This is a genomic window from Nitrospirota bacterium (genome assembly GCA_013388455.1).
In the GTDB taxonomy this organism is placed as follows: Bacteria; Nitrospirota; Thermodesulfovibrionia; order Thermodesulfovibrionales; family SM23-35; genus JACAFF01.
In genome coordinates this window covers 1-57,311 of the sequence record JACAFF010000004.1, presented here as the reverse complement: position 1 = coordinate 57,311, position 57,311 = coordinate 1, and the positions used below count along the sequence as shown (strand labels likewise).

Sequence of the window (57,311 nt, the reverse complement as noted above, 5' to 3'; positions counted from 1 at the left end):
CTGATGAAAAAGGGATTGCGACAACCCGCCTGAGGCGGAGATGAAAGTGAAAGATGAAAGTGAAAGGGGAAGAAACATTTGCAGAGAAAGTAGTGTCACTTTTAACTTTCGACGTTCACTCCGGCGGAGCCGGGCTGACCTGATGAAAAAGGGATTGCGACAACCCGCCTGAGGCGGAGATGAAAGTGAAAGATGAAAGTGAAATGGGAAACGAGTGAAGGATTTTCGGGTGTTACAGGTATGGCAAAAGGGTATGGATTTATTTAAAGACGTGGTACGAGATGTTGAAGGTTTTCCCAAGACAGAGGTGGGGCGGATCATTGCTAATCAGATAATTCGAAGCGTTTCATCGATCACGGCGAATATAGCGGAAGGATACGGTAGGAGGCGTGGTAAGGAATATGAGCACTATCTCTATATAGCTCGTGGTTCGGCAAATGAGACTATTGACTGGTATGAAAAGCTCAAGAGTTTGAATTACATAAATGAAGGGATTTTTCGAGAGAGGGAGCAGATGTGTCAGGAGCTTCGGGCGATGCTGAGCAAGATGATCAACTCGGTTGAGGGAAAGTAGAATCACTTTTAACTTTCGACGTTCACTCTGGCGGAGCCGGGCTGACCTGATGAAAAAGGGATTGCGACCTTGACTGGCAAGGTTTATTGCACGTATATTTAATTCAATAATCTCGGAGGTCAATTATATGTTCATCGATGTTCTGATGTTTTTTGTGATGCTGGCTGTAACACAGCTCTTTGCAAGGCTTTTCGCTATGCCATTAACTATTTTTTGCAAGCCATTAGGCCACTCTGTCGCACTAATCATCTGGCCTGTAATCATTATCCTTTATTACCTTATATAATACAAAAGATTTAACCCGAATAATGCAGACATTGCTCAAAAATTTATTTAACTCGATGAATTATCGGATTTGTCTTATTTGTTTTATGGATAAAAATATTCGTAAAACCATTAGTTAAAGGTGCACTAAAGTATCGAAAAATAAATTTTCTCGCAACATCTGCATTATTCAATTGCATTTTTTGGGTTAAGGCAGAATAAGATTACTCATTATCTATTAGAAAATGGTTCAGGCGGTTGATGAAAAATTAAAAGACTTAGACGAAGTAAGAAGAAGATAGTATGCTAAGACTATGGAAACGTTTACTAAAAAAAGATTATGAAGAATACAATAATATATAATTTCATATCAAATTACGATTTAATCTGCTATTAGAAGGCTATAATGCAATTTAAGGTTATAAGAACTGATGGAAATGCACGTGTCTGTATTCTTGAAACAGAAAGAGGTTCAATACATACCCCTGTATTTATGCCTGTCGGAACAATAGGGACTGTGAAGGCTATGTCACCGGATGAATTGAAAGAGATAGGCACTGAAATAATACTATGCAACACTTATCATCTTTACCTCAGACCTGGTCATGATATTGTTTCATCTCTTGGTGGTATTCACACTTTTATGAATTGGGATAGACCTGTTCTAACAGACAGCGGTGGCTTTCAGATTTTTAGTCTGTCAGCATTAAGAAAGATAGAAGATGTTGGAGTGCATTTCAAGTCACATCTTGATGGTTCAATGCATTTTATAGGCCCTCGAGAAGCTATGGATATTCAATCTTCACTTGGCTCAGATGTAGCGATGGTCCTCGATGACTGTACCCCTTATCCCACAACTTATGAATATGCACTTCTTTCTCTTGAACGTTCTATTCAATGGGCAAAAGAGTGTAAAAAGTTACAAGATAAAAAACAAGCATTATTTGGAATTATTCAGGGAAGCATGTTCGAGGGTCTCAGAAAAAGATGCATTGATGAACTTGTATCAATAGGATTTGATGGATATGCTGTTGGAGGTTTGAGTGTGGGAGAACCAAAGGAAGAGATGTATAAAATGATATCATTCACTGCTCCCTTTCTTCCGATTGATAAACCACGATACCTTATGGGAATCGGTGATTTAAGAGATATATTGTTTAGTGTTGAGGCAGGTTTTGATATGTTCGACTGTGTGATGCCAACGAGAAATGCAAGAAATGGAACACTTTTTACAAGTAGTGGGAAAATCAGCATTAAACGAGAAGAATTCAAGTCTGATAAAAGACCTCTCGACTTAGAGTGTGACTGTTATACGTGCAGGAATTATTCCCGTGGCTATCTAAGACATTTATTCTTATCCAAAGAGATACTATCTATGAGACTGAACACAATTCACAATCTTTATTTCTATATGAATTTTTTCAGAAATATGAGAAAATCTATTATGGAAGGAAGGTTCAGGGAGTTCAGTTTAAGATGGGAAGGAATATTTTAGAAGTAAAGGATTACAGCCTTCAGGTAAGAAAAGTCCTCTTATTAACCTTGGTATTGAATTCACTTGTTGCTATTATGAAAATTATATATGGGTATGCAACAAACTCAATTGCTATGACATCCGATGGATTTCATTCATTTTTTGACGGTATTTCAAATATTGTTGGGTTTATCGGTATCTGGATTGCGTCGCACCCTCCTGATGAAAGGCATCCATACGGACATAAGAAATATGAGACATTATTTACAATTATCATTGCCATCATGATTTTTTTGACTTGTTTTCAAATATTAAAGAAAGTATATTTCTCTTTTCAGGATATGCATAAAACAAGTGTAACATTCATGAGTTTTACTGTGATGTTTATAACAATGATGATAAATATAATAGTTATGCTTTATGAATCTAAGAAAGGCAAGCAACTATGCAGTGAAATTTTAATAGCGGATGCAATGCATACAAAAAGTGATATATTTGCATCCATTGCTGTTATAGCAAGCCTCATTTTTTCAAGAATGGGATATTATTATGCAGATATTATTGTTGGTGTTATTATTACATTTCTTATAGCAAGAATTGGTTTTAAAATTATAAAAGGAGCTTCAGATATACTTGTTGATACTGTCTGTATTAATACTGCAATAATAGAGGGTGTTGTTAATTCAATTGATGGTGTAAGAGGCTGTCGTAATATAAGAACGAGAGGTCAAGAGAATGCTGTATATCTTGATATGGCGGTTGTTGTTGACAAAAATCTACCAATCGAAAAAGCCCATCGTATAGCTGATAATATCGAAGAGAAAATAAAAAAGGAATTCCCTTCGATTATTGATATCGTAGTTCACATAGAACCTGAGAAACAGTAAAGTTAAAGTATTGGCAGATATTTCTCAATTTCATATGGATGAATTTTTATTCGATAGTCATCCCATTCTACTTTTTTACTAATTATAAATTGTTCAAATATGTGATCACCGAGAGTTTCTCTCAGTAAATCGCTTTCTTCAGCATATTCTATGGCTCTATTTAGACTACCCGGTAATGTATCTATGTTAAGCTTTTTCCGTTCTTCTTCAGATAGGTGATAAACATCTGTCTCAATAGGTTCAGGCAGAATATAACCCTTTTCGACACCTTTTAGTCCGGCATTTAGCATACAAGCGAATGCAAGATAAGGATTACAGGCAGGGTCAGGTGAACGAAGTTCAAGACGAGTTGCCTTTTCTTTTCCTGGTTTGTAAAGAGGAACGCGAACAAGGGTGGATCTGTTTCTACGTGCCCAGCATATATAAACAGGAGCCTCAAAACCCGGCACAAGCCTTTTGTACGAATTTACCCATTGGTTCAGGACTAAAGTTATCTCTTTAATATGAGTCAGTAGCCCGGCTATGTATTTTTTTGCTATATCAGACAAAAAGTATTGATCTTTGGGATCAAAAAAGGCATTCTGATTATCTTTGAAAAGGGATTGATGGGTATGCATACCGCTTCCATTTTGACCAAATATAGGTTTTGGCATAAATGTAGCATAAACATTATACTGCTTGGCAATCTCTTTAACGATTATCCTATGTGTTATTACAATATCAGCCATTGTCAGCGCATCTTCATAACGTAAATCTATTTCGTGCTGTGAATGGGCAACTTCATGATGTGAATATTCTACTTTGATTCCCATTGATTCAAGTGCGAGTATTGTATCTCTACGTAAATCTTCTGCTGCATCAAGAGGATAATCAAAATAACCTCCCTCATCAAGTGTTTCCGTTGCTTTATCGGACTTAAAATAAAAATATTCGAGTTCAGGACCTATATAAAATGTAAAACCTTTTTGTAGAGCTTTTTCAAGATTTGTTTTGAGGACATATCTAGGGTCACCTTTATAAGGAGAACCATCAGGTTCAAATATATCGCAGAACATTCTTGCAACTGCTCTTTCTTTAGGCCTCCATGGAAGAATTACGAAAGTTTTTGGGTCAGGTCTGGCAATCATATCACTCTCGTCAATTCTTGCAAAACCCTTTATAGAAGATCCGTCAAAACCCATCCCTTCATTAAAGGCAAATTCGAGTTCCTCTACCGGAACAGCAAAACTCTTAAGTTGGCCATGGATATCTGTAAACCATAGTCTAATAAATTTTACGTTATGTTTTTTTACAAGCTCCATAACATCTTTTTTATCTCGCGGTTTTTTGACAACTCCTTTAACTTTTACTTTTTCCATTTTTCCCTCCTCATTCTTTTTATGTTTATCATTTTTTAAAGAATTTTTTATAGAAATTCATTGCTCTACCGTAATATTCATAATAAACATTTTCAGTTTCTTCAAGTATTAGTTTACAGTCTGGAGTATCTTTAAACCATTCGTAAATCATGTTGTTCTTAACTTCTATGTGAAACTGGAATGCATAGATATTTTCCCCGAATCTGAAGGCTTGATTTTTGTATAATTTTGTGCTTGCAAGAAGAACTGAACCATGAGGTAAATCAAAAGTATCAGCATGCCAGTGAAAAACTTTAAAGCGTCTCCAGAAATCTCCAACACGAGGATGAATAGCAAATTTTCTCATCAGAGGATCTTTTAACCCTTCACCTGTCAGCTCTATATGATACCAGCCAATCTCTTTTTTATGTCCGGGGTAAACATCTGCACCAAGACAGTGTGCAATCATCTGTGATCCAAGACATATACCCATTATCTTCATATCTCTGTTTATTGCTTCTCTGATAATACGGGAGCCTATTTTAAGATGAGGGTATTTGTCCATTTCATATACCCCCATTGGACCACCAAGAATGATGAGGGTTGTAAAATTCTCTAACGTTGGAGGAATTTCTCCAGATTCTAATTCCAAAATAGTATAAGAAAATTTCTCTTGTTTGAGAAAATCTTCTATGGTTCCAGGCCCTTCTTTTATAGTATTTTTTGGTATTAAAACTGACATGGTAAAATCAGAATCTCAATCTTGGTTAGCTATAATACATATCAGTAATTCTATTTATTTTTAACCTGATATCCTCAATCTTAATTTTGAGTTCTTCACTGTTTTTTAAATTCATAAATCTTGCTATTATATCAGTTATATCAGAATTTATCTTTAGAACATCCAGTTCATTTAATCTGAGAAGAGTTTCGATAGTTTTTAAAAATGTATATGATTGTGAAAGTATGGATTCTGTATTTATGTCGACTATGCCTATTTTGAAAAGATTCTTGAGCGACTTAAGGGTATTGGACGAAATAAGATCAGGATAATGTGATGCATTTTTCATCTGAAGATACTGCACTAAAAATTCTATTTCTTTAATTCCACCCATGCCTCTTTTGATATCATATGATGATGTTTTTTCTGAAAATTTTTTAATGATCCTTTTCCGGATATCTTTCATATAAGAACCCGTAATCTGTCCTCCACGAGTTATAATTATCTTTTTCCTCATATCCTCAAAATCTCTCATAAGAAACCTGTCACCTGCAACAGGTCTTGCTCTAAGAAGAGATTGTATTTCCCAGAGATGTGCAGATTTAAAATAATAATTTTCATATGCTTTTATATTATTTAGCAATATACCTTTTGAACCATCAGGTCTTAAACGCATATCAACTTTATATGCTATTCCTTTTGAAGTATACTCTGATAAAAATCTGATTATATCTTCTGCCTTCGAATAAAGACTGTCATTTGTGCTGATAAAAAGAAGGTCAAGATCAGAACCTATATTCATTTCCATAGCTCCAAAGGCACCAGCCCCTACAACTGCAAAATCAGAATCAGATTTAAAATATTTTGTCAGAGCTCTCACTACAGTATCGGCAAGATTGCTTAATATGTTTGTAAATGAATGAACGTCATGTAACCCTTTCAGAAAAAGCACTCCTGATTTCAATTCTTCAATTAATTTGAAATCTCTTAGTGATATCAAAGGTTCTTTGCTATTTTTTAGTATATTGTAGAGGCGATCTTCTAATGTTTTGAAATCTATCATTGTATCATGGTATTCAAAAATACCCTCGACGTTGTCAAGACTTAGTAACGTTCTTGTAAGATAAGTGCTCGAAGATAATATATTTACAATAATTTCTCTAAGATCATTTCGTTGCAAAAGTATGTCAATATAGGCTTTGTGTTTGTTTATCTTTTGCATAAATGTAACAAACATCCTTAATAATGTATCTTTATTTTCATATTGAATTATATATTCCATGAAGAGAGACATTAATTTTCTAAGAAGATTACGTTCTGTTATGGTTTTAAAGGTGTTTATATTTTCATTGAAAGTGTTTATATGCTTTAATGCTGAATCTGGATATTTAAAACCCTTAAATGAAAGGTAATCAAAAACTCCTTGTTCAGGTAGGTATTGATTAATTAGTAACATAAAATCCTGTTTTACATCTGGAAGCCCAAACAATGAATTATACATATCCCTGATCATGAGTCTTTTTAATCTAAGTTCTGATGAGAATTTCTTTTCGCTCCTAAAGTTTAGCTTTCTTGCAAGTATTTTAAGTTCATTTTTTTCTGTTGGTAATTTATGTGTTTGAAGATCATCTTTCATCTGAAGAATATGTTCAATCTTTCTCATGAGAGAATAACTTTCTGAAAGTCTCAAGACATCTTCTGAATTCAAAATTTCTTCTTTCAACAATGCATTAAGCGCATCTTTCATCTTCCCACACCTGAGACTGATTTTATTGCCACCATATAAAAGCTGAAAAGTCTGGACAAAAAACTCAATTTCTCTAATACCGCCGTAGCTACGTTTAATATCATTTGTATCATGAATATTATCTATTTTAATTTTCATATCAATAATCTCTTCAATATCGTTATAGTCAATTGATCTTTTCCAGACAAATGGTTCAATCTCTACAATAAATAGATTGCCGAGGAGAATATCACCGGTAACAGGACGGGCCCGTATTAATACCATCCTTTCCCATGTCTTACCCCATGCTTCATAATATGAGCTGTATGCCTTGAGCGAGTGAGAGATATCGCCTTTCTGCCCGTTGGGACGTAACCGCATATCTACTCTGTATGCTATACCATCCTCTGTCGGTGATTGAAGTAAGCTGGAAAATAGTCCTGTAAGTCTGCAAAAATATTCATGGGATTCGATTTTGTTTGTTCTAACACCTGTTTGTGAAATAATGCCTGAAGACATATAATCTGAAGAGCGATAGACAGAAATAATATCAATATCTGAACTATAGTTGAGTTCCTGTGCACCAAGTTTTCCAAGAGATATTATGCAAAAAGAACGATCTTTGATGTCACCAAACTTTTCTTTCATTATCATAAATGCAGCATCAAGTGTTAACTCAAAAATTGCTTCAGCAAGTGAAGTCAACTCTGACATGCTTCTGTAAAGGTCGGTTATTCCACATACATATCTAAGAGTAATTATCAGAAGGTATCTTTTTTTTAAATCTCGAATGAATTTCATAAAATCTTTTTTAAATGTAAAAGGAGCATGTTTGTAAATCTCTCTGTATTCTGTATGTGAATCATACAGTATCTTCTGTTTTGTGATTGGCTGTTTAATATTATTCAATGCGAATGAAAGCTTGTCAGGATTATTTATTGTATAGTCTGAAAGAAACTGGCTGTAGGAAAATAATCTGGCAATATAGTGGATTTGATTTTTATATTTTTCAATAAATTCTGGAGATTTTTTTAAAAGTTTCTGGAGATTTTTTGTAGAGCTTTCTGGGTCAGGTGTTTCGGCCGAAACATTTTTAATAAGATTAAATATATCCATAAGAATGTTTTATATTATATTTAAGGCAGGTATTTAATTATTATTTTGTTATTCCCATATCAAGGATTCTCTTTTTAAGAATCAGAATCTCAAAAGCGATAGCAGCCATAGATGTTAGCATTGAGATATATCCAACATTTGCATTTAAAACAGCGTTGTTACCATTATCTATATAGACTATAGCTATTACTTTTTCTCTTATCGCAATCGGTAGTATAAGGACATCTTGTGGAGTACCTGATAAAATTTTTATTAGACTTTCATTTTGTTTTATATTGATAATAGGTCCTCTGTAATTTGTTTTTGTTCGAATAACCTCTGAAAAAATAGGAGATTCATTTTCTGAAATAACAAAATTATTAATATCCAACCCTCTTGCTTTCCATCCAATCAGTTTTTCTCCTTTAACTGTAAAGATAGCAATACGTGGAGCTATTTTGAAAATCTCATTTAATAGAATGCCTGCAACATCCTCTGTATCTTTAACATCTGTAAATGCTTTTTTAATATTATCTATGGAAATTTCTTCTTTTACATTTTCAGTGGTAAATCTATCTGTTAGACTTATAAAACGGATATCTCTTTTGATTCCATAATATTTTTCAAGAGTATGAATTAGCCTTAGTTCAGTTATGGCATATGGAATGATGTCATAGCCTGTTATAAAACGTAGTTCATCAATTTCTTTAATGTCTTTTGGATTTAGCATAGCAATATGCAGTCTATTTCGTTCTTTTCTAAATGGAAGAATTCTATATTTTTCTATAATTTCTTTGCTTACAGTATTAATAACTTCTTCTGGAATTGCATTAACTTGATCAGCCTTAACAGATGGAACTTTGAAATAAGTACTCAGAAATTTAGACAAGTCTTCCTCTTCGATGAAACCTGATTCAATAAGATTGGTTCCAATTCTACCACCGAATTGTGTCTGTCTTTTAAGAGCAAGTTCAAGCTGCTGTCTGGTAATCAGAGCTTCTTTAACTAAGGCTTCACCGAGCTTCATATTACATATTAGTAAAAAAATTATTTTATTGCAATTAATTCTATAAAATATTCTCGGAGCTATGTTTTTTTATAATTAGCCATGTTATATACGAGTTCAGCACCGATTAAAAATATGCACGAGGAATAAAAAACCCAGAGAAGAAAAACGACAAATGCTGTCATGGGACCATATATTGTTCCGAACTTTGCTATCGTCCCAATATACCACGTGAATATGTGTTTGGCAATTTCAAGAAGAGTTGTTGTGAATAGAGCACCAATAAAAGCGTTTGATATCTTTACTTTTGTTTTTGGAAAGAAGATATAAATAATGCATACATTGAAAAAAATCATTAAAAAGGGGATAAAATACTGTATTAAAAAAGCTGTTATCAATCCTACTTTTAATTCAGGGAATAATTGTTTTAATGCCCTGAGTAGGGGGATGAGAGATGTAGCCATAAAAGATACTATGAGAATCAGAATCATAAGGGTTACGATAGTTAATGAAACAATAATTGACCAGATGAATTTTCTCTTTTTTTTAACTTTGAAAATAGTGTTTAGAGCATTCTGTAATGAGGCAAAGACCTGATATGAAAGGATACCATACAAAATCAAACTTATGGTACCAATCCCTTTAAATTTTATAAGATTCCCGAGTTCTTTTGTAATGTTAGATGTGATCTCTGGAAAGAAGCTGATCAACCTGTTTGAAAAAAACTCATAGAATCCGTGATAGTGCCCTAAAATATAACCGAATATTGTGATTAAAAAAATACATAAAGGAACTAATGCCATCATAGAAAAATAAGCGAGTGATCCTGCAAGCATGAAACCGTTATCTCTGATAAAATCAATAAAACTTTTAAAGATAATTCTGAAATACTTCATTTAATTAACCTCTTTTTTCTTTTTCCCTTCCTTTTATGTAGATCCTTACAGGTGTTCCACTGAATAAAAAATTATTACGGAGAACTTTTTCCATAAAACGAATATGAGATTCGCTTATTGCAGCAGGATAATTTGTAAAAACAGTAAAAGAAGGTGGTTCGGTCTTAATCTGAGTAATATAATAAAGTTTTACGGGCCTGCCTTTAAAATGTGGTAGTGATAGAGAAGCATTGATCTCCCGAAAATATCTGTTTAATTCTGCTGTAGGTATTCTCTTTCTCCTTTCTCCCATTATTTCATCAATGATGTGAAAAATTTTTGTTACCCTTGTCTTTTCAGTTGCTGAAATAGTAAGAACAGGTGCATATTGCATAAACCACATCTTTCTCTTTAATTCAAGGGTTAATGTTTTATACATATCTTCAGGAGATTTAATAATGTCCCATTTATTTAAGAGGAACAATGCACTTTTTCCATATCGTTCTACGATGCCTGCTATCTTCTGATCCTGTTCAACAATTCCATCACCAGCATCAAGGACAATCAGCGCTATATCACATCTCTCAATACTTCTCAGTGCCCTTATCATAGAAAATCGTTCAAGTGAATATCCAAATTTATCTTTCCTTTTAATGCCTGCAGTATCTATTAATAGGTATTTCCTTTTGTAATAAGTACATATACTGTCAACCGCATCTCTTGTTGTTCCAGGGACTGGAGTTACTATCATTCTTTTCTTCCCAAGTAAAGTATTCACCAGTGTTGACTTTCCAACGTTTGGTCTTCCAACTACTGCAATCTTCGGATAATCAAGCTTTTGTTCTATAGTATGAGGCAGAAATGAAACAAGATTATCCATAAAATCGCTATAGCCATAACCGGTAATTGCTGACAAAGGAAACAGTGTATCAGTGCCTAACTCATAAAAATCCAGCAGCTTATCTTCATGTTTTGGACTGTCAATTTTATTTACAACCCAGAGGATATTCTTCCCTGATGCCCTGAGCATTTTTGCAAGTTCCTTATCAGATGGAGTAAGGCCATCTTTTCCATCAAGAAGATGGATTACAATATCACCTTCCTCAATAGCAAACATAGCATGTTCTTTTACCTGCATGAAAATATTTTCTGGGGGTGCTACATAAAAGCCACCTGTATCAACGACAATGAATTTTTTGCCTTCCCATTCAGTATCGAGGTAGTTTGTATCACGAGTGACACCGGGTATTGATTCAACGATAGCAGCATTTGTTCGTGTCATCCTGTTGAATAGCGTGGATTTACCTACATTAGGTCTTCCGACTATGACAACAATTGGTTTTGCCATACAATATATTTATAAATTAGAAAATTCTTCTATCATCATTATCCAGATTTCTGCTAAATATTTTATTTTATCATCAAACTTATTATATTCAGGCAAATTTTCAATATATTCGAGTAAAGGATCGCAAAAATACCAGTTGCATCCCGAAGGTCGAAGAGATCGCTTTAAGGAACATCCTTCAGGGGTTAGAAACTGACATGGTTCTGAATCGTTACCAACTGATTTATAAACAGGAGGTTTTAATTCTATAGCATGGAAATATATTAGATCTTCAAAATTATAATATCCATGTTTATTGATACAGCATACTTCTTGACACGATGGGCAGACTATTTGTGTTGCATTTTCAATGAATGGGCTTATTTCTTCAATATTTGATTGATAAATTTTTGCGAGTTCTTTAACTTTTTGTAATCCATTTGTTTGAAAGATTTCTTCGAGATAGTTAAACGCTTCATAATATAACTCTTCATCTCGTTGTTTGAGATTATTTCTAAAGTATTCAAATTTTGCTCTAAAAAATTGCGTCATAATAATTTAAAGACCTAAACTATCAAATACTTCCAGCACGATTTTATTAGAAATGTTAATGCCTTTTCTTGTCAATCTCAGGTGACCTTTTTCAATAACCATATACCCTAATTTGAAAAGCTCCTCACATTCTTGAAGAAGGATTGGTTTAAAAACTTTTAATTTCGAAATATTAACTCCTTTTCTTTTTCTAAGCCCGAGGAATATGAGTTCCTTTAGTGATTCATCTGGAGTTAATTGTATGGAGTATGTTTCAGGAATTTTACTTTTTCTAAGGTCTTCTATATAACGATAAATATTACCTGTATTTTCAGAACGTAAATTACCGATAAAAGAATGTGCTCCTACTCCAGTGCCGATATATTGTCCTCTGTCCCAGTAATTAATATTGTGGAGACAATTGTAGCCTGGAACTGCAAAATTTGATATTTCATAATGTTCAAATCCAGAATTTGCTAAATAATCTATGGTATAGTTATACATTTGAAGGATTATGTCTTCATCTAACATTTTTAATTTTCTTGAAGTTCCTTTATTCTTCCATTTTTTTATTATCTCAAATAGTGGTGTATTTTCTTCGAGAGTAAGTTCATAAGCAGAGATATGGCTTGGTGAAAATGCAATCGCTTTTGATAAAGATTTCTTCCACGAATCTATTGTCTGTCCTGGTATCCCATACATTAAATCGATCGAATAGTTTTTAAGCCCAGATTTTTTTATCAGTGTAATTGCTTTTATTGCATCTGCTGAGTTATGAATCCTTCCGAGTATTTGCAATTCTCTGTTATCAAATGACTGAATACCAATGCTTATCCTATTAACACCCAAAGAAAGCAGATTGGTAAGTTTTGATTCATTAAACATTCCTGGATTTACTTCTACGGTTATTTCAATATATGATGAGAGATTATAATTGTCTTTTAAACATAAGAATATTTGCTGAAAGCATTTTTCAGATAAAATGGAAGGTGTGCCGCCACCGATGTAAATAGATTTTAGAGTTTTAGCCAGATGTTTTTTAAGGGTTAATTCCTTGCATAAGGCATTAATATAATCTTCTACTAACGATATATTATAGGGAATTGATATAAAATCACAATAAAGACATTTCTTTATACAGAACGGTATATGAATGTATAAGAATTCAACCATTGAGATTTGCCTGTCATCTAACTTTTAAGACAGCTAAAAAGGCCTCCTGAGGAAGTTCGACCTTCCCGAATTGTTTCATTTTTTTCTTGCCTTCTCTCTGTTTTTCAAGCAGCTTTCTTTTTCGTGTAATGTCACCACCATAGCATTTGGAAGTAACGTCTTTCCTGAGTGGTCTTATACTTTCTCTTGCTATAATTTTATTTCCAATAGACGCCTGTATGATAACTTCAAACAATTGTCGTGGAATGACATCTTTCAGCCTTTCACATAAATCACGTCCTTTATAATAAGCATTTTCCCTGTGAACTATCAAAGAGAGAGCATCTACTAATTCCCCATTAAGTAGAATATTAAGTTTTACAAGATCGGATTCCCTGTATCCTAAAAAGTCATAGTCTAAAGATGCGTATCCCTTTGAAATAGATTTTAAACGGTTATAGAAATCCCATAATATCTCATTGAGAGGTAGTTCATACTCCACTCTAATCCTGTCTTTGCCGATAAATGTAAAATTTTTCTGAATACCTCTTTTTTCCTGACATAAATCAAGAATTGGTCCAATAAAATCCTTAGGAGAAAAGACTGTTGCAATTACAACAGGTTCTTCTATTTTTTCATAATGATCTGGCAATAAAGCAGGATTTTCTATAAAAAAGATATCGTCCTTTGATTTTGTAACTCTATAAATAACAGTTGGTGCAGTGCTTAAAAGTGAGAGATTAAATTCCCTTTCAAGTCTTTCACGTATAATCTCCATATGAAGCAATCCAAGGAAACCGCATCTGAAACCAAAACCTAGTGCTAAAGATGTTTCGGGTTCATAACTGAATGATGCATCATTCAGTCTTAATTTGTTCATAGCATCTCTAAGATTTTCATATTGATGAGGACTGGTCGGATAGATACCACAGAAAACCATTGGTTTGATGTCCTTATATCCAGGACACGGTTCTTTAGCAGGGTCATCTGCATCGGTTATAGTATCTCCTATCTTGGTTTCTGTTACATTTTTAATGCCTGCTATGATATACCCTACCTCACCAGAACAAAGAATATTGACAGACTCCATCTTTGGCGAAAAGATTCCTACACTGGATACTTCGAATACGTTATCTGTTGCCATTAGTTTGATTCTTTTACCAGCTTTGATATAGCCATCAAATATTCTCACAAGAACTATTACTCCCTGATAATTATCAAACCAGGAGTCAAAAATAAGGGCTTTTAGAGGTTTTTGATCATCGCCTTCTGGTGGAGGGATATTCTTAATAATTGATTCAAGAATTTTTTTAGTTCCTATTCCCTCTTTTGCGCTTGTTAGAATTGCATCGGAACAGTCAATGCCAATTGCATCTTCAATCTGTTCTTTTGTCTTTTCAGGTTCAGCACTTGGAAGGTCTATCTTGTTTATAATTGGAATCATCTCAAGATTATGTTCCAGAGCAAGATAAGCATTAGCAACTGTCTGTGCTTCGACACCTTGTGATGCATCAACAACAAGCAAAGCACCTTCGCATGAAGCAAGACTCCTTGAAACCTCGTAGGAAAAATCCACATGCCCTGGAGTATCAATAAGATTTAAAATATATTCCTGACCGTCTTCTGCTCGATATTTTAATCTTACTGTGTGAGCCTTAATTGTAATCCCTCTTTCTCTTTCAAGATCCATGGAGTCAAGAACCTGGTCGGTCATTTCCTTTGCGCCAAGAGCTCCTGTATATTCGAGTATCCTGTCAGCGAGTGTGGATTTGCCATGATCAATATGAGCTATTATTGAAAAATTACGTATATTTTTGGACATAATTTTCTTTCGAATTTTGTATATAAATTAATTTTGACAAATTGCTTTAAAGGATGTCAAAATGTTAAACTTTAAATTCAGAAACACAAAATGATTAATGAAGAAATGATAACAGGCTTAACGTTTGATGATGTATTATTGATACCTGCAAAATCAGAGGTGCTTCCCAAAGAGGTAGATACGACTACACTCCTAACACGTAATATTAAAATCAATATCCCCATAATAAGTGCTGCGATGGATACTGTTACTGAAGCGAACCTTGCTATAGCTATAGCACGAGAAGGTGGCATGGGAATTATACATAGAGCGATGAGTCCTGAGAAGCAGAAATCAGAAGTAGACAAAGTAAAAAAATCTGAAAGCGGGATGATTGTTGATCCCATTACAATACCACCTGATGCTCCAATTTCACAGGCAATGTCTCTGATGGAAAGATACAGGATATCTGGTGTGCCAGTAACAGATAGAAAAAAGTTGATAGGTATAATAACTAACAGGGATTTACGTTTTGAGACTAAATTTAACAAGACAGTTTCTAAGGTAATGACACGCAAGAATCTTATTACAGCACCAGTTGGAACAACACTTGACAAAGCGATGGAGATATTACACAAATACAAGATTGAAAAGTTGCCTATTGTTGATGAAGATAATAATCTTAAAGGGTTGATAACAATAAAGGATATAGAAAAAAGAAAAAAATATCCTAATGCTTGTAAGGATAAACTTGGTAGGCTTAGAGTAGGAGCTGCTATTGGGACAGGAATAAAACATCTGGAAAGAGCAGAAATGTTAATTAGTGCAGGGGTTGATGTTATTGTGATAGATACGGCACATGGACATTCACAACCTGTTATTACTATGTTAAAGGAATTGAAAAAGAGATTTGACATAGATGTAATAGCGGGTAATATTGCTACTGCTGAAGCAGCAAGGGATCTTATAAGAGGAGGTGCTGATGGTATAAAGATAGGAATAGGCCCCGGGTCAATCTGTACTACGAGAATAGTCGCTGGAACCGGTGTTCCTCAGATAACAGCTATAAGAGAATGTTTTAGTGTTGCAAAGAAATTCAGGATACCAATTATTGCTGATGGAGGTATCAAATATTCTGGTGATATTACAAAGGCTATAGCAGCAGGTGCTAATTCTGTGATGATAGGAAGTTTATTTGCAGGAACAGATGAATCTCCAGGTGAATTAGTACTTTTCCAGGGACGTAGTTATAAAGTATACAGAGGTATGGGTTCTATTGGTGCCATGGAGCAAGGAGCTAAAGACAGATATATGCAGGCTGGGGTAGAGTCTGCCAAGCTTGTTCCCGAGGGGGTAGAGGGAAGGGTGCCATATAAAGGTCCTCTCTCACAGAGTGTTCATCAATTAATCGGCGGACTTCGTTCTGGTATGGGTTACTGTGGTTGCAGAACCCTTGATGAGCTCAGGAAGAAGGCACGATTTATAAAAATAACCCATGCTGGTCTAAGAGAAAGTCATGTGCATGATGTCATAGTCACAAAAGAGGCCCCGAATTACAGGCCTGAATGGTAGCAGTAAAATCATGAGTTATAAGTCAATAGTTATTAAATGTGCTAATTCATTTTATATGAAAATTTTTAAGATATAGACAGGACATAGTATTTTAGCGGATTTATTTCACCGGTATTCAAATATACCCCCTTAGCAAGGGGGAATTAAAGGGGGGATTGAGGCGAGATACCTAGGAGGTCGAAGACTGAGAATGAGCATAAATACTATGTCCTGTCTGATTAACCATAGTTTATGAATAATCAGGGCTAATAAAAGTAATTAATGACAAATGACTTATAGTGAAAAAATATTAGTCCTCGATTTTGGCTCTCAATATTCACAATTAATTGCAAGACGTATTAGAGAGTTCAAAGTATATTCTGAAATTTATCCATATAACTTTCCTTTTGAAAAAATAGAACAATTTAAACCAAAAGGAATAGTTCTTTCAGGTGGACCATCGAGCGTATATGATTTAAAAGCACCGATTCCTGACCTAACAATATTTGAACTTAATATCCCGGTTCTTGGCATTTGTTATGGTATGCAGATTATGGCGCACTGTCTTGGCGGAAAAGTTGCAAAGGCACAACAAAGAGAATATGGCAAGGCAGAACTAATAATTAATAGAAACGGCAAAATCTTTGATGATATACCAAAAAGAAGTATAGTCTGGATGAGTCATGGTGATCGTATTGAGCGTTGCCCTCCAGATTTCCAGATTTTAGCACATACTGATAATTCTCCGATAGCAGCAATGGCTCATACAAAAAAGAAATTTTTTGCATTACAATTTCATCCTGAGGTTGTTCATACTCAGATGGGCAATAAAATTCTTAAAAACTTTATATTCAAGATATGCGGTTGCAAACCATTATGGACAATGAAGTCTTTTATTGAGACGGCCACTAAAGAAATAAAAGAGATGGTTGGAAAAAAAAAGGTTGTATGTGGTATCAGTGGAGGGGTTGATTCTACTGTTACAGCAGTTCTCGTGCATGAAGCTATCGGTGATCAATTAACGTGTATCTTTGTCGATAATGGAGTATTGAGGACGGGTGAGGCAAAAAAGGTTGAAGAAACATTGAGAAGATATTTTCATATGAATATAGACTGTGTTGATGCATCTGAAAGATTTCTGAAAAAGTTAGAAGGGGTGAAAGATCCAGAAAAAAAGAGGAAGATTATAGGTAATCAGTTCATAAAAGTATTTGAAGAAGAGGCTGTTAAGATTAAAGGGGTTGAATTTCTTGCACAGGGAACTTTATACCCTGATGTTATTGAAAGCTTACCTTTTAAAGGACCATCGGCTACAATTAAGAGCCACCACAATGTTGGAGGATTGCTGAAAAGGATGAAGTTAAAACTAATAGAACCTCTGAGAGAATTGTTCAAAGATGAGGTGCGTGTTTTAGGAAAGGAACTTAAAATTCCTGAGGAGATTATAAACCGTCATCCATTCCCAGGTCCTGGGCTTGCAATACGTGTAATTGGAGAAGTAACAAAGGAAAGATGTGATATATTAAGAAAAGCTGATACAATTGTTCTTGAAGAAATAAAAAAAGCAGGGTTGTATAAAAAGATGTGGCAGGCATTTGCGGTACTTTTACCTGTTAAGAGTGTTGGTGTTATGGGAGATGAAAGAACATATGAAAACGTAATAGCTGTTAGAGCTGTCCACAGTCTTGATGGTATGACTGCAGACTGGGTCAGAATTCCATATGATATTCTGGAAAGGATTTCAAACAGAATCATTAATGAAGTAAGAGGTGTAAACAGGGTAGTTTATGATATCAGTTCAAAACCTCCAAGTACAATCGAATGGGAGTGATTTTTAGATAAAATGGACATAAAAGCTTATTTACGAGAAAAGCGTGAATTAATTGACTCATATTTAAAATCTTATTTTGATACTATATTTGAACCTTCTATACTCCATCGTTCAATAACATATTCATTATTTGCTGGTGGGAAGAGAGTAAGACCTATACTTGCATTTGCTTCTCATGAGGCATGTGGAGGAAAATCTAAAAATATAATTCCTCAAGCAGCAGCACTTGAGCTTATACATACATATTCCCTTATACATGATGATTTGCCCGCAATGGATAATGATGACCTGAGACGTGGAAAAAGAACAAATCATAAGGTTTTTGGAGAAGCAATGGCAATCCTTGCAGGAGACGCACTCCTTACGGAGGCTTTTTATATGATGGTAAAAAAAAATACTGACTTTACTATAATAAAACCCACAACGCTAATAAAAGTAATTCGTGAAGTTGCAATAGCTGCAGGTATTCATGGAATGGTTGGAGGTCAGGCTCAGGATATAATCTCTGAAAATGATAAACCTGATGAAGACAAGGTCCAATTTATTCATAAGCATAAAACAGCAGCTCTAATTACAGCTTCAGTAAAGATTGGAGCTTTACTTGCAAATGCAGATAAGATGCAGATAAAGGCAATTACAGACTATGGCACCAATTTAGGACTTGCTTTTCAGATTATTGATGATATACTGGATATTGAAGGGACTACAGACACTTTAGGTAAAACAGCAGGTTCTGACATAAAGAAAAAGAAGATGACATATCCGGCAGTCCTTGGCATAACAGGATCTCGTAACAGGGCTAAGGATTTAATAACAACTGCTATAGACTCCCTCAGTATATTTTCACATAAAGCAGATATTTTGAGGAAGTTAGCAATTTATCTATATGAAAGGAAAGCATGATGTATCTTGAAAATATAGAATCACCTTTAGATTTAAAGAAACTTTCAATATCAGAACTCAAAATACTTGCTAAAGAGATAAGGGATACCCTGATATATCGAATCTCAAGAAATGGTGGACATCTGTCATCAAATCTCGGGGTGGTGGAATTAACAATATCTCTGCATTATGTTTTTGATTCTCCAAGAGATAAGATAATATGGGATGTTGGTCATCAATCATATACACATAAGCTTCTGACAGGAAGATACAAGAGACTTGCAGATTTGAGAAAGTTAAAAGGTATCTCAGGATTTCCCAGAAGAGATGAAAGCGAGCACGATGCTTTCGGTACAGGACACAGTTCTACATCAATTTCTGCAGCACTTGGAATTATAGAAGGTCGAGATAAAAACAGAGAGGATTTTAAGATTGTAGCAGTAATAGGTGATGGCGCAATGACCGGGGGACTTGCTCTTGAAGGATTGAATAATGCTGGAAGTCTCAAAAAAGACCTGATAGTCATTTTAAATGACAATGAAATGTCCATTTCTCCAAATGTTGGAGCACTCTCAGCTTATCTAAACAGAATACTTACTGCTGAAAGATATCAGAAGTTCAAAAGAGATACAAAGTCATTTCTTGAGGGAATCCCAAAATTAGGTGGGAAGGCAGCAAAGATTGCTCAGAAAACAGAAGAAGTTTTAAAGGGACTTATTTTACCAGGATTACTGTTTGAAGAACTCGGGTTCACATATGTTGGTCCAATAGATGGTCACAATATTGAACTTTTAATAGATACATTAAGGCGTATAAAAAATATTCAAAGTCCTATCCTAATTCATGTAATAACAAAAAAAGGCAAGGGTTATGAATTTTCAGAGAAAAACCCCTCAATATATCATGGGATAGGACCTTTTAAAATCGAAACGGGTGAGCCTATTGAAACTCAAGGTCAAAATTATAGTGATGTGTTTGGAGATGCACTGATAGACCTTGCTGAAAAAGATGAAAAGATTATTGCGATTACAGCAGCTATGAAAGAGGGGACGGGTCTCGATTACTTTGCCAGAAGATTTCCCAATAGATTTTATGATGTCGGAATAGCAGAACAGCATGCTTTAACATTTGCTGCTGGACTTGCAACACAGGGTTTAAAGCCAGTTGTTGCTATTTATTCAACATTCCTTCAAAGGGCATATGATCAGATTGTCCACGATATTTGTCTTCAGAAACTTCATGTTGTCTTTGCTATAGATAGAGCAGGCATTGTTGGTGAAGATGGGCCTACACATAACGGTATTTTTGACCTGTCCTATTTAAGGCATATACCAAACTTAGTTGTAATGGCGCCAAAGGATGCCCTTGAATTAAAAATGATGTTAAAAATAGCATTAGAGTATAATGGTCCTGTAGCTATAAGATATCCAAAAGGAAGAATACCAATTTTCAATGAAAGTCAAAAATTTCAGTCATTATTCAAGATTGGAGAGTCTGAAATTCTTAAAGATGGAACAGATATAGCCCTGATTGGTATAGGAAATACAGTCTTTACAGTTTTAAAAGCTGCTGAAAAGCTTGAGAAAGAAGGAATAAATCCAATGGTAATAAATGCAAGATTTATAAAACCTTTAGACAGAAAGCTTTTATCAAAAGTTGCGTCTCTAATTCAGAGAATTATTACTGTTGAAGACAATGTTATTATGGGAGGTTTTGGAAGTGCCGTTCTTGAACTCTTCAATGAAATGGGTCTATTTAATGTAAGGTTAAAGAGATTGGGCATCCCGGATATCTTTGTAGAACATGGTGATACAAATGAATTGAGAAGAATTTATGGGCTCGATGAAGACAGTATATCATCTATTGTTAGTTCCTTTCTAAAAGAACCAGTATACAGATTTTGAAAGAACGACTGGATAAACTTATAGTTTCAAGGGGACTTGTCGAAAGCAGAGAAATGGCTAAAGCCCTTATTCTGGAGGGAAAGGTATTTGTCAATGGTGAAAAGATAACAAAGGCTGGAACTGCTGTAAGTGAAGATGCAAAAATATTTCTCAATGAAGTAGATTTTCCTTATGTAAGTAGAGGGGGACTTAAGCTCGAATCTGCAATAAACTTTTTTAATATAAATGTAAGCAATAGAATCATAATGGATGTTGGTGCATCAACAGGGGGTTTCACTGATTGTTTATTGAAGATGGGTGCGAAAAAGGTATTTTGTATAGATGTTGGTTATGGACAGCTTGCATGGTTACTCAGAAAAGACCCAAGGGTAATCATTATGGAAAGAACAAATGTAAGATATCTTGACAGGATTGATTGGCATAAAGACTCAAGATATAGAGGTCAAGATTTTGAAGAACTAAAAAATAGAAATATTGATATGGCTGTAATAGACATATCATTTATATCTCTCAAAAAAGTTATTAATGCAGTATTACATTTTCTTAATAGGAATGGTGAAGTTCTTTCATTGGTAAAACCCCAGTTTGAAGTTGGCAAAGGAGAAGTTGGCAGAGGTGGAATTGTAAAGGACGAGGATAAGAGACTGAAAGCTGTAAATGATATACAGAAACATTTCGAAAGTCTTGGTCTAAAAACTATTGGAGTATTTAAATGTCCTATTAGCGGACAAAAAGGAAATGTTGAATATTTTCTTTATATGGTGAGGTTATAGTATGGAAGGAGAAAAATTATTAATTGGAGTAGATTTAGCTACAGCATCGCCAGTTTTAATAGAAATATTACTCGATGAAACTAATGATCCGTCAGTATTTGCTGAGATTGCAAAATTAAATATGAATAGGCCGGAGATACTTAAATTACTGAATGAGCATCCTGATACACCTGACGAAGTTAGGCAAATAGTAGCTCAAACTCTTCAAGTGCCTGTTATGAAAAAATATGAAATAGTAAAGGAACAGAAGACAGCCGAAGATCGTTCACAGACTATTCTACAGAGAATTCAAAAACTGAGTGTCTCTGAAAGGATACTTCTTGCATTACGTGGAGGTAAAGAGGTTAGATCTATTTTATTAAGAGATCCAAACAAAGAAGTATTACTCACTGTTCTGGAAAATCCAAAGATAACCGAAACTGAGATAGAGAATATCGCAAAGTCCAGATCTATATCTGATGAAGCCTTGAGAAAGATAACTAAAAAGAGAGAGTGGATGAAGAATTATAATATTATTTTATCTCTTGTGACCAATCCAAAAACACCGGCAAGTATAGCAGTTAATCTTGTATCTGAATTACGAACAAGAGACCTTGCTCTGGTGGAAAAGAATAAAAATGTATCAGAGGGAGTGCGTATTACAGCAAAAAAACTTCTGAAAGCCAGGAAAGCTCATTAGATGGAGTTAATATGCTTAGAACTTTTAAGGTAGATAAGTTCCACGCAAAAATAGTATCTGAATCAACATTATTCAAGACTCTCAAATATCTTGACCATACAACACAAGAAACACCTTATTTAATTATAGACTCAGAAAAGTTAAAAGAAAAAGTATTTATGATCGGAAGCAGCATATTAAATTCAAAAGTATTTTATGCTGTTAAGGCAAACCCGGATATTGAGGTTCTTAGATTTTTAAACAAGCTAAAAATGGGCTTTGAGATATCGTCTGAGGGTGAACTCGAGGTACTTGCAGCATTGAAAGTAAAACCAGATAAAATTATTTCGAGCAATCCTGTAAAATCTTTAAAGTTTCTGAAAAAGGCTTCAATGTATGGCATTAAGTATTTTGCTTTCGATTCTCCAGAGGAGGTAGATAAGCTTGTAAAATATATTCCAGGATGTAATGTGTATGTGAGATTATCTGTTCCCAATGAAGGAAGTGAATGGCCTTTGAGTAAGAAGTTTGGTGTAGAACTTGATGATGCTCTTGAACTTTTAAAGTATGCAAAAGAAAAAAAGCTCAAGCCAACAGGGATCACTTTCCATGTTGGTTCCCAATGTACAAATATGTATAACTGGAATATAGCACTTGATAAAGCAGAGACTTTATGGAACATGGCAGCAAAAAAGAATATTGTTTTAAGACTTTTAAATATTGGTGGAGGCTATCCAATACGTTATACAAGAGATGTTTTGAGTATTGAAGCTATAGAAAGGAATATAAATGAACTTATATATGATAGATTTCCACAAGACATTGATATTCATATTGAACCAGGCAGGGCCGTTATTGGAGATGCTGGAATAATGGTCACTTCGGTAATTGGTAAAGCGAGAAGAGGTGACGGAGAGTGGTTATATATTGATGTTGGTGTTTTCAATGGGCTAATGGAAAGTATAGGTGGTATAAAATATACCTATATTGTGGAAACTGATAAAAATGTAAGAGGAAAAAAATCATGGACCATAGCAGGCCCGAGTTGTGATAGCTTTGATGTGATTGATAAAAATGTTATTCTGCCAGAACCCAATATTGGCAATTTAATGCTTATATTGTCAGGTGGAGCATACACTGTATCATATGCTTCTGAATTTAATGGATTTTGTATACCAAAAACAATTCTTATATAGAAGAGAGGATAAATATGATTAAGTTTACAGAAAAAGCTCCTTATGCACCGGTTGAATATTTATATGATGTTGAAGAGATATTATACACAGGGAAAAGTAAATTTCAAGAAATTATGGTTATAAGAAACCCCTATTTTGGGAGAATGCTGATTCTTGACGACGTTGTGCAACTAACAGAAAGGGATGAGTTCTTTTATCATGAGATGCTGACTCATATTGTAATGCATGCACATCCTAATCCAAGAAAGGTTATTGTAATCGGTGGTGGAGATGGAGGAGTAGTAAGAGAGGTTCTAAAACATAAAACAGTTGAAAAAGTCTATTTTGTTGAAATTGATGAAGAAGTAATTAATGTTTCAAAGAGATTTTTTCCAACTATATCCTCAGGTGTTGACGACCCCAGAGTGGAATTAAATATCATGGATGGGGCAGAATTTTTGAAGAAAAAGAAAAATACTGATATTGATGCAATTATTATTGATTCGACCGATATTATTGGATTTGCAAGGAGTCTGTTCACTGATGATTTTTTTTATTCTGTGAAAGATAGTCTTTCATCTGAAGGATTATTTGTTAGTCATACAGAGTCATTACATTTTCATAAAGATATGGTTATCGAAATGCAGGAAACATTGAAACATATTTTCCCTATAGTAGATTTATATACTGCTCCGATTGCAACGTATCCTGGTAATTGGTGGGCTTTTGCAGTTGCATCAAAAAAAATTAATCCAAGAGAAGTTAGAAATAGCTTCTCAATTAACACAAAGTATTATGATCCAGAAATACATAAGCAGGCATTTATGACAAAAGATTTGTATCAGAAGTTGATGCAAAAGAAGTTGATGTGGTGAAAAGATAAATAAATTCGATTCAGTGGTATTTTAAAAATGGAAAGGAATATATGGTTTATCGATAAGGACAGCAAAAATAGATGGATATACCATCGTGTAAAAGATTATATATTATCAAAGAAGACGAAGTATCAGCACGTGAAAATATTAAAAACTTACGAATTTGGAACTGTTGTAGTTCTTGACAAAAAGATTCAGTCATCTGAAAGAGATGAGTTTATATATCATGAAACACTTGTGCACCCGGCTATGATATTGCATCCAAAACCTGAAAATATATTGATACTCGGAGGCGGAGAGGGTGCGACATTGAGAGAGGTGTTAAAACATATAACAGTCAGTAAAGTTGATATGATAGATATAGATAAAGAATTTGTTGATTTGTGTAAAAAACATCTTAAAAAATGGCACAATAATTCATTTAATGATAAAAAGGTAAACTTAATTTTTGACGATGCGATGGAGTATGTTAAAAGAGTCAGAGATACATATGATGTAATCATTGCAGATATCAGTGACCCTGTCGAAGGAGGTCCTGCTAAAATGATATATACGAAGAAATTTTATACTTACATTAAAAAGGCTCTTAAAGCAGATGGTCTTTTTGTTACACATGCTACAAATGTCTCTGAGACAGGAACAACAATCTCGTTTAAATTGTTTAATATTTTAAGTGAAATATTTGCAAAGGCAGTTTTTTATTATGAATATATTCCAAGCTTTGCTACGCAATGGGCGTTTATCATCGGATCTGCAAAATATAATCCCCAAACAGTATCTTTTAGGGTTATTAATAAAAGAATAATAGAGAGGGAATTATCAAATCTTTTGTATTATGATACAGATGCGCATAAAAGAATTTTCTGTATTCCCAAACATATCAAAAAATTTCTTTAGCAAAATGCAATTATTTTTCCAACAGCTATAACTAAGAACGCCCTGTATTTACGCTCATTGTCGATCTTTGACCTCCGAGATATTTCGCCTCACCTCCCTTTAATTCCCCACTTGCTAAGGGGGGACTAAGTGGGATGTATTTGAATATCGGCAAAATAAATCCGCTTAAATACTATGTCCTGTCTATATTCAAAAATTTATGAATGATATGGGTTAGCAGAATTACCGCTGGATATAGAAATTAATATGTTATAATAAAATTGTTTTTTATTATGGAGGTTGATAGGAATGCCAATATACGAATATGAATGTAGTAACTGCGGAAAACATTGTGAAGTTTTTCAGAAATTCAATGAAGAACCCATAAAAACATGTCCCGACTGTGGGGGGCATATGCACAAACTCATATCGCAGACTTCATTTGTTCTTAAAGGCACTGGTTGGTATGTAACTGATTATGCACGTGCTGAAAAGAAAAAGCCTGAGGAGAAACACACAGAGGATAAACGTAAACCTGATACAGATAAAAAGCAGAAAGCAGAGACATCTGCCAAAAATTAATGGTCAGTCCTCATGTTCATGTCCCCTATATTAAAATAGGAGAATATTTCTCATTTATCAAAGAAAATCGAATAAATCTTGAAATCTATCTCTCATCCAATTCACTTGATTCTTTAAGAGATAATGATATTAAAGAATTAAAGAAGAGACTTGATTATAAACCCTCTCTCAGTTTGCACGCTCCTTTTATGGATCTTTCGCCTGGAGCAGTAGATAATAAAATTAGAAATGTAACTATGGAAAGGTTTTCACAGGTTTTTGAGATAGCCGAAATATTGAATCCTAAAGTTATAGTCTTTCACTCTGGATATGAAAAATGGAAATATGCTAAAAGAGTCGATATTTGGCTCGAGGAAAGCTTAGAATTTAAGGTTGATGATGGAAAAACTTGGTTCTGAACATTTCGGTTTATGCTTTGATACTGGGCATTTTAATCTTTTTTCTCAAGTGTCTCTTAATGAATGGATGAAACAATTGCAATATTATATTATAGAAATTCACCTTCATGACAATTACAAGACAGCAGATGACCATAATGCAATAGGTGACGGAACATTTGATTTTGAGACATTGTTTGATATGTTAAAGGACAAGAAGGGGTTAATTTATACAGTAGAAGCACATACCCCACAGGATGCGATTAAAAGCATAAGTAAATTAGAAAATTATATTTAACTCTATGATTTTATTAAATTATTTTATGTTATTATATGGATAAAATATTAATTAAACCATCAGTTATAGGTGCATTAAAATATCGAAAAATAAGTGATTATTTTGTTTAATATCAATATGTTAATCTATAAAGATAAAGCAAATTATTATATTTTATAGTATATCTTTCTGATTTCTAAGCATAAATCCACGTAAAGATGGATCTTTATTACCTTTATATTGTATCATGACCTTATGTGTTTCGCCAATAGTTCCTGGCAATATAAGCCTTTTTATTTTTGCAATCTCAAATAGATAATCATGCGATTGTTGAAAAAGTTCTCGAATCATTTCATCAATTCCGAGGCTCACGAGATACGTCCCCTGTTGACAGAATCCTAAAGTCTTGAAACCGAGTTCCTCTCCCCATTTTTTGACTGAAGAGAAATTGACATGAGCTGTTATGTCCTGTTCGCCTATATTTTCATAAGGGTTCTCGCTTAACTGATGCTTGTGATAGCATAGCAATGTTCCCCTGTTTCTTTCTTCGCTGTAATAGTCTCGTGCAGAATAGCCGTAATCTATTGTTATAATAAAACCTTCAGAAATAGCTTTATTAAGAGCCAAAAGCCATTCTTTTATTTTAAGATTTATTTCTGTTCTGTAACCTTTTTGAATGTCAATTGAGAATTCATTTATGTAATTAATTAAAGATTCATCTACCGGAGCTGTGGGAATTTCTTTGAATACGTTGTCTTGGAAACCGACATAGATCTCTTTTAATTCATCTTCCATAACTATAATATGAACAGGGAATGAGTCAAGTAGTTCGTTTGAAACTACACAGCCCTTTAATCCATTAATTTCAATAATAGATCGTAACCATTTAACTTTATCGAAGAAACAAGCGAGAAGCTTCTTTTGCTTTTCATATAATGAAGGATTTATTTCAATGATTAAATAGGTAAATGCTTCAATTATGTTCCTTTTATTGAGGTAATCCATAATATCCTTGCACAGATAACCCATGCCTGCCCCAGGTTCGATAATAAAAAACTCAGAAGGTTTTTCCATAATTCTCCACATCTCTTCAATTTGCCTTCCAATCATGGTGCCGAATATCTGATGGACATGCTGGCTTGTGTAAAAGTCACCTGCTTTACCAATATAGGTCTTCTCTGAGGTGTAATAGCCAAGACTTGGTTCATAGAGAGACATCTCCATAAACTTCGCAAATTTTATAGGACCTTCTTTATTGATTTTCTCTTTAATTTTTTGTTCAAGTATATTCATAAACAAAGAATTATATCTTTTGTAATTATAATTCACAAGATATAAAGCCTTTTTTTTAAAGTTTATGAATATGATATAATTTGCCATGCGCGTGATTATTGTAGGAGCAGGAGAAGTCGGCTATCAGATTGCAAAATTTCTCTCTCGAGAGGTAATTGACGTTATAGTAATAGATAAAGATAAGGAAAAACTAAGAAGAATTGTTGAAGATATAGATGTTGCAGTAGTTGAAGGCGAAGGTGGCAGCCCTTCAACTCTAAGAGAAGCAGAGGCAGATAAAGCAGACATAATACTGGCAGTTACAGATAAAGATGAAACAAATATGATTGCATGTTTGCTTGCAAAAGCAATGTTTGGTATACCGAGGAAAATTGCTCGTATCAGGAATCCAGAGTATTTTTACAATGAAAAGCTACTGAGTAGAGAAAATCTTGATATAGACCCTGCTATTAATCCTGAGCTTGAGCTTGCAAAGGCAGTAATGAGAATTCTTGAAGTTCCTCAGGCAACAGATATCGAAGAGTTTGAAGGTGGTCTTGTAAAAGTTATAGGATTTAAGATACCCGAAGGCTCTTCATTGATAGACAAATCACTTAGAAAGCTTGGGATGACACTAAATAAAAAGATTCTCATAGGCATTATTCTTAGAGAAGACAAAACTATAATACCTAAAGGGAGTGATGTAATTAGAGCTTCTGATATCATATATATTCCTATTAAAAAAGAAGAAATAGAAGATACACTGACCCTTTTGGGAATGTCAAGAAAACCCATTAAAAGAGTTATGTTATTAGGTGGAGGCCGTACAGGATATTATATTTCTTCAGCAATAGAACAAAAGGCAGATGTTAAGATAATCGAAAAAGACTTAGATAGGTGTAAGTTTCTTACAAGAAACCTCAGAAAAACTTTGGTACTTCATGGAGACGGAACAGAGCAAAAAATACTAATCGAAGAGAATGTTGGTGATATGGATGCTTTCATAGCAGCCTCAAATAATGATGAATTAAATATAATGGTTTCATTATTTGCAAAAAAATTGGGTGCAAAAAAGACTATAGCGGTTGTAAACAAAACAGATTATATGCTTTTAGCACATAGCCTTGGACTTCAATCTGTCCTTAGTCCAAGACTTATTACAGCAAGTACGATTCTCCGTTATGTGAGAAAAGGAGATATTTTGTCATTAACAGCCATAGCAGAAGCAAAAGCAGAAATTATCGAAGGAAGAATCGGCAAGACTTCACCTCTTCTGGGAAAAACACTCGATCAAACGCAGCCAGATAAATCAATTATTGGAGCGATTATTAGAGGGGAAGAAGTTATAATACCTTCAGGTTCTGATAAAATCATCGAAGGTGATAAGTTAATAATATTCACTCTCCGGGAATCAATAAAGGATGTAGAAAAAATCCTTATATGATCGTATCCTTTTATGCTATTAATTCTCAAAGATCTTAAAAAATATTTAAAATATTTTATTCTGTCATTGCCAGATCCGTGGTTACTATTTTCGGTGATAAGATTGATCAGAAAATCCATCCCGAAAGCTTTCTGGACATACAAGCCAAATAATGACAACCATAGGAGCAGAGTTCTCTATGAATATTAAGGTAATACTTTACTTTATTGGTTTTGTCCTTATTTTTCTCTCATTTTTTATGATATTGCCTTTACTTGTATCATTTATTCAGCATCAACAGGATACAATCATACTTTTAGTATCATTTGCTATAACGTTTTTTTCTGGTATTATTCTTTATCTTCCTACAAGACAACATAGAAGAGATGATGTAAGACACCGTGAGGCATTTATTATTGTGGCTCTTACTTGGACAGCCATTTCCCTTTTTGGATGTCTTCCATTTATTTTATCTGGAACCTTAAGTTCATTTACTGATGCTTATTTTGAATCAATGGCTGGATTTACTACAACGGGTGCATCTGTAATTACAGATATTGAGGCTGTTCCCAGAGGTATTCTTTTCTGGAGGTGTATGACACAGTGGATAGGAGGTATGGGTATAATCGTATTTGCACTTGCTGTATTGCCTTTACTTGGAACAGGAGGAATGCAACTTTTTAAGGCAGAAGTGCCTGAGATAAATGTTGATAAGCTAAGACCAAGAATAATTGATACAGCTAAAGCATTGTGGATAATCTATATAGTCCTTACTGTTACAGATGCGTCACTACTTTTTACAGCAGGAATGGATTTATATGACTCCATATGTCATGCATTTACTACAATGGCAACAGGAGGATTTTCAACAAAGAACGCCAGCATTGCTTATTTTAGAAACCCTTCTATAGAATATATAACGAGTATATTTATGCTTTTTGCAGGAGTTAATTATTCGCTTTATTTTTATGTATTCAAAGGTGATTTTTTAAGATTATGGAGAAGTAATGAATTCAGATTTTACATTTCTGTCACAATAATCAGCGTTTTGCTTATAGCCGCTTTTTTATGGAAAAATTCTTACAACTCAATTACTGATTCATTAAGATATTCCCTTTTTCAGGTTGCATCTATTATGACTACTACAGGATATGCTACAGCAGATTATGAGCAGTGGGCTCCATTTGCACAGGTGTTGCTTATATTGTTGATGTTTTTCGGGGGCATGATAGGGTCAACAGGAGGTGGAATCAAACAGATAAGAATTTTACTTATGATTAAACAGGGTTTCAGAGAAATGTATCAATTAATACATCCTCGAGCTATTACTGCTGTAAAGATTGATGAAAAGTTTCTTGATAAGGAAATCCTTGGAAGCATATGGGGATTTGTTTTTTTATTTTTAGGAATATGCACAATAGCTACAATTGCGATGGCCGCAACAGGACTCGATATCATTACATCATCAACCACTGTCATCTCAGCAATGAGTAACGTTGGACCAGCCTTTGGTATTGCCGGTCCTTCTGAAAACTTTGCATCTATTCCTATTATTGGAAAATGGATACTTATTTTCTGTATGTTTACAGGTAGACTCGAAATCTATACTGTATTAATATTATTTATTCCTCAGTTCTGGAAAAAATAGGCAATTATACGTGTACTTTTTTTATTTAATTTTCCCGAGATATTTTAAAATTGCCCTTAATAAAGAAACGCTATGCCCAAGCTGTATATAAGCTTCTTCTTCTGTCATATCCCTATTTTCTGCTTTTAATTTTTGCCCCAATTTTCTCGAAAGGTTAGCTATGCGTGCAATCTCTTTTGATAAGTCTTCCTCAAAGAAGTACGACCTCAAATTAATTTGATATACATATTTTTCTATGCTTGCTATTTTTTTTAAAACTTCAGCCTCAACAATGCCATCGTTTATATCATGATGGTTTCTATTAAAATCATCATATGGTATGTTATGCATGGGTTGTGATAAATCACCTACATAATGAGCGCATAAAGCAATGTGATATTCAGCATATTTACCGGCTTTTTTGGTTTCATTATATCCACGTAGAGAAGCAATAATAGCTCCATAAAGATGACCTTCTTTATCTGAAGGATTGTTATATTTAGCTATTTGTGACATAACCATTTCCGGGGTAACTTCAAGCTCGTTATTGTTATTAAAATAATGGTTATAAGACTCTATACTTCCTGCCTTTAATTTTGCAATATCAGCCCCGACAGCGTTATACCATTTAGAATATCCAGCAGCCTTTGCAATTGCAAGATGGGTCTCATCATACCATCCAGATGCTGTATTTAGATTAAAAAAGAATAGAATAAAAAATATGGCGATGATTTTTAAATTTTTGATCTCTGAAAGCATTCGAAATCGGAATAACACCTCTTTATCACTATAAGGGATTGCTGGGGAAACTTATTTCAAGTTTTGCAGCCGGCATTTATGGCCTCCTTGTAATACTATTTTGCATAAATAAGAATACTATATTGCAACTCTCTATCCGCATTTTGTAAACCCGCAATTGTGGCAGACGAGGCAGCCGCTTTCGCGTTCGATGGCCCCGCCACATTCAGGGCAGGCACCCATGAGCATAGTAACTTTATAGCCATCACCATTGCCCTTTTTACCAACAGTGCGATATTTTTCGAGTGCTTTTGCAATAGCATCCGAACAGGATAAAATCTTGCCTCCTTCAAGCCATACAGGCAAGTGACAGGATATACCTTTCAGTTGTTTGATTACTTCATCAGGCTCTATATTGGAACGGAATGCGAGCGAGACAAGCCTGCCTATAGCCTCGGACTGACTTGCTGCGCATCCACCCGCTTTTCCCATGGAAGTGAACAATTCAAACAGATGTCCTTCTTCATCTTCATTGATAGTTACATAAAGATTCCCACAACCTGTCTTCATTAAACGAGTTGTTCCTTTTATAACTTCTGGCCTTTTTTTAGGAATTATTTTGGCTGTCTGACTGCTAACTGCTGACTGCTGACTGCTTAATGTTGTTTTACCTTTTGTTAGAACCTGCTGTTCACGAGAGCCATCACGATAAACAGTGACGCCTTTACAGCCGAGTTTATAAGAAAGGAGATAAACATCCTCAACATCTTTTGCAGTTGCATGATGAGGGAAATTCACTGTTTTTGATACAGCATTATCAACATATTTTTGAAATGATGCCTGCATTTTTATATGTTCAAGAGGAGTAATATCATGGGCTGTAACAAAGACTTCTCTGATGTCTTCAGGTATCTCGTCAAAATCTTTAATTGAACCTTTATCTGCGATCCTCTCCATAAGAGTTCGTGACCAGAAACCTCGCTCCTTTGCAACTTTTTCAAAATATGGATTGATCTCGATCAGTTTTGTGCCTTCCATAACTGTTCTGATAAAAGATACTGCAAATAGAGGCTCGATGCCAGATGAACAGCCTGCAATAATTGAAAGTGTTCCAGTCGGTGCAATAGTAGTCACTGTAGCATTCCTCAGTCTAAGCTTTCCGTCATAAATGCTTCCTTTGTAATTTGGAAAGACACCACGTTCTTCTGCGAGCGATGCTGATGCATTCTTGCCCTCTTTTTGAATGAATTCCATTACCTCTTCAGCAAGACTAACTGCTCTATCTGAATTATATGGAATACCAAGTTGTATTAACATATCTGCCCAACCCATCAGTCCAAGCCCTATCTTTCTATTTGCCTTTGTCATTTCTTCGATTTTCTTTAATGGATATTTATTTACATCAATTACATTATCAAGAAACCTTACGGCTTTCCACGTTATGTCTTTGAGTTTATCCCAGTCAATTTCAGCTTTTTCCTTGTTATCCTCCGCCTTTTTAACCATCTTGGCGAGATTGATTGAGCCTAAATTACAGGATTCATATGGTAGCAAAGGTTGTTCTCCGCATGGATTTGTTGACTCTATATGACCTATATGAGGAGTCGGATTAGATGCATCCACTCTATCAATAAATACAATTCCAGGTTCTCCGTTTTTCCATGCATGTTCAATAATAAGATTGAATACATCCCTTGCCCTGAGGGTATTTGTTACTTTCTGGGTCCTTGGATTGATAAGGTCATATGACCTGTCTTCTTCAACAGCTTTCATAAAATCGTCTGTAATTGCAACAGAAATATTGAAATTATTAAATTTTGTATTGTCATCTTTACATGTTATAAAACTTATAATATCGGGATGATCAACTCTGAGGATGCCCATGTTGGCACCTCTTCTTGTTCCACCTTGCTTGACCGCCTCTGTTGCAGTATCGAATACAGTCATAAAGGAAACAGGTCCTGAAGAGATGCCTTTTGTAGACCCAACAATATCTCCATTTGGTCTTAATCTCGAAAAACTGAATCCGGTTCCACCACCTGATTTATGTATAATTGCGGTATTTTTTACAGCATCAAAAATAGACTCCATGGAATCATCCACAGGTATTACAAAACAAGCACTTAATTGGCCAAGCCTCCTGCCTGCGTTCATAAGGGTAGGGCTGTTCGGAAGAAATTCAAGAGCAGTAAGCATCTGGTAAAAGACTTCTTCAAGCTTTGATACTTCTGAGTCTGTTTTTTTATATTGTCTTTCTGCTTGTGCTACTGCTTTTGCAACCCTTCTGAATAGGCCTTCAGGGGTTTCAACAATCTTTCCATCTTCATCTTTTTTTAAATATCTTTTTTCAAGAACCTTTATTGCATTTGGTGAAAGGTTTAATCCATTGACAACTTTCATATAATCCCCCTTTTTAATATTATATTATCAATACATTGTATAATTGATTATAATTTTAGACATTAAACCACAAGATATTGTATATGTCAAGAAAAAAGTGATAAATTTCTAATATATTGATTTTAAATAATTATTTTTGTGAAAAGGATGTTTATAAATTGTGAAAAGTATTTTCGTTATTTTATGATTTCAGCAGTGAAATAATATAAATCAGCATTTTCCCATGCATTTTCTGGGAGCCCGGCCTTGTTACATAATTTATTAAGAAATGTTTCCCTGTCCCATCCGTTTTCTTCTGCAACCTGAGGAAGGAGGAGCCCCTGATGCATGCCTTTTCTGATCACGAGCCCGTGTTTTCCAACCTGAATTTCTTTAATATCCTTCACATAGTTAAGCGGTGAAAGTATGGATATTTCAACATCTATATCCTTTAACTCCTCTTTCGTCAAAGAAGGGAATCTCGGGTCAGCCGAGCATGCTGCTACTGCATTCTTTACTACTGATTGATGTAAAGGCATAATAGCCTGAACATGTCCGATACAACCTCTCAAAGCGCCATTCTTTTTTATAGTTACAAAGACAGCTCCGTCTGTTTTGAACTTCTGGTTTTTTATTTGTGCCTCAGGTGTTTTCCCGTTGGTAACATAATCGGTAATAGCTTTTTTCGCTAATTCAAGAAGTTCCTTTTTTTCTTCTTCTGTAAAGGGATTTTTATAAAGTCCGATTGAAGCATAACCGACAACCATATCTTTTTCTTCCGTTACATCACCTGAATTTGCATACTTAAAGAGAACGCCGATGTTCGCACCATATCTTCGTGCAACTTCCAGGGTGATGATGACCGGATAAGCACCACACATTTCAGATTTTCCATCCTGCAAAAGCTGACTTACATCCATGACAGATAGCCGTTCAACAGCTGATATGATCTTGCTGTCCATCTCTATTGCCTTATGATAATCATGATAATGCGAAAGGTCTGTGCTTGCTATGATTAAAGTCTTTTCATCGAGGATATCTATTAATTTTGCTATAAGATGATCGAAAGACTGTCTTGTAATAGACCCGATAAGAACAGGAACTATTGTAAAGTCTTTCAGGACAGTCTGGAGAAATGGCAGCTGCACCTCAAGTGAATGTTCCTTTGCATATGCCTCAGGATAGAATCGAACATCTGCATTTTCATTTATCAGACTTTCTGCAAGATTTGTGTTTATATCAACATTACCAAGAGGAGTTTTAAAACTTCCTTTTGTATAAACAGAAACTCCCTTAAATCCCGTATGATGGCTTGGTCCTATCAGTATAACTTTTTTTATATCGTTGCCTTTAATTGTTTTGTATCCGAAAGCTGCTACCTGACCTGAATAAGTATATCCAGCATGTGGAGAGATTAGTGCTATGAGTTTTCCGTTATTTTTCGTTCTTTCTGCATTTGTGAGAAAATTCTCAATAGTTTTCACGAGTTCTTTTGAATCAGCAGGATAGAACATCCCCGCAACTGATGGTTCTTTAACATTTTCAGCACAGCCAGCGGAATAAGGGACAAGCAATAAGCAAAAGGCTATCAGAATGAGTTTTCTTTTTAACTTCAATCTATTTTCCTCCAGAACATGGCTTCTTTCAGATTTTTTTCAGCTTTTCGCCCGGCATTAACTTTTTTCGAAAAAAGGCTTAATATACCTATTAAAAATATTTTTAGAAAATCTCTTCTGTTCATTTTGTTAACTCCAGATTCCAGGAATGGAAGTTTTACAAAACCTGCACATGCCATTCGAGATATTATTCTGTTTTACAAAATAACCTATTCTCTCTATAAGTATTTTCTTACACTTCGGGCAGAAGGTGCTTTCACCTTCATGCCTGATATTTCCAATATACGAAAAATGCAATCCTGTATCAATAGCTGTTTTTCTTGCTTCAATAAGTGTTTCAAGAGGGGTAGGTGGAAGATTAGTTAATTTGTAATTCGGAAAAAATCTTGAAAAATGCACAGGCACATTAGGCCCAAGATTTTTAAGAATCCATTTGCACATGTCTCTAATAGTTTTCATATTATCATTAAGTGTTGGGATGACAAGGTTAGTTATCTCAAGCCATACATTTTCATCCTTCAATATAACAAGTGAATTGAGAACAGGCTTGAGACTGCCATTGCATATGCGTGAATAAAAATCTTCACTGAATCCCTTCAGGTCAATATTTGCAGCATTTAGATATTTCGATAATGTCCTGAGAGGTTTTTCATTGATATAGCCGCATGAGTGCATTGTATTCTTGATATCATTTTTTTTTGCGATAATCGACGTATCGTACATGTATTCATAAAAGACTGTGGGTTCTGTATACGTATATGCGATAGATCTGCACTGATAAGATTTCGCAAGACTAACAACTTTTTCAGGAGGTAAATTGTATGTATCTGTATCCTCTGGTTTTGCCTGTGATATCTGCCAGTTCTGACAAAATTTGCAGTCGAGTACACACCCTGCTGTAGCAATTGAAAAAGCGGTTGTTCCAGGAAGAAAATGAGAAAATGGTTTCTTTTCGATGGGGTCAACATGAACAGCGCAGGGTTTACCGTATACCAGACTATAAAGTTTTCCGTCTTTATTCATCCTTGCCCGACATTTACTGTGTTGCCCGTTTACCAATACGCAACTGTTTGGACAAAGTTCACATTGGACTGTTTTAGACATATTAATATTATAAAACTATTTCAATTAAAAGATTCAGTATATATACTCCTTATCAAGAATGCAGAGAATGCCTTTATGAATGCAATGAGCATAAGTGCGCTTGAAATTCCAAAGAGGGGGATGATCAATAAGGTTGATAACAATGATCCTGTGAATGAACCTATTAAATCCATTGCATAAAGTTTTCCACCTGCTTTAGAACTACCCATTGATAGATTTGCTGTACTGAACTGGCCTCCGGTAATTGCACCTATCAGAAAAACTAATATATAAAATAAGAATTCTGACTTAAAAAATAATAAGGGGGAAGAGACAGATAGAAGAATAGTTGTCAGTTCCATATAAAACAGTATTCTTAACGGCTCTCTGAGATTTCTTGTTATTAATGTTCCTATCCATAGTCCGATCATGAATGTTGCTGATAGTATCCCTATCATCTCATATATATAGCCGTATATTGCCTGATATGTAAGAATTATAGTAAGGACAAAAGACATTCCGGAGAATCCTGTAGTAAAAATAGAGAAAAAGATTACACGTTTCTTTTTTCTGTATGATATGAGGGCAATACATGTTAGATAAACTGCAAATATGATAAGAATATTCCAGAACCTGATTGAAAGCAGATTATATAATATTCCCCCACCATGTATCTCTGCCCAAAGCATTAGATTATATACATATGCTGAAGGACGGAAGTCAGTATTGATCAATTTTATCTCTCCGAGTCTCTTTTTAACATACTCTAAATTAAAAGGAGAAAAGACATCACTGAAGATATACTGATTAAAGTGTTTTGTATGGATTGCTCTCTGGATAAACCTTTTTTCAAGTATCTCTGGTTCTGTGGATATTACAGAATCAGATGCGAAAAGCCCTCCGTATTCCTGTGTGGTTACCTCAACATATCTGAAGACAGATTTAAGTGAATTATAAATAGAGCCGTTTGCTATCTTCATCCTTTTACCGATATATCCTGTTGATTGCGGAATTGATAAATAGATCATGCCGTATCTTTTCAGAACATCCTTTGTTTCCATGAAAAAATCAGTGGTATAAAAGCGGTTAATACTTGCTGTAGACGGCTGTGGAAGGTTTAAAATTATCAGATCGTATGCGTGTCTATTTAATTTTTTTATGAATCTTCTTCCATCTTCAATAATTATTCTAACTCTCTGATCTTTTATAGCATTTGCATCTTCTCTGCTACTATTGAGAAGTTGCATAGATATTTCGACAATTTTTGAATCAAGCTCTATGAAATCTAAACTATCAACAGGATATTTCAAAAACTCTTTGAGTATTCCTAAAGATCCGCCGATAACAAGGATATTCGATGGTGAGGGGTGTAAGGTCATAGGTAAGTGTGCGTTCATCTCATCCCTTTGTGGATTCGGATACGTGAACATGAGATGTCCGTTTGTATAAATACTCGATTGTTCTCTGATCTTAATAACTTCGATTTCTCCATATCTGGATTCGGCTGATTGAGAAATCTCCATACCATTCCAAGAAAGGCTGGAAAAAGTCTTATGAAATCCAATATAGAAAATGAGAGGAAGGATCATTGTAATAGAAATAAGTTTCTTTTTTGAGAGATAAACTGCAACTACTATATTTATCAATGATAGAACAAGACATAATTCAAAAGCATTCATTCGCGAAGAAATAAAAAAGGTGAATAAAATGCCACCTGTAAAAGCTCCAAATGCTTCAAGTCCATAGACCCTTCCTGCTGCATTGTTTCCTCCTGAAAATGAAACAGATAAAGGAAATTGCAATCCGATCATAAAACAAAGAGGTAAAAGAGTAATTGCTGTTGAAAGGACAGTGAAATGAAAAGATACTGATTCACCAGGTTCTAAATACAGGATAGTTCTTATCGATTTTATTGCAAAAGCAGTAGGCAACGATAGGATTGCAATAACAATAAAAGAATATATGAATGCATATTTAAATCTTATTCTCTGTCCTATATAACTTCCCAGGCTAACATAGATAAGCCAGAATGAAAAAGTTATTCCGATATCGAGTTCATTCCCTGAAAATGTTGAAAGTAGAAGGCGTAGAGCGGTTATCTGAAGAAGCAAAGATGTGAGACCCATGCATATGAATGGTATTAAGCTATTCATAAAAGGTATGTTTTTAAAATAAAAAAAGAGCTGATATTGTGTATAAAGTTTAACACATATCAGCTCCTTTGAGTCTCTTATTCAGCCTTGACAGGAATCTTCTTTGTTTCTTTAATCGCTTTAGCAGTTTTTGGAAGGGTTACAGTAAGAACTCCTTTCTTGAATTGTGCTTTTGCCTTATCTGTGTCGATTTCTACAGGAATAGGAATCATGCGAGTGAATGAACCATATGAACGTTCCATACGATAATAATTTTTACCTTTATCCTCTTTTTCTTCCTTCTTTTCACCTTTAATTGTTAAAGAATCTTTTGCTAAAGAGACATCTATGTCTTTTTCATCCATACCGGGAAGTTCTGCTGTAACTTTAATCTCTTTTTCATCCTCAACTACATTAACATTTGGTGTGAAACCCCCAAATCTTTTCTCAAAAGGCTCGATATCGAAACCGTGAAAGAAGCTGTCAAAAAGTCTGTTCATCTCGTGACGAAAAAGGGCGAATGGATCATACTCTTCACGCCTTACAGGGACATCTTTTTTAGCTGATGTTATAAGGTTCTTAATTGCCATTTTTAAATCCTCCTTTCTAATAAGAATTTATTTTTTATCCCTCAGCTTTCACTGTAATCTTTTTAGTTTTCACAGCGTCAGCCTTGGGTAGAATCAATTTTAAAACACCATTTTTCATGGTTGCCTGAATTTTATCTCTATCAATCTCATCTGTAAGAGTAAAAGATCTTTGATAATCTCCTACACCATATTCAGATAAGGTGAGCCTATGTCTTTCAGGTATTTCGGTGTCGACCTTTCCGTAGATAGTAATAATGTTTTTTTCGAGTGTTATATCAACATTTTTTTCATCAACACCTGGCATATCGGCAAATAGGACAATTTCATCTTTTCTTTCTATTATATCCACAGAAGGATTATATATTTTTGAAGTCTTTGTTCGTTCAGCTTTTTCAGGAGTTTCAGACACTTTTTTCTGAATATCTTTTGTTACAGTATCTGCCATATAAAATCACCTCCTTATGTATTTATATTGATTTTACTGCAATTTTTCTTGGTTTTTCTGCCTCTGCACGTGGAAGTTTAATATAAAGTACTCCATTAATAACTCTTGCATCAATTTTATCTCCTTCTACAGTAAAAGGTAGCTCAATAACTTTACTAAACTGTCCCTGCCACCTTTCTTTACGATGATATGTTTCCCCTTCCTTTAGCTCTTCAGGTTTCCGAGAACCTCGTAAAGTAAGAGAATTTCCAGCAAGTGAGATGTCGATTGTCTCAGCAGAAATACCAGGGATTTCTGTGGTAACAACTGCTTCGTCTTCTGAAACCCACATATTGACTGGCGGGAATTCTACTTCTGTAAGAGGTCTCCAATTCCAAAGTGAACGATTTAGGCGTTCAAATTCACTCCACGGGTCAAATAATCTACCAAGTCTTTCTAAATCTGACCATAGCATAGAAAAAACACCTCCTTTTGAGTGTCTATAATATATCTTCATTAGGATTAGCACTCTATAACAGAGAGTGCTAATTTATTTTTATATAACAAAAAATTTAAATTGTCAAGTATTTAAATCATTAATATTTCTTATGAAATAATTAAAATTACTTTTAAATTTAATATAAATTTGTGTCTAAAAGCCCGAAAAATGCATTTTTATGGATAAGGATTTTATAAATGAAATAATGATTAATTTTGTTTTAATCTTTGATGAGGCCGGTAAAGATTAATAGATTTTTATGGCGGGGTGGACGGGACTTGAACCCGCGACCTCTGGCTTGACAGGCCAGCGTTCTAACCGGGCTGAACTACCACCCCAGTAGGCGGAACAGGGATTGAACCTGTGACCTCAGCCTTGTAAGGGCTGCGCTCTCCCAACTGAGCTATCCGCCCAAAAGAACTATTATATACTATATAAAATAAAATTTTGTCAATTAGATATGAGCCCTAAAATTTGAATTAAAAAAATTTGAGAAACATATCTAATATATTATATAATTTTAACGTTTCTTAAGTCTTTGTGAACATACCAGAGGTTATCTGAGCGATATTATGAGAAGATTAAAATTATTAATTATTATATTAGTAATTACTGTTATTACTAAAAATGCATACAATGCTATTCTTCTTGACCGTGTTATTGCAGTTGTAAACAAAGAGGTTATTACATGGAGCGAACTTTTTAAGATGATGGAATACGAATCAACAGATCAAATAAAAGCGCTGACAGAAGAAGAGCGCAATAAAGTATTTAAAGAAAATGAAGCTATTTTTCTTGATAAACTGATAGATTTTAAATTACAGCTACAAGAGGCAAAGCGCCTTGGCTTCGAAGTTAAACAGGATGAAATACAGGAAGCTATTGAAAATATAAAGAAGAAATACTCTATGAATGACACTGATTTTGAAGAATCATTGAAAAAAGAAGGTTTTACCCTCGAAGATTATAAAAAAAGACTGTCAGAACAGATGCTCATCAGTAAATTTTTAAATTATCAGATAAGAAATAAGGTTGTTGTATCTGAAGAAGAAATAAAAAGGTTTCTCGAAAAGGATAAAAGGGAATTGCTTGACAGTGAATCATATAGAATAAGACAGATCTTTTTCAAGCGACCAAAAGATGATGATATAAAATCTATAGAAGAAAAGGCGGCTATTGTTATTCAGAAATTAAATGAAGGAGAAGATTTCTCAAATTTGTGCCATGAGTATTCAGATGACCCATCTGCAAAAACAGGAGGGGACCTTGGTGTAGTTAAAAAGGGTGATTTATCAAAGGAATTTGTTCATGTAATCTCCAATATGAAGACAGGTGATATCAGCAAACCATTCTGGACTGAAAAAGGGCTTCATATTATTAAGCTGGATGAAATAATTCCTGCTCCTGATATAGAAAAAATAAAGGAGAATGTTAGAAAACAATTGGCAGAAGATATCTTTTCGAAGAGATATAAAAGCCTTATCAAGGAGTTAAGAGAAAAATCTCATATAGAAATAAGATTATAAATAAGGAGGATAGTATTTTAAGACTTGGCATACTTGCTTCTGGTAGAGGTTCAAATTTCCAGTCAATTATTAATGCAATAGATAATAAGTTTATAAATGCTGAAATAGAAATACTAATAACCGATAATCCATCTGCATATGCTATCGAAAGAGCAAAGAAACATAAAATTGAGTATTTAATAATCAAACCAGGGGAATACAATTCAAAAGATAATTTTTATAGAAAAATTGCTTACGAATTAAAAAAAAGAAATGTTGAACTTGTTATTTTAGCAGGTTTTATGAGAATTATCGGAAAGCCTCTTATAGATGAATACAGGAACAAAATTATGAATATTCATCCAGCACTTCTGCCATCATTTCCGGGATTACATGGACAGAAGCAGGCCATTGAATACGGCGTAAAGATTTCAGGTTGTACTGTCCATTTTGTAGATGAAGGTATGGATACCGGTCCTGTAATTATTCAGGCTGCTGTGCCTGTCTTTAATGACGATACTGAAGAGTTGCTATCAGAGAGGATTCTGCGTTTAGAGCATAAGATATATCCTGAGGCCATAAAACTATATTCCGAGGGAAGAATCGAGATTGAAGGAAGAAGAGTAAGAATTAAAGACTATTTTGCACATGATACTTTTCTGATAAATCCTCCGATATAATTAATAAATTTCAGCTTTGGATTTAAAAATTATAATAATTCAATCGTCTATTAACCCAAAAAATGCAATTGAATAATGCAGATGTTGTGAGAAAATTTATTTTTCGATTCCTTAGTGTTCCTTTAACTAATGGTTTTGCGAATATTTTTATCCATAAAACAAATAAGACAAATCCGATAATTCATCGAGTTAAAGAAATTTTTGAGCAATGTCTGTATTATTCGGGTTAACGAATATATATGAGTAAGTTTTTTGATTCACTAAAAGTAATATTATTTATATTTCTTATCATTTCACTAATTCTTTTAGAATTTGATTATCTGAATGCAGAGAAAAATAATGACTCTTTAATTAAATTACCGCCATTTTTTTTAAAGAACGAAGGTCAAATAGTTCCACATGTAAAATATTATGAATGGATGAGTAGCATACTGTTTACAGAAGAAGGAGTCTTTTTCTATTTATGTAATGATAAAAATAAAATACCTGTGAAACTTGAATTTATCGATTCAAAAAAAGAATCAAAATTCTCTGGAGAAGAAAAAATAAACACAAAAGTTAACTATTTTATAGGTGATAATGATTCGTCATGGATAAGAGATATAAAAGGATACAGAAAAATACATTATAAAAATATATATAGTAATATAGATATTCAATTCAATGCAGAAGATGATGAGGTTTATTTACAGATAATAGTAAAGCCTGCTGCTGACATTACAGATATAAAGTTATCGTTTGATGCTATAGACTTTTTAGACATAAACGAGGAAGGATTGCTTACTATTGGAGTAAAAAATAAAAAATATATTTTAAAAAAACCGGTATTTTTTCAGAATATCAAAGGAAAAACTTCGATAATATCTGGTGATTTTTATATTCTTGATAAAAAATCATTTGGGTTCCGAACAGCTAAACACGATAGAAAATTTCCATTAATCATAAAACAGGTATTAATTGAAAAAGTATATTTTGATAGAAAAATTGAAGAGATAATTACGAAAAAAATTTCAGACAATTCTGGAAATATCTATATAACAGGTTGTATTGCTGTTGAAAGTCTTTACCATGCAGTAAATAATCCGATCGGGAAAAATTCAGAAGATGCAATAGTTATTAAGCTTCATTCAAAACCAAGTTCTTTAATTTATCTTCTTTTTTTAGGAGGGAGTTCACGTGATTATGGAGTTAGTATTTCAACAGACAGTTCGGGAAATATATATTTAACAGGTGATACGTCATCAAAAGATTTTCCTATCCGGAATGCTTTTCAAAAGAACTACGAAGGAGGCGGAACGGATGTTTTCATAACAAAGATTAATGCCTCAGGTGATGACCTTACATATTCTTCATATATTGGAGGAAGTAATCATGACATTGCTACTGATATTACAATAGACAGCAAAAGAAATGCATACATCACAGGGAGCACCAAATCTCTTAACTTTTCAACAAAGAATCCATTTCAGCCTCAGAAAGGTGGATATTATGATGCATTCGTTGTAAAAACTAATGAGTATGGCAATCCTCTTATCTATTCAACATATCTTGGTGGAAGCAACTGGGATGCTGGCTTTCATATTAAAGCAGATGATGAGGGAAATATATTTGTTACAGGTTGTACAAAATCATTAAACTTTCCGTTGAAAGAGCCTGTTTATTCTGAATACGATGAGAGCAGGGAAGCATTTGCAACCATGATTAATCATTCAGGAAACCAACTTGTCTATTCTACATACCTTCCTATAAATGGTAAGGATTGCAGATCTGTCAAACCAATGGAATTATTTGAAAATCTATATTTCAGACAATAATTTATTTGAATTCTTGAAGCTCATCTTCTCTTATAGTAATATATTAGCAAATGAAGATTTCTGCTGGGATTGCCAAAGGGAGACGCACCTCTACAAAAAGAATCTTATTACATGCCCGGAACCAAACAAGACTGAGACCTACATCCTCTAAAGTAAGAGAAGCGCTTTTTGATATTATAAAGAATAAAATAAGTGGAGCAACCTTTGTAGACCTCTATGCAGGCACTGGAACCGTAGGATTTGAGGCTCTTTCGAGAGGAGGAAAAAGAACGGTTTTCGTTGAGAAGAATGAATTTCTGGTTAATACTATAAAAAAGACAGCACATGAATTAGGATTTATCTGTAAAACGCAGATAATTAAATGTAGTGCAGAAGAATTCCTAAAAAAAGCCTCTTCTAATCAAGAGATGTTTGATATATTTTTTGTTGACCCACCTTATCAATCAGATGAAATTGATAAAATATTACCTTTAATCAGTAGCAAAGATCTTGTGAATACTGAAGGTTTTGTTATAGTTGAACACTTTCATAAAAAAAGAATTCCTGAAACAATAGGAAATTTAGAAAAACATAGAAGTTATAGATATGGTGATACAATACTTTCATTTTACAGAAAGGTTAATTTATGAAAAAGACGGCTATTTATCCTGGAACTTTTGATCCTATTACTAATGGACATCTTGATTTGATAAAACGGGCTCTGAGAATATTTGATAATGTCATTATTGCGGTAGCGCCAAGTTATAAGAAACAACCCCTTTTCTCACTAAAAGAGAGACTATACATGATAGATATTGCTGTTAAGAAGTTCAAAAGAATAAAAATTGAGACATTTAACGGCCTACTTGTCGATTATGTAAAGAGAAGGAAAGGTATAGCCATACTAAGAGGGTTGAGAGCAGTGTCTGATTTCGAGTATGAACTTCAGATGGCTCATATGAACCGAAAACTCGACACAGATATTGAGACAGTATTTATGATGCCGAGTGAAGAATACAGCTTTTTAACATCAAGTATAGTCAAGGAAGTTGCCTCATTTGGTGGTTCTGTTAGAAATCTTGTTCCAAAAGAGGTTGAACAGGCTCTGAAAGAGAAATTTAAGCAGAAATCTAAAATAGTCAAATAGGGAGGTTAAAGTGTCATATGATGGAAAACCAATTCCTCCTCATTTTGATCCTGAAAAAGTTAGCAAAATATGGAAAGTTCCTTACCAGGATTTAATGTTCAAAGCAGAAGATTGGGCTAAAAAACACAATATAACCCCATCTTTAAATGATACCTATAAAATTTGTCTCATTGCGGTAGATGTTCAAAATACCTTTTGCATTCCTGGATTTGAATTATATGTTGGTGGAAGATCGGGTACAGGAGCAGTTGATGACAATAGAAGACTTTGTGAATTTATTTATCGTAACATAGATGTCATTACTCAGATATGTCCAACAATGGATACCCATAGTGTAATGCAAATATTCCATTCTCTTTATTTGATAAACGACAGAGGTGAACATCCTGAACCTTTTACGTTGATATCCACTGATGATGTTGAAAATGGAATATGGAAATTCAATCCTAATTTATGTTATAGCCTTAAGATAACCGCAGAATACGGCCAGCGACATCTCTTGCATTATACTAAATCACTTAAAGAAAGTGGTAAATATAATCTTACTATATGGCCATTTCACGGAATGCTTGGCGGAATAGGTCATGCACTTGTTTCATCTTTTGAGGAAGCTGTTTTCTTTCATAGTATTGTTAGATATAGTCAACCTGATTTCCATATTAAAGGAGATAAGCCTTTTACAGAACATTATTCTGTGATAGGTCCTGAAGTAATTAAAGGACCGGATAATGAAATATTAGGGAATAAAAGTGAATTTCTATTCAAGAAACTTTTAGAATTTGACGCAGTTATAATAGCAGGACAAGCGAAAAGTCATTGTTTGGCATGGACAATTGATGATCTATTGCAATATATCCTTGCAACTGATAAAAAACTTACTGAGAAAATATATCTATTAGAAGATTGTACTTCTCCTGTAGTAATTCCTGATGTAATAGATTTTACAGAAAAAGCAGAAGAGGCTTTCAGGCGATTCTCAGAACACGGTATGCATATTGTAAGAACCAATGAGCTGATTAAGAAATGGGATGGAATAAAACTATAAATATACAAATTATATCTACCGATGAAAGAGCGTAAGAAAAAAGTACATGTTTTTATTGTCTCAGATGCAACCGGATTAACTGCTGAAATGGTAATAAGTGCAGTTCTTGTGCAATTTAAAGAAATAGATCCAGTATTTAAAAAATTTCCATACATTAAAACTAAAGAACAGATAAAAGCAATACTTGAGCAGGCAGAGTCTGTTCAGGGAATTATCATTTACTCTCTTGTCTCTCAGGAACTCAGGTCATGGATTAGAAAAGAAAAAAGAAAGATAAATATATTTATGATAGATTTACTCGGTCCGCTTCTGGATAGATTAGGAAAAATGTGGAATATAATCCCAACTTTTAATCCAGGACTTTTAAGGAGAATAGGAGAAGAGTCAATACGTCTTGCAGAATCTATTGACTTTACATTAAGACATGATGATGGACAGAATATTGAGTCTATTGATGAGGCAGATCTTCTAATAATTGGCGTTTCAAGAACATCTAAAACTCCAACCAGTCTATATCTGTCATGCAATAATAATATGAAAGTAGCAAATATACCTATAATAGAAGGAATAAACCCACCTGATAAGGTTTTTTCAATGAATATGCAGAAGGTTGGCTTAACAATAGCTCCCGAGAGATTAGCATTTATAAGAGAAAGAAGATTGAAATATGCAGGTGCTACTGATTATCTGGATATATCGCATATAAAAAGAGAACTTGAATACAGTCACAGAATATTCAATAGGATTAAAGGAATTCAGGTTATTGATGTAACCCATAGCTCGATTGAGGAAGTAGCAAACAAAATAGTAGAAGGTAGACAGGAAAGTAAATCTTCTTAAAAAAGGAGGGCGTTTATAAATGAAAAGGAGTGATACTGTAATATGGTTTGAGGATTTAGGTAAAGATGATATACCAATTGTAGGAGGAAAGTGTGCAAATCTTGGAGAATTAACCAGAAAAGTTGGTGTTCCTGTCCCTTATGGTTTTGCTATTTCAGCTTATGCATATAAAAAATTTCTTGAAAAAACAACGGCTGATAAAAAACTTCAAGCCATTCTTTCTGATATTAACATTGAGGATATAGACTCATTGCATAACAGCTCAAAGAAAATCAGAGCTTTTATTGAAAGTCTACGTATGCCAGAGGATATGCAAAAAGACATCCTTCAGGCATACAGAGAACTATGTAAACGCACCCGTAAGACAAATGTGGCAGTTGCTGTCAGGTCTTCAGCTACAGCAGAGGACCTCCCGGGGGCAAGCTTTGCAGGTCAGCAGGACACCTTTTTAAATGTAACAAAGAAAGATTTATTAGAAAGTATTAAAAGATGCTGGAGTTCTTTATTTACACCAAGAGCAATTGTCTACAGAAAAGAAAAAGGTTTTTCACATAAAGATGTGCTTATTAGTATAGCTGTTCAGGAGATGGTTTTTTCAAAGGCCTCAGGCGTTATGTTCACGATTGAACCTGTAAGTGGTGCAAACGACAGGATTATCATTAATGCCTCATGGGGATTGGGAGAAGCAATAGTCAGCGGTCAGATTACACCCGACGAATATGTTATTGAAAAAGTCACATTCAAGATTCTTGAGAAAAATATTGCAAAAAAAGAGCGAATGATTATATCTGATAACAAAGGTGGGACACTCTGGGTAAATGTTGATAAAGCATTACAAGAAAAGCCTGCACTTAGTGACAAAACAATAATACGTCTTGCAAAATATGGGGTAGATATTGAAAAACATTACATAACACCACAGGATATTGAATGGGCAGTTGACGAAAATGAGAAGATTTATATACTGCAGGCGAGACCAGAAACAATCCATGGGGTTGAAAAACCTGCGGTATCAAAGAGAGAAGAAGGAGGTATAGCTATGGAAGAGACTATTATCATTAAAGGTATAGGAGTAAGTCCTGGTCAGGCTTCTGGAAAAGTACAGGTCATTTTAAATGCGAAAGATATAAATCAATTTGAGAAGGGAAATATTTTAGTAACAGAAATGACGACTCCGGACTGGGTGCCTGCAATGAAAATAGCAGGAGCTATTATAACAAACCTTGGAGGAAAGACATGCCATGCAGCTATAGTTAGCCGCGAACTCGGTGTGCCATGTGTTGTTGGGACAGGGAATGCAACAAAGATATTAAAAAATGGGGAAATTATTACTGTTGAGGGCCAAAGAGGTTTAATATACAAAGGTGAAAAAAGAGAAGAAGAAAAAGGTAAAGAAACACCGATCATGTTGACAGACATGGCAAAGCAAATAGTTACTGCAACAAAGGTTTATGTTAACCTCTCTATCCCTGAGATTGCTGAAAAAGTAGCTTCTGAAACGAATGCTGACGGTGTAGGACTTCTTAGAGCAGAGCATTTAATGCTAAGCATAGGAAAGCATCCGAGACTCCTATTGGAAGAAGGTGGTGATAGAGAAATGATCGATACATTCGCAAATGGAGTAGGTAAGGTAGCTGAAGCATTTTTTCCAAAACCAGTAGTTTATAGATTTCTTGATTTCAAACCTGATGAATTTCTTGAATTGCCAGGAGGCGAAAAATATGAAAGAAGTCATGTTGGTCCGAATCCTATGATAGGTTATAGAGGAGAATACAGATATTCAAAAGAAGATGATATTTTCAGGCTTGAATTAAGAGCTATAAGGCAGGCAAGAGAAAAAATGGGTTTTAGCAATATATGGGTTATGGTGCCTTTTGTAAGAAGTGTTGATATTTTTAGAAAGACAGTTGCAATTATGCGTGAAGAAGGGCTGGATTATCTAAATGATAAGAATTTCCAGCTCTGGATTATGGTGGAAGTCCCGAGTGCTGTGTTTATGATTGAAGAGTTTTGTAAAGAAAGAATAGATGGTGTGAGTTTTGGAACAAATGATCTGACGATGCTTATACTTGGTGTAGACCGCAACGATGCGTCTGTGCAGGAGATTTATGACGAACGTAATCTCGGTGTCCTTAGAGCGATTGCATACACCATGACAGTATGCAAGAAATATGGTGTAACAACATCTATCTGCGGGCAGGCGCCAAGTGTTTATCCGGACTATCTTGAATTTATGATAAGATGTGGTGCTACTTCGATATCTGTAAACCCTGATACGGTTATTTCTTCAAGAAAGAATATCGCTGTAATAGAACAGAAGATTCAGATGGAGAAATCATTGGGTATTGCTGCAAGACCGAAGATAGCCAAAATTCCTCTGGATGAGGTGTTTTTTTGGAGACACATAGAAGAATAAAAGGTCTGGTGGATTACATAGCAGACAGGTATCATAATGCTGTAGAGATTGGTATTGGCTGTTTCCCTGATATTGCTTTCCAGCTAATCCAGAAAGGCTTAAAGGTATTTGCAACTGATATTAAGCCATATTATTACAAAGGAATTAAAGTCATTGTCGATGATGTGACAGAGCCAATGTTTTTTTTATACAAAGACGTTGATCTTGTTTACTCAATGCGCGCTCCTACAGAGTTAGTGCCTTACATGATAAATCTTGCACAAAAGATTCCTGCTGATCTGATAGTTAAACCTCTATCTTCTGAATATTTGAACGGGAAATTATTTAGTTATGAAAACACTACATTTTTTATCTGGGAATATAAAAAATGTATGGAAAGTGAAAAAAGGTAATTCAAATGAAGAAGAGTGAAGTAATTAAGAAAAGGATTTATAAAAAAAAGCATATTTATCTTGTAGGAGAAGGCACAGGTGAAACTATAAGCAAAATTGCCAGAGCTGCTCTTGCGCAATTCCACCGTGAGAGGGTTAATATAAAAACATTTTTTCTTGTTAAAGATGAACATTATATTTCGCGCATTCTAAAACATGCATCAGAGGATAATGCACTTGTTGCTTTCAGCATAGTTCAACCCAATTTAAGAGATTATCTCATAGCAGAGGCTGACCGTCTCGGCATAAAGGCAATTGATGTAATAGGTAACTTTATTATCCAGCTCTCAATTTTCCTTAAAGAAAAACCTCTTGAGATACCGGGCAGGCAATATATTCTCGATGAAGATTATTTCAGACGTATAGAAGCAATTAATTTCTCAGTAAAACATGATGACGGTAAACTTCCTCAGGGACTGACAGATGCAGATATAGTTCTCATAGGTCTTTCAAGAACAGGGAAGACACCATTATCAACATACCTTGCAAATCAGGGTTGGAAGGTAGCCAATATCCCTGTGCATCCTGATCTGGAGACGCCCAAAGAGCTTTTTGAAATAGACCAGAGAAAAATTTTTGGGCTTATAATAAATGTAGAAAACCTTGTAAAACTCAGAGAGGCACGTTTACGTCAATTAGGTTTGGAACCTGAAGCAAAATACGCTGATCCTGTTTATGTATCTAATGAAATCGAATGGTGCATTGAATATTTTAAACAAAATCCTCGTTGGCGAGTAATTGATGTATCTAATAGGGCAATTGAGGAGGTTGCTGCAAATATATTAAGTGAATATCGTAAACATCGCAGACATTCATGATAAACCTACCCCTTATTATTGAATAAAATTTGCTAACAGTCTATGTTATACTCGTAAATTCAATAAATTAAAAGGAGTATACTTATCTTATATGAAGATAGTTTTGAAAACTGATTTTCCTGATATTAACTTATTAAAAAGAGGTAAGGTAAGAGATATTTATGATTATGGGGAACTTCTTCTTCTTGTTGCAACTGATAGAATATCTGCTTTCGATATTGTTCTACCAAATGGTATACCTGAAAAGGGAAGGGTTCTAACTCAGATATCTATTTACTGGTTTAAACAAATGGAAGATATAATTCCAAACCACATTGTTGCTGTAAATATTAAAGATTTTCCAAGGAAAATGCATAAATATGCTGAATATCTTGAGGGCAGAAGTATGCTTGTTAAAAAGACAAATCCAGTAAGTGTGGAATGTGTGGTGAGAGGTTATCTCTCCGGGAGTGGATGGAAAGAATATGAGAAAACACAATCTATCTGTGGTGTAAAATTGCCAGCAGGTCTGAGCGAGTCTTCGAAATTGAACGAACCTATATTTACTCCTACGACAAAAGAGGAACACGGGCATGATATGAATATATCATTTGAAGAGGTTGAAAAAAGAGTTGGGAAAGACCTTTCTATCAAACTCAGAGATATAAGCCTTAAAATATATAGCAAGGCACAGGATATTGCAGAGAAAAGAGGGATTATCATTGCAGATACAAAATTCGAATTCGGACAGTATAACGGTAAATTAATTCTCATAGATGAACTCCTTACTCCAGACTCTTCACGTTTCTGGTCAAGGAAAGATTATGTGCCAGGAAAAAGACAGGAAAGTTATGATAAACAGATAGTAAGAGATTATCTTCTAACACTTGACTGGGATAAGACTTATCCTGGTCCTACCTTACCAGATGATATAGTTGAAAAAACTTCGCAGAGATATAAAGAAATATACAAAATAATCACAGGCTAATTTTCTTCTTGATGTCTTTCAGTTTTTTCAATGCATCTTCGGGTTTCATATTATTAATATCAAGATTTCTTATTTCAGATATTATTGAATCTCTTATTGATGAGAAAAGGTCTAATTGAACAGTAGCTTTTTTGGTTTTTCTATCTGCAAATCTTGGACTTCCGGATTCATCGAGTTCATCTTTTTCAAGATTGGTGAGCACTTCCTTTGCCCTGTTTAGTATAGAATCTGGAAGACCTGCCAGTCGGGCTACCTGAATACCATAACTCTTGTCAGCAGGCCCTTTCTCGATTTTTCTCAAAAAGATAATCTCATCGCCCCATTCCTTAACTGCAACATTATAATTTTTTACTCCATCGTGAGTGATGCTGAGTTCCGTCAGCTCATTATAATGTGTTGCAAAAAGCGTCCTCGCCTGTAATTCATTTAGTATATATTCAGCAACTGCCCATGCAATGCTTATACCGTCAAAAGTACTTGTTCCTCTTCCCACCTCGTCGAGTATTATAAGACTTTTCTTAGTTGCATTGCGCGTGATATTTGCAACTTCTATCATTTCTACCATAAATGTGCTTTGACCTTTAGTAATAAAATCAGATGCTCCTATTCTGGTGAAAATCCTGTCTACAATTCCTATTTTTGCTTCAGTTGCCGGGACAAAACTGCCAATCTGTGCAAGTATCACTATTAATGCTGTCTGTCTGAGGAATGTTGATTTTCCAGCCATATTTGGGCCTGTAATAATTAGCAGGCGGTTATCTTCAGTATCTATAGTGACGCTATTAGGTATGAATCTTTCAGCAGATGGTATCCTTTCAAGTACAGGATGTCTTCCGTCGATAATTTCTAATATACCACTGTCATCAATGAAAGGTTTGATATATCTATGGCGTTTAGCTACTATAGCAAGAGCAGTTATAAAATCTACTATTGCTATTGCCGAAGCTGTCTGAGAAAGGAATATAGATTCTTTATGCAATATATCGAGCAATTCCTGAAAGAGTTCATACTCAAGATTTTTCAGACGTTCTTCAGCCCCGAGTATTTTTGATTCATATTCCTTTAGTTCGGATGTTATAAAACGTTCACCACCCACAAGTGTTTGTTTTCTTATATAATTTTCAGGAACCATATAAAGATTTGGCTTAGTGACTTCAATGTAGAATCCATAAATTTTGTTATATCCAACTTTTAGGGAAGCAATGCCAGTTTTTTGACGTTCTTTTTGTTCCAATTCTGAAAGAAAATCTTTTCCTTTTTTTGCAATGTTTCTCAGTTCATCGACTTCACTGTTATACCCATCTTTTATTATTCCACCATCTTTCAGGCTTAAAGGTGCTATATCTTTGAGGCTTTTCTCCAGTAATTGTGTCATATTAGAAAAATCTGATATATCTTCTGAAAGTGAATTCAGGTAAGAATTTTTTGTTTTGCTCAGGACTATTTTAATTCTGGGTAAATGGTTAGCAGAGTTTTTTATTGCAATCATATCCCTTGCATTTGCTGTTCTGGTAGCAAGCCTTGAAGAAAGCCTCTCGATATCCTGTATCTTTCTTAATAAAGTTCTTAGTTCTTCAAGTAACTCAAAATCCTCAACTAAATATTCTACTGCATTATGACGTTTTGTTATTTCCTGTATATCAATTAAAGGTTTTGTTATTGAAGTCCTTAAAAATCTACCGCCCATAGGTGTCAGAGTTTCATCAAGAATCCATAGGAGTGTGCCGTCGATTGAATTGTCCTTGAGATTATGTGTTAGTTCAAGATTGCGCTGTGTTGCAGCATCAAGAAACATAAAAGCATTTTTTCTAAGAGTAGTTATATTTTTAAGCCGAAATGTATCTCGCTGAGTTTCTTCAAGATAACTTACCAGTGCACCTGCAGCAGAGATAGCAATATTTAAGCCATCACATCCATACCCATCAAGTGATGAGACCTTTAAATGGTGGAGTAATGTTTTATATGCTTCTGTAAAATCAAAATACCAGTCTTCAAAAGCAGAGATATAAAAATCTTTAAAAGCTTCTCTGTAATGTATATTGTCTTTGATGCTATGTGGTATGATTATTTCCCGCGGTTCGAATCTATACATTTCATCTTCAATATTTTCATCTGTCTCATATATAATAAACTCACCTGTAGATATATCAGCAACGGCAATTCCATGTTTATCTTCAAATGGCATCAAACTTACGATATACGAATTCTCTTTTGGATTATCCGGCACATGAGTTCCTGGTGTTATAACTCTGACAATATCTCTTTCAACAATTCCTTTTGCCTCTTTAGGATCTTCCATTTGTTCACAAATAGCGACCTTATATCCTGCTTTTATTAATTTAGTTATATATGTTTCAGAAGCAAAATGTGGAATGCCACACATCGGGATAGGTTCTTCTTTAGATTTGTCTCTTGAAGTGAGAGCAATCTGTAAAACCCTGGATGCCTTTTCAGCATCCTCTCCGAACATTTCATAGAAATCACCGAGCCTGAAAAATAAGATTGCATCTTTATATTTTTCTTTAAGAATGAAATATTGTTTCATCAAAGGGGTTAATTCAGACATAAATATTATTAAAGAATATTATATAGAGAAAGTTCAATATTGAAAAGCTCAACGGAGATAGATTTTAGGTGAAAAGGTATTTTTGTGGAGCTCGCTTATAAGATCTTCACAATTGTAAATATTATTTTTGAATACTGTAACAATATGTCCAACCTCATCAAGTGTATGAGCATCGCTTCCACCAATCCCCCTATAATTATTGCCTGAGTTTAAAATCCATTCATTACAAAGATTATTTTCGAAGGCTGAATTTCTGCCATTTGAACTTTCTACAACTTCAAAAAATGGAAGGATATTTATATCTACAGGTCGACTTTTCCTGAAAGGATGAGCAGGTATTGCTATTCCCCCCTCTTTATTTGTCCACTGAAAAATTTCTTCTATAGTCATGCCTGAATGTAAAGATTCGACTGGTCCAAAGATCAGAAAATCTCCTTTTGAAGTGGTATATTCAATTCCAACAATTACGCAGATACCATATTTATCAATGCTATCTACAATAACTTTTTTTGCTGCTGTGGTATCATGGTCAGTTATGCAGATGCCTTCAATTCCTATTTCTACAGCTCTTTTAAGAAGATGATGTATATTTATATTACTACATGGGGAAAAACTCGTATGAATGTGCATATCTATAATCATATTTCTATAGTTATAATATGTATACCTATAATTCTATTGTCAAATAAGTTTTATCAATACATATAAAAATTTTATAGATAATATTTAATAGTATTCATTACATATTATGTGATATAAATGATACAAATCAATATGAGGTTTATTTTAGTAATATTAGAAGGAATTGATGTATCTAATTCTCAATTTTCTGGATAAAGCAAAAATGTATGGTCTTATGGATACACCTGTTGATCAACCTTATTATCCGGGTAATTATGAGCCATTTACATTATGAAAAAAATAAGTAAAAGAATGCTTGAAATACTTGCTAAAAAACCAGAGATGGTTATTGATTTCCCTGAATGGATGCTAAATAAGACAACCATTTCAAAGGTTAAAGAAATGAAAGATGTTGCTATTGCTGAAATAGCAGGAAGAGACAGCTTTGCTGCTGTTATAAAAGCATGTGAAATCAGGACTATTAAGGCTATTATTCCTACAGTAGCATATACAGGCTCAGAATATGGTAATTGGGATGATACTTTTAAGAAAATACAAACATTAAAAGATAAATTATTTAAAAATGGCATAAAGGTTTTTAACACAATTCTTCTTGGTTCACCTGAATATTGGTGGAAACTCTGCGGTAGATATTTATTGCATTTTCAGAAAATCTATGGTTTTTACACGCCCTGTACTGGATGCCATCTTTATTTCCATACAATTAGGGTTCCGCTTGCTAAAAAGCTGAAAATCAATCTTCTGATAGCAGGCGAGAGAGAATTGCATGATAATAGAATTAAGGTAAATCAAATAAAAATAGCTCTTGATACTTATATAGATTTTTTGAAAAGTTATGATATTGAACTTTTGCTTCCTATCAGGCATGTGAATTCAGGAACTGATATTACTTCTATTATCGGAGAACAATGGGAAGAAGGAAAACAACAACTTGAATGTGTCCTGAGTAAGAATTATCAGGAGATCGATGGGAGAGTAATTCTTAATGAGTATTCAATCAGAAGGTTCTTTAATGATTTTGCTTTGAAAACTTCAGAAGAGTTTGTTCGTGAACATCTCGATTGAAAAAGCTATGATTATTTGCATAATCCACAAAATATTTTACGTAAGATCCTGTCGTCAATTTTTTCGAGTAATTGTTTTTCATACTCCTCTGCGTAATTAATTTCTTCATTAACATAATAAGCGGCTTTTGATGATTTTGGAATAACTAAGCAAGTTGCATTATCTAATTCATACTTCAAATCTTTGTTCCGTTCTAACCAGCGAGAACATTCATCGTGGGTTCCGATATATAAAAAGATAAGATTATTTCCATCTTTAATACAAATCATGCGGTATCCTTTACCAAGGTCGTATTTCCTGCAATTCTTTATTCTTTGTTCTCCTTTTTTTGTTAACCTTCTAATTTCAGTATAATTTATATCTTTATTGCAGGATAATTTCTTAATAATTTCATCAGCTTTTTTAGCAACAGCAGATGATGTCCCACCCTGTCTTCGAAATTCATTCAATCGTGTTTCAAATTTTGTGTCAAGGTAGATATAATTTATCATTCAATTTCCAAGAAAAAATATATATTATTTTTTAAAGAAAGGGAGGTGTTTCAACACCTCCCTTCTTAAAAGAAGAAGAACTTAGATGCGCATTATTTTCCCGTCAGGATCAAAGGTGAACTTTACGAGCTCTTTTCCTTCAGGACTTACAACATGAACTGCGCAAGCAGTGCAAAAGTCATAAGGATGGAGCATTCTCGCTATGTTAAGAGCCGCTTCGTTTTGAAGGGTGGTATTAGATGTTGGATCTCCATCACAGACCTTTAAGCCATAAAGGACTGACTCTGCAACTCCAAGATCTGAATAGCTTGAACCCCTTGGTCCATTGTTCCATGTTGAAGGAACAACGCACTGGTAGTTGGCAATCTTCTTGTTCTGAATCTTTATCCAGTGTCCGAGTGCGCCTCTTGGTGCCTCGCAAAGACCTGTGCCGTAAACAGTAGCCTTCGGAATCTGAACATAAGTGTAACCGTAAGCAACTGCATTGGTATTGCCTTGTGAAGTTGAAGTGTCAAATGTAAGTGCATCAAGCCATGAGGAGCCATTAATTTCAGCAGAACATGCTCCGCCCATAGCATCTGCAACGAATTT

Annotated in this window: 52 protein-coding genes and 2 tRNA genes; 30 read left to right on the top strand and 24 right to left on the bottom strand. The window is 34.4% G+C overall.

The window, feature by feature from the left end:
• Window positions 1–253 precede the first annotated feature (253 nt).
• From HXY53_01855 to HXY53_01840, 4 genes are all read left to right on the top strand, one after another.
• Window positions 254–574: a four helix bundle protein gene (locus HXY53_01855; GenBank protein ID NWF75316.1), complete on the top strand. Its 321-nt coding sequence runs from the start codon at window positions 254–256 to the stop codon at window positions 572–574.
• A gap of 127 nt (window positions 575–701) precedes the next feature.
• Window positions 702–860: a hypothetical protein gene (locus HXY53_01850; GenBank protein NWF75315.1), complete on the top strand. Its 159-nt coding sequence runs from the start codon at window positions 702–704 to the stop codon at window positions 858–860.
• Between the two features lie 384 nt (window positions 861–1,244).
• Entirely contained in the window at window positions 1,245–2,333 is a 1,089-nt protein-coding gene (gene tgt, locus HXY53_01845; GenBank protein NWF75314.1) for a tRNA guanosine(34) transglycosylase Tgt, read from the top strand.
• Window positions 2,315–3,199 (top strand): cation transporter, encoded by an 885-nt coding sequence (locus HXY53_01840; protein NWF75313.1) that lies wholly within the window; start codon window positions 2,315–2,317, stop codon window positions 3,197–3,199. Before tgt ends, HXY53_01840 begins: the two co-directional genes overlap by 19 nt.
• Before the next feature lie 2 nt (window positions 3,200–3,201).
• Here the strand turns inward: HXY53_01840 and HXY53_01835 are convergent, their stop codons facing one another.
• The 9 genes from HXY53_01835 to lepA are packed head-to-tail and all read right to left on the bottom strand — an operon-like array spanning window position 3,202 to window position 14,794.
• Entirely contained in the window at window positions 3,202–4,557 is a 1,356-nt protein-coding gene (locus tag HXY53_01835) for a glutamine synthetase (protein ID NWF75312.1), read from the bottom strand.
• A gap of 28 nt (window positions 4,558–4,585) precedes the next feature.
• Window positions 4,586–5,278 (bottom strand): type 1 glutamine amidotransferase, encoded by a 693-nt coding sequence (locus HXY53_01830; protein NWF75311.1) that lies wholly within the window; start codon window positions 5,276–5,278, stop codon window positions 4,586–4,588.
• Window positions 5,279–5,303: 25 nt separating this feature from the next.
• Window positions 5,304–8,099 carry a hypothetical protein gene (locus HXY53_01825; GenBank protein ID NWF75310.1) on the bottom strand — a complete coding sequence of 932 codons (2,796 nt, stop codon included), beginning with the start codon at window positions 8,097–8,099 and terminating at the stop codon, window positions 5,304–5,306.
• A gap of 40 nt (window positions 8,100–8,139) precedes the next feature.
• Complete coding sequence (locus tag HXY53_01820) at window positions 8,140–9,105, bottom strand: hypothetical protein (GenBank protein ID NWF75309.1); 966 nt, start codon at window positions 9,103–9,105, stop codon at window positions 8,140–8,142.
• Window positions 9,106–9,164: 59 nt separating this feature from the next.
• Window positions 9,165–9,980: a YihY/virulence factor BrkB family protein gene (locus tag HXY53_01815; protein NWF75308.1), complete on the bottom strand. Its 816-nt coding sequence runs from the start codon at window positions 9,978–9,980 to the stop codon at window positions 9,165–9,167.
• 4 nt (window positions 9,981–9,984) lie between these two features.
• Window positions 9,985–11,307, bottom strand: a complete 1,323-nt coding sequence (gene der / locus HXY53_01810; protein NWF75307.1) for a ribosome biogenesis GTPase Der — start codon at window positions 11,305–11,307, stop codon at window positions 9,985–9,987.
• 9 nt (window positions 11,308–11,316) lie between these two features.
• Entirely contained in the window at window positions 11,317–11,838 is a 522-nt protein-coding gene (locus HXY53_01805; protein NWF75306.1) for a hypothetical protein, read from the bottom strand.
• Window positions 11,839–11,844: 6 nt separating this feature from the next.
• The gene (hemW, locus tag HXY53_01800; GenBank protein ID NWF75305.1) at window positions 11,845–12,990 is read right to left on the bottom strand and encodes a radical SAM family heme chaperone HemW; all 1,146 of its coding nucleotides are present in this window, start codon (window positions 12,988–12,990) and stop codon (window positions 11,845–11,847) included.
• 13 nt (window positions 12,991–13,003) lie between these two features.
• On the bottom strand, window positions 13,004–14,794 hold the full coding sequence (gene lepA, locus HXY53_01795) for an elongation factor 4 (protein NWF75304.1): 1,791 nt from the start codon (window positions 14,792–14,794) through the stop codon (window positions 13,004–13,006).
• A gap of 87 nt (window positions 14,795–14,881) precedes the next feature.
• On the opposite strand from lepA, the gene guaB reads away from it, so the two are divergent.
• From guaB to HXY53_01735, 12 genes are all read left to right on the top strand, one after another.
• Window positions 14,882–16,342 (top strand): IMP dehydrogenase, encoded by a 1,461-nt coding sequence (gene guaB, locus HXY53_01790; protein NWF75303.1) that lies wholly within the window; start codon window positions 14,882–14,884, stop codon window positions 16,340–16,342.
• Window positions 16,343–16,610: 268 nt separating this feature from the next.
• Window positions 16,611–18,152 carry a glutamine-hydrolyzing GMP synthase gene (gene guaA / locus HXY53_01785; GenBank protein NWF75302.1) on the top strand — a complete coding sequence of 514 codons (1,542 nt, stop codon included), beginning with the start codon at window positions 16,611–16,613 and terminating at the stop codon, window positions 18,150–18,152.
• Window positions 18,153–18,164: 12 nt separating this feature from the next.
• Window positions 18,165–19,055 carry a polyprenyl synthetase family protein gene (locus HXY53_01780; GenBank protein ID NWF75301.1) on the top strand — a complete coding sequence of 297 codons (891 nt, stop codon included), beginning with the start codon at window positions 18,165–18,167 and terminating at the stop codon, window positions 19,053–19,055.
• On the top strand, window positions 19,052–20,938 hold the full coding sequence (locus HXY53_01775) for a 1-deoxy-D-xylulose-5-phosphate synthase (GenBank protein ID NWF75300.1): 1,887 nt from the start codon (window positions 19,052–19,054) through the stop codon (window positions 20,936–20,938). Before HXY53_01780 ends, HXY53_01775 begins: the two co-directional genes overlap by 4 nt.
• The gene (locus HXY53_01770; protein ID NWF75299.1) at window positions 20,935–21,711 is read left to right on the top strand and encodes a TlyA family RNA methyltransferase; all 777 of its coding nucleotides are present in this window, start codon (window positions 20,935–20,937) and stop codon (window positions 21,709–21,711) included. Before HXY53_01775 ends, HXY53_01770 begins: the two co-directional genes overlap by 4 nt.
• Window position 21,712: 1 nt before the next feature.
• Window positions 21,713–22,390 carry a hypothetical protein gene (locus tag HXY53_01765; protein NWF75298.1) on the top strand — a complete coding sequence of 226 codons (678 nt, stop codon included), beginning with the start codon at window positions 21,713–21,715 and terminating at the stop codon, window positions 22,388–22,390.
• Between the two features lie 11 nt (window positions 22,391–22,401).
• Window positions 22,402–23,565, top strand: coding sequence for a type III PLP-dependent enzyme (locus tag HXY53_01760; protein NWF75297.1), 1,164 nt, complete (start codon window positions 22,402–22,404; stop codon window positions 23,563–23,565).
• An 8-nt stretch (window positions 23,566–23,573) separates the two neighbouring features.
• On the top strand, window positions 23,574–24,419 hold the full coding sequence (speE, locus tag HXY53_01755) for a polyamine aminopropyltransferase (GenBank protein ID NWF75296.1): 846 nt from the start codon (window positions 23,574–23,576) through the stop codon (window positions 24,417–24,419).
• Window positions 24,420–24,455: 36 nt separating this feature from the next.
• The gene (gene speE / locus HXY53_01750; GenBank protein ID NWF75295.1) at window positions 24,456–25,316 is read left to right on the top strand and encodes a polyamine aminopropyltransferase; all 861 of its coding nucleotides are present in this window, start codon (window positions 24,456–24,458) and stop codon (window positions 25,314–25,316) included.
• Between the two features lie 288 nt (window positions 25,317–25,604).
• Window positions 25,605–25,877, top strand: coding sequence for a zinc ribbon domain-containing protein (locus tag HXY53_01745; GenBank protein NWF75294.1), 273 nt, complete (start codon window positions 25,605–25,607; stop codon window positions 25,875–25,877).
• Window positions 25,877–26,275 (top strand): hypothetical protein, encoded by a 399-nt coding sequence (locus tag HXY53_01740; GenBank protein ID NWF75293.1) that lies wholly within the window; start codon window positions 25,877–25,879, stop codon window positions 26,273–26,275. Before HXY53_01745 ends, HXY53_01740 begins: the two co-directional genes overlap by 1 nt.
• Entirely contained in the window at window positions 26,256–26,552 is a 297-nt protein-coding gene (locus HXY53_01735) for a sugar phosphate isomerase/epimerase (GenBank protein NWF75292.1), read from the top strand. The genes HXY53_01740 and HXY53_01735 overlap by 20 nt, the downstream gene beginning before the upstream one ends.
• A 153-nt stretch (window positions 26,553–26,705) precedes the next feature.
• Here the strand turns inward: HXY53_01735 and HXY53_01730 are convergent, their stop codons facing one another.
• Window positions 26,706–27,824: an SAM-dependent methyltransferase gene (locus tag HXY53_01730; GenBank protein ID NWF75291.1), complete on the bottom strand. Its 1,119-nt coding sequence runs from the start codon at window positions 27,822–27,824 to the stop codon at window positions 26,706–26,708.
• A gap of 85 nt (window positions 27,825–27,909) precedes the next feature.
• Between HXY53_01730 and trkA the strand changes: the two genes are divergently transcribed.
• Both trkA and HXY53_01720 read left to right on the top strand, forming a co-directional pair.
• On the top strand, window positions 27,910–29,247 hold the full coding sequence (gene trkA, locus HXY53_01725) for a Trk system potassium transporter TrkA (GenBank protein ID NWF75290.1): 1,338 nt from the start codon (window positions 27,910–27,912) through the stop codon (window positions 29,245–29,247).
• Window positions 29,248–29,425: 178 nt separating this feature from the next.
• The gene (locus HXY53_01720) at window positions 29,426–30,874 is read left to right on the top strand and encodes a TrkH family potassium uptake protein (GenBank protein NWF75289.1); all 1,449 of its coding nucleotides are present in this window, start codon (window positions 29,426–29,428) and stop codon (window positions 30,872–30,874) included.
• 21 nt (window positions 30,875–30,895) lie between these two features.
• Here the strand turns inward: HXY53_01720 and HXY53_01715 are convergent, their stop codons facing one another.
• From HXY53_01715 to HXY53_01670, 10 genes are all read right to left on the bottom strand, one after another.
• Entirely contained in the window at window positions 30,896–31,612 is a 717-nt protein-coding gene (locus HXY53_01715; GenBank protein NWF75288.1) for a hypothetical protein, read from the bottom strand.
• A 132-nt stretch (window positions 31,613–31,744) separates the two neighbouring features.
• Window positions 31,745–33,991, bottom strand: coding sequence for a vitamin B12-dependent ribonucleotide reductase (locus HXY53_01710; GenBank protein NWF75287.1), 2,247 nt, complete (start codon window positions 33,989–33,991; stop codon window positions 31,745–31,747).
• Window positions 33,992–34,167: 176 nt separating this feature from the next.
• Entirely contained in the window at window positions 34,168–35,586 is a 1,419-nt protein-coding gene (gene amrB, locus HXY53_01705; protein NWF75286.1) for an AmmeMemoRadiSam system protein B, read from the bottom strand.
• A gap of 129 nt (window positions 35,587–35,715) precedes the next feature.
• Window positions 35,716–36,690 (bottom strand): AmmeMemoRadiSam system radical SAM enzyme, encoded by a 975-nt coding sequence (amrS, locus tag HXY53_01700; GenBank protein ID NWF75285.1) that lies wholly within the window; start codon window positions 36,688–36,690, stop codon window positions 35,716–35,718.
• 20 nt (window positions 36,691–36,710) lie between these two features.
• A complete protein-coding gene (locus HXY53_01695) occupies window positions 36,711–38,822 on the bottom strand; it encodes a hypothetical protein (protein NWF75284.1) in 2,112 nt (703 codons plus the stop codon).
• A gap of 77 nt (window positions 38,823–38,899) precedes the next feature.
• Entirely contained in the window at window positions 38,900–39,391 is a 492-nt protein-coding gene (locus tag HXY53_01690; protein NWF75283.1) for an Hsp20/alpha crystallin family protein, read from the bottom strand.
• Between the two features lie 34 nt (window positions 39,392–39,425).
• The gene (locus HXY53_01685) at window positions 39,426–39,836 is read right to left on the bottom strand and encodes an Hsp20/alpha crystallin family protein (GenBank protein ID NWF75282.1); all 411 of its coding nucleotides are present in this window, start codon (window positions 39,834–39,836) and stop codon (window positions 39,426–39,428) included.
• A gap of 22 nt (window positions 39,837–39,858) precedes the next feature.
• Window positions 39,859–40,332: an Hsp20/alpha crystallin family protein gene (locus HXY53_01680; protein ID NWF75281.1), complete on the bottom strand. Its 474-nt coding sequence runs from the start codon at window positions 40,330–40,332 to the stop codon at window positions 39,859–39,861.
• A gap of 242 nt (window positions 40,333–40,574) precedes the next feature.
• Window positions 40,575–40,652 (bottom strand) — tRNA-Asp (locus HXY53_01675).
• Between the two features lie 2 nt (window positions 40,653–40,654).
• Window positions 40,655–40,727 (bottom strand) — tRNA-Val (locus tag HXY53_01670).
• A 159-nt stretch (window positions 40,728–40,886) separates the two neighbouring features.
• On the opposite strand from HXY53_01670, the gene HXY53_01665 reads away from it, so the two are divergent.
• The 11 genes from HXY53_01665 to HXY53_01615 all read left to right on the top strand — a co-directional run bounded on the left by HXY53_01665 (window position 40,887) and on the right by HXY53_01615 (window position 51,956).
• Entirely contained in the window at window positions 40,887–41,840 is a 954-nt protein-coding gene (locus HXY53_01665) for a peptidylprolyl isomerase (GenBank protein NWF75280.1), read from the top strand.
• Window positions 41,841–41,854: 14 nt separating this feature from the next.
• Window positions 41,855–42,499, top strand: a complete 645-nt coding sequence (locus HXY53_01660; protein ID NWF75279.1) for a phosphoribosylglycinamide formyltransferase — start codon at window positions 41,855–41,857, stop codon at window positions 42,497–42,499.
• Between the two features lie 239 nt (window positions 42,500–42,738).
• Complete coding sequence (locus HXY53_01655) at window positions 42,739–44,313, top strand: SBBP repeat-containing protein (protein ID NWF75278.1); 1,575 nt, start codon at window positions 42,739–42,741, stop codon at window positions 44,311–44,313.
• Window positions 44,314–44,363: 50 nt separating this feature from the next.
• Window positions 44,364–44,942: a 16S rRNA (guanine(966)-N(2))-methyltransferase RsmD gene (rsmD, locus tag HXY53_01650; protein ID NWF75277.1), complete on the top strand. Its 579-nt coding sequence runs from the start codon at window positions 44,364–44,366 to the stop codon at window positions 44,940–44,942.
• Window positions 44,939–45,439 (top strand): pantetheine-phosphate adenylyltransferase, encoded by a 501-nt coding sequence (gene coaD / locus HXY53_01645; GenBank protein NWF75276.1) that lies wholly within the window; start codon window positions 44,939–44,941, stop codon window positions 45,437–45,439. Before rsmD ends, coaD begins: the two co-directional genes overlap by 4 nt.
• 10 nt (window positions 45,440–45,449) lie before the next feature.
• Window positions 45,450–46,484: an isochorismatase gene (locus tag HXY53_01640; protein NWF75275.1), complete on the top strand. Its 1,035-nt coding sequence runs from the start codon at window positions 45,450–45,452 to the stop codon at window positions 46,482–46,484.
• A gap of 21 nt (window positions 46,485–46,505) precedes the next feature.
• Entirely contained in the window at window positions 46,506–47,324 is an 819-nt protein-coding gene (locus HXY53_01635) for a kinase/pyrophosphorylase (GenBank protein ID NWF75274.1), read from the top strand.
• A gap of 19 nt (window positions 47,325–47,343) precedes the next feature.
• Window positions 47,344–49,740, top strand: coding sequence for a phosphoenolpyruvate synthase (ppsA, locus tag HXY53_01630; GenBank protein NWF75273.1), 2,397 nt, complete (start codon window positions 47,344–47,346; stop codon window positions 49,738–49,740).
• Complete coding sequence (locus tag HXY53_01625; GenBank protein ID NWF75272.1) at window positions 49,719–50,132, top strand: hypothetical protein; 414 nt, start codon at window positions 49,719–49,721, stop codon at window positions 50,130–50,132. The genes ppsA and HXY53_01625 overlap by 22 nt, the downstream gene beginning before the upstream one ends.
• 5 nt (window positions 50,133–50,137) lie before the next feature.
• Window positions 50,138–50,989, top strand: coding sequence for a kinase/pyrophosphorylase (locus HXY53_01620; protein ID NWF75271.1), 852 nt, complete (start codon window positions 50,138–50,140; stop codon window positions 50,987–50,989).
• A 91-nt stretch (window positions 50,990–51,080) separates the two neighbouring features.
• Window positions 51,081–51,956 carry a phosphoribosylaminoimidazolesuccinocarboxamide synthase gene (locus HXY53_01615; protein NWF75270.1) on the top strand — a complete coding sequence of 292 codons (876 nt, stop codon included), beginning with the start codon at window positions 51,081–51,083 and terminating at the stop codon, window positions 51,954–51,956.
• Here HXY53_01615 and mutS read toward each other — a convergent pair.
• Complete coding sequence (mutS, locus tag HXY53_01610; protein NWF75269.1) at window positions 51,946–54,522, bottom strand: DNA mismatch repair protein MutS; 2,577 nt, start codon at window positions 54,520–54,522, stop codon at window positions 51,946–51,948. The two genes, HXY53_01615 and mutS, sit on opposite strands and share 11 nt — an antisense overlap.
• A 48-nt stretch (window positions 54,523–54,570) precedes the next feature.
• A complete protein-coding gene (locus tag HXY53_01605) occupies window positions 54,571–55,152 on the bottom strand; it encodes a PHP domain-containing protein (GenBank protein NWF75268.1) in 582 nt (193 codons plus the stop codon).
• A 282-nt stretch (window positions 55,153–55,434) separates the two neighbouring features.
• On the opposite strand from HXY53_01605, the gene HXY53_01600 reads away from it, so the two are divergent.
• Window positions 55,435–56,229: a hypothetical protein gene (locus HXY53_01600; protein ID NWF75267.1), complete on the top strand. Its 795-nt coding sequence runs from the start codon at window positions 55,435–55,437 to the stop codon at window positions 56,227–56,229.
• Window positions 56,230–56,240: 11 nt separating this feature from the next.
• Here HXY53_01600 and HXY53_01595 read toward each other — a convergent pair whose 3' ends face one another.
• Both HXY53_01595 and HXY53_01590 read right to left on the bottom strand, forming a co-directional pair.
• A complete protein-coding gene (locus HXY53_01595; GenBank protein NWF75266.1) occupies window positions 56,241–56,720 on the bottom strand; it encodes a hypothetical protein in 480 nt (159 codons plus the stop codon).
• Window positions 56,721–56,801: 81 nt separating this feature from the next.
• The coding region (locus HXY53_01590) for a nickel-dependent hydrogenase large subunit (protein NWF75265.1) at window positions 56,802–57,311 on the bottom strand (510 nt) is incomplete at its 5' end.

Coding starts and splice junctions, on each gene's coding strand:
- HXY53_01835 (NWF75312.1), bottom strand. CDS start 4,557: ATGGAAAAAGTAAAAGTTAAAGGAGTTGTCAAAAAACCGCGAGATAAA.
- HXY53_01605 (NWF75268.1), bottom strand. CDS start 55,152: ATGCACATTCATACGAGTTTTTCCCCATGTAGTAATATAAATATACAT.
- HXY53_01760 (NWF75297.1), top strand. CDS start 22,402: ATGCTTAGAACTTTTAAGGTAGATAAGTTCCACGCAAAAATAGTATCT.
- HXY53_01850 (NWF75315.1), top strand. CDS start 702: ATGTTCATCGATGTTCTGATGTTTTTTGTGATGCTGGCTGTAACACAG.
- coaD (NWF75276.1), top strand. CDS start 44,939: ATGAAAAAGACGGCTATTTATCCTGGAACTTTTGATCCTATTACTAAT.
- HXY53_01615 (NWF75270.1), top strand. CDS start 51,081: ATGAAGATAGTTTTGAAAACTGATTTTCCTGATATTAACTTATTAAAA.
- HXY53_01765 (NWF75298.1), top strand. CDS start 21,713: ATGGAAGGAGAAAAATTATTAATTGGAGTAGATTTAGCTACAGCATCG.
- rsmD (NWF75277.1), top strand. CDS start 44,364: ATGAAGATTTCTGCTGGGATTGCCAAAGGGAGACGCACCTCTACAAAA.
- HXY53_01805 (NWF75306.1), bottom strand. CDS start 11,838: ATGACGCAATTTTTTAGAGCAAAATTTGAATACTTTAGAAATAATCTC.
- HXY53_01690 (NWF75283.1), bottom strand. CDS start 39,391: ATGGCAATTAAGAACCTTATAACATCAGCTAAAAAAGATGTCCCTGTA.
- hemW (NWF75305.1), bottom strand. CDS start 12,990: ATGGTTGAATTCTTATACATTCATATACCGTTCTGTATAAAGAAATGT.
- tgt (NWF75314.1), top strand. CDS start 1,245: ATGCAATTTAAGGTTATAAGAACTGATGGAAATGCACGTGTCTGTATT.
- HXY53_01655 (NWF75278.1), top strand. CDS start 42,739: ATGAGTAAGTTTTTTGATTCACTAAAAGTAATATTATTTATATTTCTT.
- HXY53_01840 (NWF75313.1), top strand. CDS start 2,315: ATGGGAAGGAATATTTTAGAAGTAAAGGATTACAGCCTTCAGGTAAGA.
- HXY53_01855 (NWF75316.1), top strand. CDS start 254: ATGGATTTATTTAAAGACGTGGTACGAGATGTTGAAGGTTTTCCCAAG.
- guaA (NWF75302.1), top strand. CDS start 16,611: ATGACTTATAGTGAAAAAATATTAGTCCTCGATTTTGGCTCTCAATAT.
- HXY53_01600 (NWF75267.1), top strand. CDS start 55,435: ATGAAAAAAATAAGTAAAAGAATGCTTGAAATACTTGCTAAAAAACCA.
- HXY53_01665 (NWF75280.1), top strand. CDS start 40,887: ATGAGAAGATTAAAATTATTAATTATTATATTAGTAATTACTGTTATT.
- HXY53_01620 (NWF75271.1), top strand. CDS start 50,138: ATGAAGAAGAGTGAAGTAATTAAGAAAAGGATTTATAAAAAAAAGCAT.
- amrS (NWF75285.1), bottom strand. CDS start 36,690: ATGTCTAAAACAGTCCAATGTGAACTTTGTCCAAACAGTTGCGTATTG.
- HXY53_01735 (NWF75292.1), top strand. CDS start 26,256: ATGGAAAAACTTGGTTCTGAACATTTCGGTTTATGCTTTGATACTGGG.
- HXY53_01825 (NWF75310.1), bottom strand. CDS start 8,099: ATGGATATATTTAATCTTATTAAAAATGTTTCGGCCGAAACACCTGAC.
- der (NWF75307.1), bottom strand. CDS start 11,307: ATGGCAAAACCAATTGTTGTCATAGTCGGAAGACCTAATGTAGGTAAA.
- mutS (NWF75269.1), bottom strand. CDS start 54,522: ATGTCTGAATTAACCCCTTTGATGAAACAATATTTCATTCTTAAAGAA.
- HXY53_01595 (NWF75266.1), bottom strand. CDS start 56,720: ATGATAAATTATATCTACCTTGACACAAAATTTGAAACACGATTGAAT.
- HXY53_01745 (NWF75294.1), top strand. CDS start 25,605: ATGCCAATATACGAATATGAATGTAGTAACTGCGGAAAACATTGTGAA.
- HXY53_01680 (NWF75281.1), bottom strand. CDS start 40,332: ATGAAGATATATTATAGACACTCAAAAGGAGGTGTTTTTTCTATGCTA.
- HXY53_01820 (NWF75309.1), bottom strand. CDS start 9,105: ATGAAGCTCGGTGAAGCCTTAGTTAAAGAAGCTCTGATTACCAGACAG.
- HXY53_01830 (NWF75311.1), bottom strand. CDS start 5,278: ATGTCAGTTTTAATACCAAAAAATACTATAAAAGAAGGGCCTGGAACC.
- HXY53_01815 (NWF75308.1), bottom strand. CDS start 9,980: ATGAAGTATTTCAGAATTATCTTTAAAAGTTTTATTGATTTTATCAGA.
- HXY53_01720 (NWF75289.1), top strand. CDS start 29,426: ATGAATATTAAGGTAATACTTTACTTTATTGGTTTTGTCCTTATTTTT.
- HXY53_01710 (NWF75287.1), bottom strand. CDS start 33,991: ATGAAAGTTGTCAATGGATTAAACCTTTCACCAAATGCAATAAAGGTT.
- speE (NWF75295.1), top strand. CDS start 24,456: ATGGAAAGGAATATATGGTTTATCGATAAGGACAGCAAAAATAGATGG.
- HXY53_01775 (NWF75300.1), top strand. CDS start 19,052: ATGATGTATCTTGAAAATATAGAATCACCTTTAGATTTAAAGAAACTT.
- trkA (NWF75290.1), top strand. CDS start 27,910: ATGCGCGTGATTATTGTAGGAGCAGGAGAAGTCGGCTATCAGATTGCA.
- ppsA (NWF75273.1), top strand. CDS start 47,344: ATGAAAAGGAGTGATACTGTAATATGGTTTGAGGATTTAGGTAAAGAT.
- HXY53_01780 (NWF75301.1), top strand. CDS start 18,165: ATGGACATAAAAGCTTATTTACGAGAAAAGCGTGAATTAATTGACTCA.
- HXY53_01635 (NWF75274.1), top strand. CDS start 46,506: ATGAAAGAGCGTAAGAAAAAAGTACATGTTTTTATTGTCTCAGATGCA.
- HXY53_01740 (NWF75293.1), top strand. CDS start 25,877: ATGGTCAGTCCTCATGTTCATGTCCCCTATATTAAAATAGGAGAATAT.
- HXY53_01685 (NWF75282.1), bottom strand. CDS start 39,836: ATGGCAGATACTGTAACAAAAGATATTCAGAAAAAAGTGTCTGAAACT.
- HXY53_01695 (NWF75284.1), bottom strand. CDS start 38,822: ATGAATAGCTTAATACCATTCATATGCATGGGTCTCACATCTTTGCTT.
- guaB (NWF75303.1), top strand. CDS start 14,882: ATGATTAATGAAGAAATGATAACAGGCTTAACGTTTGATGATGTATTA.
- HXY53_01730 (NWF75291.1), bottom strand. CDS start 27,824: ATGAATATACTTGAACAAAAAATTAAAGAGAAAATCAATAAAGAAGGT.
- HXY53_01715 (NWF75288.1), bottom strand. CDS start 31,612: ATGCTTTCAGAGATCAAAAATTTAAAAATCATCGCCATATTTTTTATT.